Source organism: Ectopseudomonas guguanensis (assembly GCF_900104265.1).
In the GTDB taxonomy this organism is placed as follows: Bacteria; Pseudomonadota; Gammaproteobacteria; order Pseudomonadales; family Pseudomonadaceae; genus Aquipseudomonas; species Aquipseudomonas guguanensis.
Genome location: NZ_FNJJ01000006.1, coordinates 57672 through 115342, shown reverse-complemented (window position 1 = coordinate 115342; position 57671 = coordinate 57672). Strand labels below are relative to the sequence as shown.

The window sequence follows — 57671 nt, the reverse complement described above, 5'->3', positions numbered from 1 at the left end:
TGCAGCAGCTCAATGACGAACTGGAGCGCCGCGTCGCCGCTCGCACCTTCGAGCTGCTCGAGTCCAACCGCAACCTGCAACGGCAGATCGAGGAACGCGAGCGCATCGAACTGGCCTTGCGCGAGGCGCGCGACGCTGCCGAGGCAGCCAACCGCAGCAAGGACAAGTACCTGGCCGCGGCCAGCCACGACCTGCTGCAGCCGCTCAATGCCGCGCGTTTGCTGATTTCTACCTTGCGTGAACGCGAGCTGCCGAGCGCCGAGCACAATCTGGTGGAGCGCAGCCATCTGGCGCTGGAGGGCGCCGAGGATTTGCTGGCGGATCTGCTGGATATCTCCAAGCTGGATCAGGCTGCGATCAAGCCGGATATCGACGTCTATCGCCTGGAAGAGCTGCTGGCGCCGCTGGCATCGGAGTTCGACAGCGTCGCCAGTTCCAGTGGCCTGCGTCTGCGTGTGCATATCGCCGACTGCGCGTTACGCACCGACTTTCGCCTGCTCACACGTATCCTGCGCAATTTCCTCAGTAACGCCTGCCGCTACACCGAGCGCGGTGGTGTGCTGCTTGGCGCGCGGCGCCGAGGGGCCTTCGTCGAGCTGCAGGTATGGGACAGCGGACGCGGCATCCCGGCCGATCAACTGGACAAGATCTTTCTCGAATTCAACCAGCTGGACGTCGGTCGCGCCGCCGAGCGCAAGGGGGTTGGCCTGGGCCTGGCCATCGTCGAGCGTATCGCGCGCATGCTTGGTTACCCGATAGAGGTGCGTTCGCAGCCGGGGCGCGGTTCGCTGTTCAGCATTCGCGTACCCCTGGCCGAGACGCTGCCGCAGCGGCAGGTGCACGCGGCGCAGCCGGCGCTTGGCAATCCTCTGCCTGGGCGGCGCCTGCTGGTGGTCGACAACGAGGTGGACATCCTGCTCAGCATGCAGGCGCTACTCGGTCAGTGGGGCTGCGAGGTGGTTACGGCGGTCGATTTGGAAGAAGCCCGGCAGCGTCTGCAGGGCAAGGCGCCGGAGGTGATCCTGGCGGATTATCACCTCGACCATGGCGTGCTCGGTTGCCAGGTGATTCAGCAGTTGCGTGATGAGTTTGCCAGGCCGATTCCGGCACTGATCATCAGTGCAGATCGCAGCGATGCCTGTCGGCGCGAGCTGCAGGCGCTCGGCGTGCCCCTGCTGAACAAGCCGGTCAAACCGGGCAAGTTGCGTGCGGTGCTCAGCCAGCTTTTGGCTGAGACGTGAGCGGCGGCAGAGCGACGGAGTGAACCTGCGAGATTTTGGTGCTGTCTATTGGCTACCTCGTCCCTCAGGAGATAACCATAATGACAATTACCATGAACCCCGTTATGCGCCGCCTGGCGGCCATCACCGCGCTGTTCCATCTGCTTCTGGTGGTACAGATTCCCGCCGCCAATGCCGCGATGATCGGCACTCACGAAGTGATCGCCGAGCAGCAGCACAAGGTGGATCAGCAGCAACTGATGGCCATGCTCGATGACGAGCAGGTGAAGGAGAAGCTGGTCGCCATGGGCGTCGAGCGTGATCAGGTGGAGTCGCGTATCGCCAGCCTGACCCCGGCCGAACTGGCGCAGTTCAATCAGCAGCTGGATCAGGCGCCTGCAGGCGCCGGCGTGGTCGGCATCATCGTGTTGTTTCTGGTGATCTTCATCATCACTGATATGCTGTGCGCCACCAACATCTTCAATTTCGTCAAATGCATAAATCGCTGATTCGCTTCTGCTGTATCGCTTCCATCGTTCTACTCACAGCCTGCGCTCGGTCTCCGGTGTTGTCACCGGAGGCCGAGCGTTTGCCTGAACGGGTCGAACTCACCGACGTTCCCTTCTTTCCCCAGGCCGCCTACCAGTGCGGGCCGGCGGCCTTGGCCACCATGCTCAACCAGCGCGGTGTGCTGACCACGCCCGGTGCGCTGAAGGACAAGGTCTACATTCCCAGCCGCGAAGGCAGCCTGCAGGTCGAGATGGTCGCCGCCGCGCGCAATCACGAAATGCTGGTCTACCCGCTGCAACCGCGGCTGGACGCCGTACTGGCAGAAGTGGCCGCCGGCAACCCGGTGCTGGTGCTGCAGAACCTGGCATTCGACTTCTATCCGCAGTGGCATTTCGCAGTGGTGGTCGGCTACGACCGTCGCGAGCGCACGCTGATCCTGCGCTCCGGCACCACGCGTCGACAACTGGACAGCTTCGCCAGCTTCGACAAGACGTGGGCGCGGGGCGGCCGTTGGGCGGTGCTGACCCTGCCGCCGGAGCGCCTGCCGGCGCAGGCGGACATGCATGCATGGATGAAGGCCGCCAACGACCTCGAGCAAACCGGCAATGCCCAGCCGGCGCGGCGCGCCTATCGCCGCGCCAGCGAGGCCTGGCCGGAACAGGCGTTGCCCTGGTTCGCCCTGAGCAACAGTCGCTACGCCGATGGTGATCGCAAGGGCGCCGAGCAGGCGCTGCGCGAGAGCCTCAAGCGCGAGGCGGATTTCGCGGCCGGCTGGTTCAATCTGTCCCAGCTGTTGGGCGAGCAGGGTTGTGCGCGCGAGGCGCAGCAGGCCCAGGCCTGTGCTCAGCGCCTGGCGCCGGAAGATTCGCGGTTCTCCGTGCCGCCGAAAGTCAGCGGCTCCGGTGGTCAGTGTCAGGCCTTGCCGGCCTGCCCGTGATGCAAACGAAAACGGCGCCCTTGGGCGTAATACCGATCAGATACGGTTGTAAACGCGGCCTTTCGTAGGAGCCCCGCCCCGGGGCGAAGCTTTTCAATCGGGCATCGCCCTGGTTCGCGGCGGGGCGCCGCTCCTACACATTCGCAGCGTCGACGCTTAACTAACTGGTATTACGTCTCTGGGCGCCGTTTTCGGTGATGGACGGGGTTACACGCCCAGCTTGTCGCGCAGCGTGTAGTACCAGGCGCCGATGGCGCTGAACGGCACCTGGAACATCCGCCCGCCGGGGAAGGGGTAGTGCGGCAGACCGGCGAAGGCGTCGAAACGTTCGGCCTGACCGCGCAGGGCTTCGGCCAGCACCTTGCCGGCCAGGTGCGTGTAGGTCACACCATGGCCACTGCAACCCTGCGAGTAGTAGATGTTGTCGCCGATACGGCCGACCTGCGGCAGGCGCGACAACGTGAGCAGGAAGTTGCCGGTCCAGGCGAAGTCAATCTTCACGTCCTTTAGCTGCGGGAAGGTCTTGAGCATCTTTGGGCGGATGATCGCTTCGATATTGGCCGGGTCCCGCGCACCGTAGACCACGCCACCGCCGTAGATAAGACGCTTGTCACCCGTGAGGCGGTAGTAGTCGAGCAGGTAATTGCAGTCCTCGACGCAGTAGTCCTGCGGCAGCAGGCTGGCAGCGACTTCATCAGACAGCGGCTCGGTGGTGATCACCTGGGTGCCGCACGGCATCGACTTTGACGCCAGCTCCGGTACCAGATTGCCCAGATAGGCGTTGCCTGCGACCACCACGAACTTGGCCTTGATGCGGCCTTGCGGGGTATGGACTACCGGATTTGCGCCACGCTCGATGCGAGTGGCCGGGGATTGCTCATAGATCACGCCGCCCAGCGACTCCACTGCAGCAGCCTCGCCCAGAGCCAGATTCAGCGGATGGATATGACCACCGCTCATGTCCAGCATGCCGCCGACGTAATTCTCTGTGGCCACCACCTCACGGATGCGCTTGGCGTCCAGCAACTCCAGCTGGGTGTGGCCGTAGCGTTCCCACAGCTTCTTCTGCGATTCGAGGTGGCCCATCTGCTTGCTGGTCAGCGCGGCGAACACGCCGCCGTCCTTCAGGTCGCACTGAATGTCGTACTTGGCGATACGCTCGCGGATGATGCGCCCGCCCTCGAAGGCCATCTGCCCGAGCAGTTGCGCCTGCTTGGGGCCGACGCTGCGCTCGATGACGTCGATGTCGCGGCTGTAGCTGTTGACGATCTGCCCGCCATTGCGACCGGAAGCACCGAAGCCGACCTTGGCGGCTTCGACGATGCTCACCTTGAAACCGTTCTCCAACAGGAACAGTGCAGTGGACAGGCCGGTGTAACCCGCACCGATGATGCATACATCGGTTTCCACCTCACCTTGCAGGGCAGGGCGTTGCGGGACGGGGTTGGCTGAAGCGGCGTAATAGGATTGTGGATATGCCGTGTGCGCCATATTGAACCTCTGTTCTTTATTTTTTACGAATGAATCGATGCTACCTGAGTTGAAAATGCCCGGCTAGTGCCCGTGCAAAATATTCAACGTTCCTGCTTCGAATAAAAAATTGGCCTATTTCAGTGAGTTAGCGAAAAAACCTGTTGACGGCCAAAAAGATCTGCGTAAAATGCGCACCCATCGAAGGCACATAGCTCAGTTGGTTAGAGCACCACCTTGACATGGTGGGGGTCGTTGGTTCGAGTCCAATTGTGCCTACCAAATCGATAAAAAGGGGTCGCTGAGCGACCCCTTTTTTATTGCTCGAATTCTTCGAGCAGGCTTTGCGTGTTTGTTTCAAGCGGCAGCTTGTCAGGGCTCAGGCTTTCTGAAAGCATCCGCACTCTTTACTTCCAGTGACTCTGGTTCGGTCTGGTTGGCCTTCGGGCTCCTGCCATCGTTAGGTGGGTATACCGCTGAATCGCTTCCTGGCTCATCCCAACCCACGTGACCTTTGGTAGGGGTCACCACTAGGAGAGGAGGCGCCATGCCCATCATTACTCTTCCCGACGGCAGTCAGCGTTCGTTCGATCATCCGGTATCCGTGCTGGAGGTCGCTCAATCCATTGGTGCAGGTCTGGCCAAGGCCACCCTGGCTGGCAAGGTGAACGGCAAGCAGGTCGATGCCTGCGACGTTATCGATACCGACGCCACCCTGCAGATCATCACGCCGAAGGACGAAGAGGGGCTGGAAATCATCCGCCACTCCTGTGCTCACCTGGTTGGGCATGCGGTCAAGCAGCTGTACCCGAATGCCAAGATGGTGATCGGCCCGGTCATCGATGAAGGCTTCTATTACGACATCGCCATCGACCGTCCCTTTACTCCGGATGATATGGCGGCCATCGAGAAGCGCATGGCCGAGCTGATCGACAAGGACTACGACGTCATCAAGAAGATGACGCCGCGTGCCGAGGTCATCGAGCTGTTCAAGTCGCGTGGCGAGGAATACAAGCTGCGTCTGATCGACGACATGCCGGACGAAAAGGCCATGGGCCTGTACTTCCATGAAGAGTACGTCGACATGTGTCGCGGTCCGCACGTACCCAATACCCGTTTCCTCAAGGCCTTCAAGCTGACCCGCATTTCCGGTGCCTACTGGCGCGGCGACTCGAAGAACGAGCAGCTGCAGCGTGTCTATGGCACTGCCTGGGCGGACAAGAAGCAGTTGGCTGCCTATATCCAGCGCATCGAAGAGGCCGAGAAACGCGATCACCGTCGCATCGGCAAGCAGCTCGACCTGTTCCATCTGCAGGAAGAAGCGCCGGGCATGGTGTTCTGGCATCCCAATGGCTGGACCGTCTACCAGGTGCTGGAGCAGTACATGCGCCAGGTGCAGCGTGAGAATGGCTACGTGGAAGTGCGCACCCCGCAGGTGGTCGATCGCATTCTCTGGGAGCGCTCCGGCCACTGGTCCAACTACGCCGAGAACATGTTCACCACGGCTTCGGAAAATCGCGATTACGCGGTCAAGCCGATGAACTGCCCGTGCCACGTGCAGATCTTCAATCAGGGCCTTAAGTCCTACCGCGACCTGCCGCTGCGTCTGGCGGAGTTCGGTGCCTGCCACCGCAACGAGCCGTCCGGTGCGCTGCACGGCATCATGCGCGTGCGCGGCTTCGTGCAGGACGATGCGCACATCTTCTGCACCGAGGATCAGGTGAAGAAGGAAGCGGCCGATTTCATCAAGCTGACCCTGCAGGTCTATGCCGACTTCGGTTTCACCGATATCGCCATGAAGCTTTCGACTCGTCCGGCCAAGCGCGTGGGTTCCGAAGAACTGTGGGATCGCGCCGAAGGTGCGCTGGCCGATGCGCTGAACGAGTCCGGCCTGGCCTGGGAATATCAGCCGGGCGAGGGCGCCTTCTACGGTCCGAAGATCGAATTCACCCTGCGTGACTGCCTGGGGCGCAACTGGCAGTGCGGTACGCTGCAGTACGATCCGAACCTGCCGGAGCGTCTGGACGCCAGCTATATCGCCGAAGACAACAACCGCAAGCGCCCGGTCATGTTGCACCGCGCGATTCTCGGTTCGTTCGAGCGTTTCATCGGCATGCTGATCGAGCACTACGCCGGTTCCTTCCCGGCCTGGCTCGCGCCGACCCAGGCGGTGATCATGAATATCACCGACAAGCAGGCCGATTTTGCCCGCGAAGCGGAGAAAACTCTCAATCAAAGCGGTTTTCGTGCCAAGGTTGACTTGAGAAACGAAAAGATCGGCTTTAAAATCCGCGAGCATACCTTGCTCAAGGTTCCCTATCTCTTGGTTATTGGAGATCGGGAAGTCGAGACACGATCCGTTGCTGTGCGCACCCGCGAAGGCGTCGACCTGGGGTCAATGCCTCTCGAGCAGTTCGCCGCGCAATTGCAGCAAGCGGTTTCCCGGCGTGGTCGCCAAGATTTGGAGTAAGAACTATTAAGCGTGATATGAGACAGGACAAGCGGGCCGCCCCCAAGGCGCCGATCAACGAGAACATCACTGCACGTGAGGTTCGTCTGATTGGCGCGGACGGCCAGCAGATTGGTGTGGTTTCCATCGATGAAGCGTTGAACGCTGCCGAGGAAGCCAAGCTGGATCTGGTGGAGATTTCCGCAGACGCGGTGCCACCGGTTTGCCGCATCATGGACTACGGCAAGCACCTGTTCGAGAAGAAAAAGCAGGCTGCTCTGGCGAAGAAGAACCAGCACCAGCAGCAGATCAAAGAGATCAAGTTTCGTCCAGGGACGGAAGAAGGGGATTACCAGGTAAAACTACGCAACCTGGTACGTTTCCTTGAAGATGGGGACAAGGCCAAGGTATCGCTTCGATTCCGCGGCCGTGAGATGGCCCACCAGGAGCTGGGTATGGAGCTGCTTAAGCGGGTCGAAGCCGACCTCGCCGAACTCGGCACCGTAGAACAGCATCCTAAGCTGGAAGGACGCCAGCTGATGATGGTCATCGCTCCCAAGAAGCGTAAATAACCTCCCGGGCACTGGCAGGCCTGATGGTTATCAGTTGTTAATGAATGCGGAGTACTAAACATGCCAAAAATGAAAACCAAGAGCGGTGCTGCAAAGCGCTTCCTGAAGACTGCTTCGGGTTACAAGCACAAGCACGCTTTCAAGAGCCACATCCTGACCAAGATGTCCACCAAGCGTAAGCGCCAGCTGCGTGGCAGCTCGCTGATCGGTCCGTCGGACGTCGCAAAAGTCGAGCGCATGCTGCGCGTTCGTTAATCGGTCAAGATATCTAGAGGTAATTACTCATGGCTCGTGTTAAGCGTGGCGTTATCGCTCGTGCTCGTCACAAAAAAATCCTGAAGCTCGCCAAGGGCTACTACGGTGCACGTTCGCGCGTGTTCCGCGTTGCCAAGCAAGCGGTAATCAAGGCTGGCCAATACGCCTACCGTGACCGCCGTCAGCGCAAGCGTCAGTTCCGCGCACTGTGGATCGCTCGTATCAACGCTGGTGCTCGCGTCAACGGTCTGTCCTACAGCCGTCTGATCGCTGGCCTGAAGAAAGCGTCGATCGAAATCGACCGCAAGGTTCTGGCCGATCTGGCAGTGAACGAAAAAGCGGCGTTTGCTGCGATTGTCGAGAAAGCTAAGGCCGTTCTGGCTTAAGTCCCCCGACAATCACCGGGTTCGCCCGGTGGCAACGTCAAAGATAGGGGAAGAGCCTTAACAGCTCTTCCCCTATTTCGTATCTGGAGTCTGTAAATGGAAAATCTGGATGCATTGGTCTCCCAAGCGCTCGAGGCCGTGCAACAAAGCGAAGATGTCAACGCCCTGGAGCAGCTCCGGGTTCAGTACCTTGGCAAGAAAGGCGAGCTCACCGCCCTGATGCAGACTCTGGGCAAGCTGTCGGCTGAAGAGCGTCCGCAGGCCGGTGCCTTGATCAACACTGCCAAGAACCAGGTGCAAGATGCCCTGAATGTCCGCAAATCCGTGCTTGAGCAGGCTCTGCTCGCCGAGAAGCTGGCATCCGAGCGTATCGATGTGACCCTGCCAGGCCGCGGCCAGACCTCCGGTGGTCTGCATCCGGTGACCCGCACGCTCGAGCGTGTCGAGCAGTTCTTCACCCATATCGGTTACAGTGTCGCCGAGGGCCCGGAAGTCGAAGACGACTACCACAACTTCGAAGCGCTCAACATCCCCGGCCACCACCCGGCGCGGGCGATGCACGATACCTTCTATTTCAATGCGAACATGCTGCTGCGCACCCACACCTCGCCGGTACAGGTGCGCACCATGGAATCGCAGCAGCCGCCGATCCGCATCGTCTGCCCCGGCCGTGTCTATCGCTGCGATTCCGATATCACCCACTCGCCGATGTTCCACCAGGTCGAAGGCCTGTTGGTCGACGAGGGCATCAGCTTCGCCGACCTCAAGGGCACCATCGAAGAATTCCTTCGCGTGTTCTTCGAGAAGCCGCTGGGCGTGCGTTTCCGTCCTTCCTTCTTCCCGTTCACCGAGCCGTCGGCCGAGGTCGACATGCAGTGCGTGATGTGCTCGGGCAAGGGCTGCCGCGTCTGCAAGCAGACCGGCTGGCTGGAAGTGATGGGCTGCGGCATGGTGCATCCGAACGTGCTGCGCATGAGCGGCATCGATCCCGAGAAATACTCCGGTTTCGCCTTCGGCATGGGCGTCGAGCGCCTGGCCATGCTGCGTTATGGCGTCAATGACTTGCGCCTGTTCTTCGATAACGACCTGCGGTTCCTGGCGCAATTTCGCTAGCAGCCGCCCCTCGTAATCGAATTCGTTTAAGGAGAACAGACAACATGAAATTCAGTGAACAGTGGCTGCGCAGCTGGGTGAACCCGGACGTCTCGCGCGACGAGCTGGTGGCCCGCCTGTCGATGGTCGGCCTGGAAGTGGACGCCGTGATTCCGGTGGCTGGCGCTTTCAGCGGCGTGGTGGTCGGCGAGATCCTCAGCGCCGAGCAGCACCCGGACGCCGACAAGTTGCGCGTGTGTCAGGTGAGCAATGGTAGCGAGAGCTTCCAGGTCGTCTGCGGCGCGCCGAATGCACGTGCCGGCATCAAGATCCCCTTCGCCATGATCGGCGCCGAGCTGCCGGGCGACTTCAAGATCAAGAAGGCCAAGCTGCGCGGTGTGGAGTCCCAGGGCATGCTGTGCTCGGCCTCCGAACTGCAGATCAGCGACGAAAACAGCGGCCTGATGGAGCTGGCGGCGGACGCCCCGGTCGGTCAGGACATCCGCGCCTACCTGGGCCTGGACGATGCCAGCATCGAGATCGGTCTGACTCCCAATCGCGGCGACTGCCTGTCGCTGGCGGGTCTGGCTCGTGAAGTCGGTGCCATCTACGGTGCTCCAGTATCGGCGGTATCGGTTGCTCCGGTCACAGCGATCCATGACGAAGTGCGCCCGGTGGAAGTGCTGGCGCCCAAGGCCTGCCCGCGCTACCTGGGCCGCGTCATTCGCAACGTCGACCTGTCCAGGCCGACTCCGTTGTGGATGGTCGAGCGCCTGCGCCGTTCCGACATTCGCAGCATCGACGCGGCCGTCGACGTTACCAACTACGTGATGCTCGAGTTGGGCCAGCCCATGCACGCCTTCGACCTAGCCGAGATCAACGGCGGCGTCCGCGTGCGCATGGCCGAAGAGGGCGAGAAGCTGGTGCTGCTCGATGGCCAGGAAGTTAGCCTGCGCGCCGACACCCTGGTGATCGCCGATCACAGCCGCGCCCTGGCGATTGCCGGCGTGATGGGCGGCGAGCACAGTGGTGTGAGTGACAAGACTCGCGATCTGTTCCTGGAAAGCGCCTTCTTCGACAACGTTGCCGTGGCTGGTAAGGCGCGCTCCTACGGCCTGCACACCGACTCGTCGCACCGTTTCGAGCGTGGCGTCGATTCGCAGCTGGCGCGCAGCGCCATGGAGCGTGCCACCGCGCTGCTGCTGGAGATCGTTGGCGGCGAAGCCGGTCCGATCATCGAAGTGGCCAGCGCTGCCGATCTGCCGAATGTTGCGCCGATCACCCTGCGTGCCGAGCGCGTCAGCCAGATGCTGAGCATGGATATGGACGGTGCCGAGGTCGAGCGCCTGCTCCGCGCGCTGGGCCTGGGCGTGACCGCCCAAGGCGCCGGCCAGTGGCTGGTCAGCGTGCCGAGCCATCGCTTCGACATTAGCCTGGAAGTGGACCTGATCGAAGAGCTGGGTCGCTTGTACGGTTACAACCGCCTGCCGGTACGCTATCCGCAGGCGCGTCTTGCGCCGCAGGCCAAGGCCGAGGCGCGTGCCGAGCTGCCTGCGCTGCGTCGCCTGCTGGTTGCTCGTGGCTATCAGGAAGCGATCACCTACAGCTTCATCGATCCCAAGCTGTTCGAACTCTTCAATCCCGGTGTCGAGCCTCTGCAGCTGGCCAACCCGATCTCCGCCGACATGGCTGCCATGCGCTCGTCGCTGTGGCCGGGGCTGGTCAAGGCGCTGCAGCACAACCTCAACCGTCAGCAGTCGCGCGTACGCCTGTTCGAGAGTGGCCTGCGTTTCGTAGGCCAGCTGGAAGGTCTGCAGCAGGAGGCCATGTTGGCCGGCGTGATCAGTGGCAGTCGTCTGCCGGAAGGCTGGGCCAACAGCCGCGAGAGCGTCGACTTCTACGATCTGAAGGCCGATGTAGAGGCGCTGTTGGGTTATGCCGGTGCGGCCAATGCCTTCAGCTTCGTGCCGGGCGAGCATCCAGCTCTGCACCCTGGTCAGACCGCCAGTATCGAGCGGGAAGGGCGCCTGGTCGGTTTCATCGGTGCGCTGCACCCGGAGCTGGCCAAGACCCTGGGGCTGGATCAGCCAGTATTCCTCTTCGAACTGGTGCTGGCCGAAGTCGCCGCTGGTCGTATGCCGGCGTTCAGCGAGCTGTCGCGCTTCCCTGAGGTGCGTCGTGACCTGGCGTTGCTGGTCGATCGCGAGCAACCGGCCGAGGCGGTACTGGCAGCAATCCGTGAAACAGCGGGCGAATGGCTGACGGACCTCAAGCTATTTGACGTCTATCACGGTAAAGGTATTGATCCGCTTAGAAAAAGCCTTGCCGTCGGCTTGACCTGGCAACATCCATCGCGCACTCTTAATGACGATGAGGTGAGTACTACTACGCAAAATATCCTCACCTGCCTCGAACAAAGGTTCAACGCCACGTTAAGGAAGTAGCGTATGGGGGCTCTGACGAAAGCTGAAATGGCGGAACGTCTGTATGAAGAGCTCGGCCTGAACAAAAGGGAAGCCAAGGAACTGGTGGAGCTGTTTTTTGAAGAGATCCGCCAGGCTCTTGAGCTGAACGAACAGGTCAAGCTTTCCGGGTTCGGTAACTTCGACTTGCGCGACAAGCGCCAGCGACCCGGCCGTAACCCGAAAACAGGGGAAGAGATTCCAATCACGGCTCGCCGTGTGGTCACTTTTCGTCCAGGGCAAAAATTGAAAGCCAGGGTCGAGGCATATGCTGGAACCAAGTCATAACGACGAACTACCGGCAATTCCCGGCAAACGCTACTTCACAATCGGTGAGGTCAGCGAACTCTGCGCGGTCAAACCTCACGTTCTGCGTTACTGGGAACAGGAATTCCCACAGCTCAACCCGGTCAAGCGGCGGGGCAACCGCCGCTACTATCAGCGGCAGGACGTGTTGATGATCCGACAGATTCGAGCGCTGCTGTACGATCAGGGCTTTACCATCGGCGGAGCGCGCCAGCGCCTTTCGGGTGATGAAGCCAAGGACGACACCACCCAGTATCGTCAGCTGATCAAACAGATGATTGCCGAGCTCGAGGATGTGTTGCACGTACTGAAGAAGTAAGACGAAGAAAAAGTTGCCTTATTTCAAAAGCTTAATGTATAGTTCCTCCCGCTTTCGGTCACCCGGAAGCATCGTCGGGGCGTAGCGCAGCCCGGTAGCGCACTTGCATGGGGTGCAAGGGGTCGAGTGTTCGAATCACTCCGTCCCGACCAAAAAACCCTAGAAAATCCAGTCACTTAGCGGTGACTGGATTTTTTTATGCCTGCTTGTTTTTGTGGTCTTTAGAAAATAGGCGTTTTGGTTGCCAATTGGTTGCCAATTGAGATTGGCTATGACGACCGTCTTTGATTCCTCTACCCATTCAGCCCGCGATGTCACCGAGCTGACCGCGCGGGCAATCTCCGGGGAGCCTGCGAGGCAGCGGCGATCCTAGCTTCGCGGCGCTGAGTACCCCGTCTTCAAGCCCCTCCTGGGCGCGCTTCAAAACTTCAGTGCGGCGACCAGGTTATTCGACAAGCGGGTCCGCTTCGCCGTGGGAAAGCTGATCATTACGGTGGCGTAGTTGAGTATTCGCATTGGTTCCGACATCAATTCGCATGCCTAACCGACACCTATTCGCCACGCCGACAGTTAGTTTTGCCGACGCCCGGTGATAGCCAGTCACGGACTTGCTGTTCAAGTGGCCTCTCGCCGGTGGCCGTTACACGCCATAAGTGGACAGTCATCCTCTGAACGCTAGACAAGCTGGATTTGCGTCACCAGTGCGTCTTGTTGGCTCTCCTAGTCTCACTACACAAAAAATCTGCACACTCTCGGCTTTCATGGCATATAGCTACCACGTCTAGGGATGTGATGGCGCCAGTCGATTTTGCCTCGCTCCCTGCCATGAAACCAGGATGGGGGCAGCTCTGTGTACCTTTCGGCTTTGAAGATCGAGAATTTTCGCCAGTTCGGCCATGCCAATCGTGCGCTGGATATCCAGTTCAACGAAGGGGTAACTGCTCTCGTTGGTGAAAATGATGCTGGTAAGACCGCAGTCATCGATGCTATCCGTTACGTATTGCAAACCCGGGATTCTGAGTATCTTCGCCTGCAGATCGAGGATTTTCACATTGCCAACGATGGCACGCAGGCGGAGGCCATCACCCTCAGGTGCACCCTGGAAGGGCTGACCCCTGCAGAACTCGGGGCTTTCGCTGAGTACGTGACCTACAAAAATGGCGTAGGACGACTTTACGTTCACTGGTCGGCCCGCCGCGTCGTCGCGTCTGCCTCAACCCGCAAATGGGTCGATATCTCGGTTCGCTCGGGTGAAAACGGAGAAGGTCCGCCTCTAGACGTGGGTGTACGACAACTGCTGGCCACCGCATACCTGAAACCGCTGCGCGACGCAGAGAGGGAGATGTCGCCAGGCAGGCATTCCAGATTATCCCAGGTGCTGAGTAGTTTCCCCAATATTGAAGCCGGCAGCGCATTTGACCCCGCTGCGCTCCCGGCTGATCTCGCTGCTGCTGAAGCCCTCAGCATTGCCGGCATGGGCGACTTTCTTCGCCACCTGGTAAACAGTCATGGCGCCATTGTCTCCGCTCAGAAAGAAATCAACGACACTTACCTGCGCCCGCTATCGCTCGCTGGTCAGCCGCTCACAAGCCGCATCGGCTTTGGGGAAGGTGGAACTGATCCCGCCAAGCTCAAGCAGATTTTGGAGCGTCTGGAGCTCGGGTTGCTGGATCACGCCACTGGTGAGGCTCGCGGCGTTTACGGGCTAGGCTCCAACAACGTGTTGTTTATGGCCTGTGAGCTATTGCTGCTCGGTAAAGAGCCTGACGGCCTTCCATTGCTACTCATCGAAGAGCCGGAAGCGCACCTGCACCCGCAGCGCCAACTTCAATTGATGGAGTTTCTTGAGGTCGCGGCTCAACCATCTACAGGCTTGAGGCGGGTTCAGGTCATCCTGACCACGCACAGCCCCAACCTGAGCTCGAAAATTCCATTGCAGAGCCTGGTCCTGATGCAGCGACAGCAGGCGTTCTCCCTCGCGGAAGAACAGACCTGTCTGGCGCCTGATGACTATCGCTTCCTCAGTCGTTTCCTGGACGTCACCAAGGCAGGCTTGTTCTTCGCCAAGGGATTGCTTGTTGTTGAAGGTGATGCAGAGGCCATTCTCCTGCCGTCGCTTGCTCGGCGACTGGGCAAGGACCTCACCAAGCACGGCGTATCGATCATCAACGTGGGTGGTGTTGGTTTGCGGCGCTATTCAAAAATTCTGCAGCGAAAAGATACATCCAAGGGTGAGATCACGGTGCCTACCGCGTGCATCACCGACATGGACGTGATGCCGGATTGCGCGCCCGAGATTCTGGGCTTGAAGGGGGTGAAGGGGGCGGTATGGCCAGACAAAGCCGACCGGCGCTGGCGCGCTATGAAAGACTTCGGCACCACCGTGGCTGAAATTGAGAAAGGCCTCAAGGAACACCGCGAGAAGCGAGCAGAAAGCGATGGGCAATGTGTGCGTACGTTCGTTGCCGATCACTGGACGCTCGAGTACGACTTGGCATTCAAAGGCCTCTCGAAGGAAGTCCACACTGCCGCATACCTGGCTATCAACGAGGAGAAGATCGATGAAGGCAAGGAGACCAAGACCAGCTTGCTGAAGAAGGCACAGACAGCCTTCGATAAGATCCAGGCTACCTACACTAATGAGGACGCTCGGTGCTCCGCGATCTACAAACTGTTCAAAAGAGCATCCAAAGCGATTGCGGCCCAACACCTGATCGACTTGATCGAGCAGCGTTTCGAAGACCGCTCCCTGGATGCGGAGACGCTGAGGGTGATGTTGCCCACCTACGTTGTCCATGCGATCAGCTACGCAACCGGGGGGGCAACACTGACCACCACCAGTCCGACTCACCCCACTCCGGTACCCGTCGCACCAAATCCAGGATCTGCTGAGTCGTTGGAAGAGGTCGCCAAATGACGCTTGGCCAACTGGTTGCCCCAATCACTGACGCGGATGTGGACTGGGTCATTGAGTTGATGGGATTAGAAGCACTGGACGAGCCTCGTCGCAACTTCTTGAGGTCCATGGATACCGTAGATCTAGCAGCCTGTCCTGGTAGCGGGAAGACAACACTAGTCGTCGCAAAGCTTGCAATCCTGGCTCGCCATTGGAAGAGCCGCATGCAGGGGATCTGCGTTCTCTCGCATACCAACGCGGCTCGGGAGGAGATCGAGAAACGCCTCGGCGGCACAGAGGTGGGGCAACGGCTGCTGCGTTTTCCTCACTACATCGACACCATCCATGGCTTCACCAGCCGATTCTTGGCATCGCCATGGTTACGCTCGAAAGGTATCTCGTTGCAGGCCATTGACGATGAAGCCACGCAGAAAGCGCGCAGAAGAGAACTGACTTACCGCGAGCATTTAGGTGCGCAATCGGCCTTCGAGAAAAAATTCAAAAGTCTTCACAGCTTGCGGATTCGGTCTGCTGATTTTGACCAACCGCTCGGCGCTGAAGATATTGGTTTCGCGCCACACACAGCCACCTACAAGAGTGTGGTGAAATCGCTCAGTGGCGCAGCGAAGGCTGGCTACTTCTGCTTCGATGAGGTGTTTGTGCTTGGCCACGCTTTACTCGATCAGGGTGAGAGCGTGGGCGCAGCATTACGCCTGCGCTTCCCATGCGTCTTGATCGATGAGATGCAGGATACCCAGCCTGACCAAGCGGGCGTGCTTCAGCGTGTCTTTCCCCGCGATGATCCAGGCATCCGGGTCATTCGCGTCGGCGATCCAAACCAAGAAATATTTGAAAAAAACACACCGCTGCTGGATCCGTTCCCTGGCCCGGGGCGTCAGTTGGAGATCGCCAGCAGCTTCCGTTTTGATCAGGCCATTGCATCAATCGCTAACCCTTTTGCTTATGTCCCTATTACGAATGGCTTAATAGGACTTCGAGCTCCGCGTGCTCCAGGTCGTACCCCTAACACGATCATCGTCTTCCCTGACGAAGATGCGACTGGGGTGCTGGACGAATACGGAAAGCTGGTGCTGAAACATCTGCCGGCGGAAACCCGTAAGGCGGGTGTGTACGCTATCGGTGCAGTGCACCGTCTTGAGAACTACAAAGCGAACCAGTATCCGAAGGCTTTGGAGCATTACTGGCCATCCTACCGATATGATACGACCAAGACATCGTTCAAACCTCGTACGTTCGCAGAAGGCGCTCACATTGCTCGCCGCTACGCGATGCGAGATCCCACAGCTTCTTCATCCGTCGAGTTGCTGGCTTCGTGCCTGGCCAATTTAGGCCTACTAGCGTTTCCTGGAAGTCAGGTGCAACTGAGAAGCCGCTATCAAGCTTCGGTGGTACAGAAACTCACGACTAAGCCAAAAGCCTTCGCTTGGTATCGCGAGTGCCTCCAGCAGATTCTGTTCGTACCGTCGGCGGTCACAGAGCAACATTGGGTAAAGGTAATCACTCCGAAACTCTTGCTGCTGGCAGCCGCTCTTTATGATGCTGAGGGCGTGACAGCTGACCTCCAAGGCCACCAGTATCTCGCTTGGGAGCCTGCTGCAACAGCCACTGAAGCCGGAGAAGGCGGAGGCTCTCTGATTAACACCTATCGATTCCAGGATGGTGCTGACGGAGTCGACATTCAGATGTCATCTATTCACTCAGAAAAAGGCAAAACCCACGCAGCGACGCTGATCCTAGAGACCTTCAGGAAAACCCACTTCATTCAGAAGTTTATGCCGTTGCTTGAAGGCGGAAAGGCTGCTACCAAGAGACCACCCGATAGCGCCAAGAAAGACATGATGCTGATGTATGTGGGAATGACCCGACCGACTCACATGCTGTGCTTGGCCGCACGTCAGAGCTCTTTGGGGGAAGGGGCCGCCAGAGAAAAGCGGAGAGTTGCGCTCGAAACCGCCGGGTGGTCGATTTTGGATCTGACTGAATAGGTCCCGGTTTTCTAGAGACCGTCGTGCATGAGTGCGCGAATTTTGTGTGGCAGGGGCAAAGCGCTGAAGACAAAACTGAATTTTCATGCGGCTATGAGTGACTGCATTTGGCCGTCTTGAGCCAGTCACAGCAGGCTGGAGTCGGCCAACGCCAGCCTCTCGCTGCTGGCTCCTAAAGCAGCCAATATGCGAAGCAAAATCGAGACCGAACCAACGAGTTACTCCGCAAGCTTTGCGGCAACAGTTGAAACGCATCAGAGGGAATTGATATGCCGCAAGTCGCTGTGCAGACCTTCGACCCGCGTCCTTACATCGAAAGATATTACGCGGCCTTAGAGATCGATAAGCATGAGAATCCGTTTCCACGGCTGAAGGCGTGGGAGTTTCTCTATGAATACATCTGGGGCACGAGCCGCTCTTGGCGTTCGCTGACCGATTCGGTCAACCTCGACACAACAGCCTTGCACGTGGGGTTCTATCTGGCTAACTGGGGAATGTTTCGTGGACGCTCGGAGCTGTTGCGCAACAGCAATCTGGACCTGATGAAGGAGCTGGTGCTGCGTCTGTTCCAAGGCAAGGGTGCTGAGCTATTCGACCTTAGCGGTAAGGACTTTCTGCCAGGAGCGCCCAACCTTACGCGCAATCAGGCTGTGCTCGATGAGGTGGTTCAGATCTTTCACAACATGCCGGGAAACGTGTCTTGGACCGACACCTTGATCAGTAAAATCCTGTTAGGCGTCTGGGGTGAGTATCCTGCGCTCGATCGATACTACAAAATTGGTATCCGTTCATTCTATCCCTATCGGGGGTTGACTGAAGTCAGTGGCCGCTCGCTCACGTTGCTGATGGAGTTGATCGAGATGGAGGGTTTCGAACTTCCAGCCATCGAAACCAAACGCCTGCGGCTTTCGTACCCCCAAGGGCGGCTTTTAGACATGGCCTTTTTTCAGGCCGGTCTTGAGCTCACAACTCGCACTACACGGTAGCATTCGTATGGGGCGCTGGCGGCAATCATAGTCGGGAGCAGAAACTTACTTGCCATCAATGGATCGTCTGCTTCTGGCCGATTGCTCGGGATTCCCTTGATGCCGGGTGACGCAAAGCCTCTAGCCAGTGGCAGCGCTCGTCACGTAAAAGGGCTTCAGCATCCTGGACGGCTACCTGCAAAAACCAAAGGAGAAGATGATGCCAAGATTTGAAGAGACGCTTTTGCAGGTTGCCAACATGGACGTTCTAGAGGGGTTACCTGACACCGTTAGAGCGATTCCTGAGCAAATCGCATCCGCCACGGGAAGTGAGGTACAGGTGTTACCGCTCAGCGCGTTAGTAGATTCTTGCACTTTTCTCGAAAAGTCTAATATCTCGTGCGAGGTAAATGGCAGCGCTATCACCATCTGGTGCAAGCCTTATGAATTCACCAGCTCAATGCTAGGGCATGAGCTCATTCATCTTCGCCGCAAGCTCGTCGAGCAAGTGCCAATGCTCATTCCCCTTCGAACAGCCAACGAGCAGCAGAGCACCACTATCCACTTCTTTGAAAATGAGATGGAGCACCTATTTATCATCCCGGAGGAGATTGATCTCTTTCCAGACGCAGAGGAGCGGTGGGCGAAGCAGTACAGGGATCGTGTTGGGCGCATAACCCAAGCGTCGACCCCCGACCTTTTTGAGTTGGTCTTTACGTGGACTCAGTTACGGCTGTCCCTGCCAAACCAGTTGGAGCTGGCAAAAGCTCTAGGTCAGTATCTTCGTTCCTTACCTGAAACATGGGTCAAAACCGTTGACTACTTTCGCCAAGACATGGCTCAGGCGTTACCGAGCAAGTCCTGCGTGATCAATGTCATGAAGGATTTTTTAGGTCGCGGTGGTAAGTTCACCTCAAGAAATATGATAACTGCCCAACACGTTGTTGATCACGATGGCGAACTCATAATCCTACCTATCCTCAACGCTCAGTAGCTCCTGCTTCGCTAGGTGCGAAGGACAGCTTTGGTCGCCAGCAGATGAGATGCAATTTTCTACTTTCCGCTAGTAGCTGTCGCTCACGCGGCGGCCTCTATCGGTCATAAGCATACATTTGTTCAGTCATTTGACGGAGAGTGCTCTCAATACAACACCGGCCACTTAACGCGCTCTAGTCTCGCCTTAATGTCCTTGCCGTACGCAGGCTCAATCTGGATTGCATAGGCGGCAAGTCCCATCAGATGGTTGCGCATGCCTGTAACCGCCGAAAAGCCCCGGCGCTCGGCATGTTTCAAAGGCCCCACATCATCGCGTTCCAGGTAGTACAGGTGCATCCGCATTTTCAACTTGAACGCACGGGGCAGCCTGGGTGCGTCTTGGTCGACCTGGAGTCCCAGAACGATTTTCCGGCTGCGCGGCGAGGCCACTGTCGTTTTAGCTAGGTTTGGAGTGAGTCCAAACCTCCTCAATACTCCATAAACCTCGTAGATAGCTTTTCTGGCATCCTCTCGTTCAAATCCAGGATCGGCCGTAGAGAAAGTGAGGTCATCCGCGTATCGTGTGTAGGTCAATCCGTATCGATCTGCCAGGCCGGTCATCAGGACATCGACGTCCCGCATTGCGAGGTTTGCGAGCATCGGGCTGGTCGCGGCGCCTTGAGGGAGGTGCCCAAGTCTCCACACAGCGTAGGATTTGATCTTAGATCTCGAAAGGGGGGGCTTGCGGAACCATTTCCTAGAGCGGCGCATCCCGTTGAAAGGGCCAACTCGTGTACAGAGGCGTGACAATTCCAAGGACATGAGAGGCTGGTATCCAAGGCTGCGGAACACTCGGTAGCAATCGACTTCAGAGATCGATTCAAAGAAGCGTTGCACGTCAACCTTTATCAGCCAACGACTGGCGCAGTGAGGTGCGGCCGCATCGACTAGGCGGCAGTTAGGTGCAAATGCTGTGCTGGCAGGATGGGTTTTTCCTTTGGCCAACACGTGCTGGGCAATCCATCGCTGAGCCACTGCAAGGCTTTGGGGTGGCACGCAGATCACCCGGAATGAGGTGGGTTGGTCTGGCCGCGCACGTTTTCGAACCCTAAAAATCTTGTAGGCCTCTACCTCTCGCGAGACGTAATCACGTAGGTGCAAGTACGGGACTTGGGTCAGGTGCGCCAAGTGCTTCAAGGTCAATATTGGTGGCAGAGAAGAGTGAACTGCGACGGTCTTTTGAGCCGTTGCGATCGCTGCCGCCATCACCGAGGAGGATACTGCGCTTGCTCCCGGGGAGCGACGATAGTGCTGAGGCTTCCAATCCTTCATCTACTTTGACACCCGCAGGGTGAGTGCTCACGCCGCAGGCAGAAGGCCACGCCACTAGGCTGTGGCGTGAGCGCTTAGCCGTAAGCAGGGGCTAGTACATAGAGCAGCAGTAATCTGCGCCCGGTAGATGAATCGTGAAGCGTGACTCATCTTGGCGGCAACATCTCAAGGATGTACGCCGAAGCTAGAATCTAGATTGGTTGCCTCAGCGAGGTGGGATAGTAAGGCTCTGGCTCTTGCTTGCCAACATGCATTGCGAGTGTAGTGACGTGCAGCTGCTTTCTTGCATGCGCAAGCTGGCCGGCACCTTGGTCGGTTAGTCGCCGCTGTGAGTCGATCCACCCGTACGAGGTCATCGTACGCAGTAGCTTGGCAAGCTCGTGTGTAGGTAGGCCTGTCCTGCTAGCGAGCACTCTGTCGTTTAGTCGTGGAGGCCGTGACAGGGTACCGAGGACGAGAAAAATCTGCGCTGTCGGTATGTCGGATTTCAGTACCGCAACGGATCTGGCCAGGCTGTGCTGGCCGAGGTTATTCAGGCGAGCATTGATTTTCTCAGCAGTCAGGTTTATCCCGAACGCGTCTTTGCTGATCCCGGCCGATACTCTGGCTGGAAACAGCGGAGTCCAGTTTTTCTTCTTATCCCTAGACGCCTTGTAGAACATCAGTGGAATGTTATTTGGCGCGCCATGGGCGAAAACGATCAAGGCGCCTCCATTGCCATAACCCAGGCTGGGCCCGCTCCATACCCATGGCGCGTGACCTGGTTCACCTTCAGTAGGGTCGTAGGCGGTGCAAAGTCTTTTCATTTCTTCTGCCACCTTCGTTGAGAACATTGTGTCAATGGTCGGACAGGGCAGAACTATGTGAATCTTTGGATGACAGCGATGACTTGCCACACTGCGCTCGCCTGCCTCCGTCGCCGAATAGGCCATGACCGCGAACCTCATCAGTCTGCCTGACCACCAACTGCGTACGGATCTCACAAGCCAGGCAGCTTCGAGGTAGCGCCTTGCTCGATCACCGCTGCCGATTAGGTCTGTAACGACCCAGAATGCTCGCGCACGCTTACGGCGAATTTGGTCAGGGCCCGGATGGTTGAGGAACTTTTCTGGGAACTCACGGCAGAGATCCGAGATCATCTGCGCAACGATTCCTTCGCTGCCGACTGAAGGGTCATATGACTTTGTCGGCTTGACTGCCGCGGGCCCGGCTGCTCCGTACGCTCGTCGTATGGCTCGTTTGGTCTCCTTGAACAGGCGATGGGGTACCCCAAAGCGGTGTCCAAGCTCACGCTCGGCGTACAGAGCGACCTTACCATCGATGCTTTCGGCTTCGCGGATTAGCATCGTGCGCATATGGCCGATAAAGTCGTCACGTGAGACGAAGGTGAACGCTTCGAGGAGCTTTCGGGCGAGCGGTCGATCCCCTAGGCTGAACTGCTCCAACCAGGCTTGGGCCCGGGTATCACTGGCTAAGACAGTCAAATCGAGCATGGGTCATCATGATTCTAGAGGCCTTCTAAACTGCTCTTGAGAGATGGATCTATGTACCATCTCATCACCAGCCTGGGGGCGATGAAGCTTTTCAAAGCTATTGGCACATCTATCACAGCACGTTCGGCATGCTCTGCCTTGACGCTCTGCCGTCATAGCGCTTGGCTCAATATGTCTGAAAATCCTAATTGACCATTGGGTATGACTTCAATTCCCCTCAGAATGCTTACCACCTAGGGTAGAAGCAGGCTTTGAGCCAAGTGCCCTACGATCTTGCATTGGAGACGGTGTAGCGAATGGAATACGTATGGGCCCCATCGGCCTTGGGCAGGATGCTGACGCGCTCTCCGAAGTGGCAGTTGCGTTTGGTAGATGGGCATTTCGAACTACGAGTTGGTAGCCGTAGCGCAGGTAGCTCCAAAGATGAGCGCTTCTCGGTTCAGGTCGAAAATGGCTTCGTCTGGGCGAGCCTGAGATATCCCGGCGGAAAGCTGGGCGGGCTACCTAAAGCCGCTGTCGAAGGTCTCAGTCAATCTATCGCCGTGGTGGAGGTTGAACAGCAGGAGCAGCGACGTCTTGAAAGGGAGAGGCGTGAGCGTGAGCGCGTTGCCACCTTCAAGACGGTCTTTGAGTTGATCCATGGTTGGGTACTACGGATTGCTAAGGAGCTTGCACAAAGCAAGGCTCAGAGGCGGTGGTTTACTCACGAGCAGCAAGCTGCACTGCTAAGTGCCAAGCCTCTTCTTCCTATCCTCGACGAGGAGGTCGACACGCTTCTTCGCGACGTCCATCTGCAGAAAGCTTTGGGCGTTTCTGGTGTGTCGGTCGAACAGGTTCTGAAAGGCTGGGGAATGGACTGGTCGGCCGCCTGGAAATCCTTCAACGAAAGGCACACACGCGACGAACTGATCGCTTGCGAACCGCTGCTATCGAAAGTCGAGAAAAGGCCGCTTAACGAAGAGCAGGCGCGAGCTGTGATCTGTTTCGATAACCGTGTTCAGGTGGTTGCCTCGGCAGGGTCGGGAAAAACCTCCACCATGGTCGCTAAAGCTGCCTATGCGATTGATCGGGGCTTTGTGGAGCCGAACGAGGTGGTAATGCTGGCCTTCAACAAAGACGCAGCAGAAGAGCTTGCTGAGCGTGCGAGGCAGTCTTTCGAACGGTTGGAAATGAACGTTACCGTTCGCGCCAAAACCTTTCACCGATTGGGTCTGGCCATTATTGGCTATGCCACCAAGAAAAAGCCCCGAGTCCCATCATGGGCGGTCAAGCAGAAGGACAGCTTGCAGAGGCTTGCGAACATCGTCGACGGCCTCAAGGACAGCTCAGTAGCGTTTCGAACTCGATGGGACTTGTTCCGCCTGGTATTCGGTCGTGACATTCCTGCCTTTCGCACCATGAGTAAGCCGGCGAAACCCAAGGCCGACGCAGACACGATTCGTACGCTGCGTGGTGAGCCCGTGAAAAGCCTGGAAGAGTGCATGATTGCCAATTGGCTTTTTTACAACGGTGTCAATTACGAGTATGAGCGCAACTATGAGCATGACACGGCCACAGCAGAACACAGTCAGTACCAACCTGATTTCTACTATCCGGATATCGGTCTTTACCACGAGCACTTCGCGTTGGATGAGCATGGTCAGCCTCCAGCGCATTTTGAAGGCTATCTGAAGGGCACGGTTTGGAAGCGCAAGCTGCATCAAGAGCATCGCACTCAGCTCATAGAAACGACTTCCCACCAGCTTCGCCAGAACACTTGGATTGAGCATTTGACCTATGAGTTGACCCGGCGCGGCATTGTGCTTGATCCGAATCCGGACCGGCCAATTCCAAGCAATGGCCAGACGCCCATGAATGATCAACAATTGCTGAGCCTGCTGCGGGTGTTCATAGGTCACGCCAAAAGTAATTGCTTGACGCCAGAAGCGCTCGTGGAGCGGGTCGAACAGATGGCCCAGGACGCCTTCAAGCACCGCTATCGAATGTTCCTGGATATCCTTTGGCCGGTCATGCGCGGCTGGAACGATGCACTCGCAGGTGAGGGCGGCATCGACTTTGAAGACATGCTGAACATGGCGGCCGACTATGTGGAGCAAGGGAGGTGTTCCCCTCGCTACCGGCTGGTAATGGCAGATGAGTTCCAAGATGCCTCTCAGGCCAGAGCCAGGCTCTGCAAGGCGTTGGTGCAGCAGCCTGGCCGGTTCTTTTTCGCTGTGGGAGACGACTGGCAGTCTATCAACCGCTTCGCAGGTGCCGACGTGTCAGTCATGACCGAGTTCGTTGAGCGGTTCGGTTCAGGTCAGGTATTGAAGCTAGAGGAGACGTTCCGTTGTCCTCAGGCGATCTGCGATATCTCCAGCCGATTCGTAGTGAAAAATCCGGCTCAAATTCCTAAGCGTGTTCACTCCAAGACACCTGCCATTGGGCCTGCTTTGCGGGCTATTGCAGTCAAAAAGAGAGACGACCTACAAGGCGCGGTCTCCAGGTACTTGGAGGAGCTAGTGGAAGGTGTCGTCAATGGCAGTATTCCGGGCGAGAAAGGTCGTAAGCTCAAGGTGTATGTGCTCGGACGGTATAACAAGGATGCGCGCTTTATTCCGGATGATTGGCGGCATCGCTATGGGGAACACATTGAACTGTCATTTTTGAGCATTCATCGTTCCAAGGGCGCGGAGGCCGACTACGTCATTTTGCCGGCGATGATCAGTGCGGCTCGCAGCTACAGTTTTCCGAGCATAATGGCGGATGATCCAATCATGAATCTGGCTATGGCGGATGGCGACTCGTACCCCTTTGGAGAAGAACGCCGGCTGTTCTACGTCGCGCTGACGCGTGCTCGACGATCAATTGCCATGTTCACGATTCAGGGGCAGATTTCCGTGTTCTTGATGGAGTTAGTCAAGGACGGCGCTGTGACGGTCGAAGTCCCCGATGACACGCGACTTATCAGAAAAAAGTGTCCCCGATGCCATGTCGGTGAGGTGGTCAGCAAGAAGGGGCCCTGGGGCAGCTTTCAAAGCTGTAATAACTACCCCAGCTGTGACTATAAACCCAGTAAGCGATCCGCGGAGGTAAGTCGTAAAGGCCGTTGATCTATTTAGCGGCCTATTCTGGCTTTCGGCGCCTCCGGGTGGAGCCGGCTATTTGCAATAGAAACACGTGATAGTTGCTGCAAGGTAAGGGCGAGACAAAGTCTGTGGAACGTCACTTGCTTATGGCACTATAGCATCAGAAAAATAAAGCGGCGCAAGCCGGACCGTTCCTGAGTCCGCTCTTAGCCGATGATTATGGGGGCGTCAGCCTCCGTCCCAAATGCGGCGCCGATGGTATGGAAACCAATCCACCTCAGAAGCAAAAGCGAAAAAATGGCTTCGCGGTCAAACGTGGCGTCATTCCGCCGTCATCGCAGGTATTACTTTTTCACGCCGATCAGTGGGAAAAGTTCATTGAGAACGCTTGTCGCAACCGTCCTATAGGTGACGGTGCGCAGTACGTTTTTGTCAAACAGTTGGGCGGTGCAGGCGATGGCGGGCGTGATGTCGAAGCGCGCCTGGTTCCAGCTTTGTCTCAGCGTCAGTGGGATCTTTTTCAAGGCAAACATTACGACCATGCTTTGATGCCTACCGATGTATTCAAAGAGTTGATCAAGTTTTTCAAGCATTTAGAGGCGGGGACATATCCAGCGCCACGGCATTACTACCTCTGCGCGCCACGCGGCGTGGGTAACGATCTTCACAACCTTCTGAGCAAACCTGACGAGTTCAAACAGCGATTGCTGGATGACTGGAGAGCGGAAAAGACCGGCCTCAAGGGGCGGGCTAAAGAGCTAACCCCGACAGTCGAACAGCTAGTGAAGGCCTTCGAATTCAAGAACATTTTGGAGTGCCAGACGCGAGACCTTCTTGAGTGGCATGCGTTGGATCAAAAGGCTCACTTCGAGCTTTTTGGTTTTGAGGGTGAGCGCGGTGATGATCCATTTGCACCCGACACGCCCACAGCAGAAGAGCAGATCTACGTCGAAGAATTGTTGAGGGTCTATTCTGAGCTATCCGGAGATGATCTGACTCTGGACCAGTTAATGGTCTCAGATTCCTACAGCGAGCATTTCCAGAGCCAGCGTGCTTTTTTCTACTGCGCTGAAGGCCTGAAAATATTCAGTCGGGACACTTACGGTGAAGCAGAGTTCGACGCGTTGTTGGACATGGTGCTGATCGGCATAAAGTCGAAGGTCAATAGCCCTCGGCATAAGACCGCTCTGGACCGGCTCGAGGCTGGTACCGAGGGTGCGCAACAGTTAGTTGTCAATGACAGTGATCTGACTCCTAAGCTGCGGCCTGGGGATCTGCCGGGTACATGCCACCACTTGGTAAACCGGAGGAGGCTCAAGTGGGTCAAGTAAAACGGCGCGCCTTGCCTGTGTTCAACTCCCCGTTTGAGCTCGGCATCCGCATGGTCTATCTCCTGCAGGCTCTCATGCCGCATGGCGCGGACCTTCAGAAGCTGGTGCTTTTGGACTATGCCATCGTGTATTCGGCAGATCTGAACGGACCGAGCAGCCTACATACACCCATTCCGTTCCGTGGCGCAGAGCTCATGAGCAGGCGCGAGCTGATTGAGCAAGGTCTTTACCTCATGAGCACACGGGGCTTAGTAACGGCAATGTGGGGCGCAGATGGCATCACGTACTATGCGGGAGAGATCGCGAGGACTATGACTGGAGCTCTAACGTCAAAGTATTTACGTGAGTTGGAGCAGCGCTGCGCGTGGGCAGCTGAGCGCTATGGACAAGTTGACTCCACCGAGCTGACTTCCCAATTCGCTGCGAGTGGTCACCTGTGGGGAGCGGAACTCGAGTTGATGGCGCGAAATGGAGGTAGCGCATGGGCATAGTTCTAACGTCCCTGTCCGTCCACGGACCAGACCGGGAAGTCGCCGAGGTCCTATTCCATCCCAGACGACAGCTGATTCGAGGCCCTAGTGAGACCGGCAAGTCCTATATCTACGACTGCCTTTGGTACATGCTGGGAGGTAACGACCTTCCCGAAACATTTCCGCTTACGCAGGGATACCAGGAATTTCGCTTGCGGTTTAAGGCCTCCGAGGGCGAGTACGAAGTACGCCGGGGGTTGGCCGGTGGAGGTGCCGCTGTCTACGCGCGCGTGCTCGGCAAGACCGACGATCAAGTGTTCGAGCCGCTGGAACAGGAGCTCGGGGAGTTGCTCGTAGAATTGTGCGGAGCGAGTGGTAAACAAATTCTTCGCAACCACAGCGAGCGTGGCGCTGTAACGGGTGACGATCTTCGCCACTGGTCGCTGTGGTCGCAGTCTGATATCCCTGCCAAGCAGCCCAGTGCGGGCAAAGGTTTTTCAATACCGAAACATGAAGCTGCGTTCCACTTGTTTTTGACAGGCAGCGATGATTCGGCCATCCAACTCCGGAAGTCTGCAACAGAAGCTGAACGTGCCCGCGGCGAGCTACAGGCTGCCGAAACTGCTCTGAAGCGCATCGAAGGCCTCATGCCGAAAGACCTGGGGCGCAACGAAGTGGAAGAAGCACTGGAACGGGTGGATGCGACTCTGTCGGCGATGACGAGTCAATACGACGCGCGTGCTTCCGCGTTGAAAGACTTGCGCAGGCAGCTTGCGGAAACGACCGATGAATTGCGCCGGGTTGAGAACGACCGGAATCACTCGCGGTCTATGATTGGCCGCTTCGAACTCCTTGACGAGAAATATGCGAACGACCAGGCTCGCCTTGGAGGTACTAGCGAGGGGGTCGCATTCTTCCAGGAACTACCGACAGTAGACTGTCCATTGTGCGGAACCCCGGCAGAAACCCAAGTAGATCCTAACGATCTGCGCCCAGCGGCGCCCAGTCGCTACCGAGCAGCCATCGCTGCTGAAGCTGAAAAAATTCGTGCGCTCCGCGTGGGCTTGCTCGCAGCCCTGCAGCATGAGCGAGACCGCTATGACGATCTCAAAGCGCGCACTTCGAAACTTGCTGCTGACCTCAACGTGCTGCAAAACCGCGAAGCTATGGTGCTAAATAATGCCCGTGTTGAGTTCACCGCTAATCCAAAGACATTGGCATTGAGACGTTCAGAACTGTCTGAGCAGCTGAGCTATTTCGATGAAATACAACATCTTGCTGCCGAAATTGACCGCCTAAAGAAGGCGAGCGTGCGCAAACGTATTACCGTAGCTCGCGAGGGTGGTGCGTTTGGTCGTGAGGTGGCCAATCGCGCTAAGGAATTGCTGGATGCTTGGGGGTTCACTGCCATCCAGAACATCGCTCTAGATGACGGTTCCTGCGACCTGCGAATTGACGATCGTTCTCGCCTGAGCTATGGCGCTGGTGTGAGGGGCTTGTATCTGTCCTCTCTGATGGTTGCGCTCATGGAGCACGCGCTCGAAAAAGGACACCCCCATCTCGGCGTCGTCGTCCTCGACTCGCCACTGAAGACGTATGCTGATCCTGACTCTACCGAAGAGCATGAGGTGCCGCCTGCGACGGTCATTGACCGGTTCTATGGCTGGATGTCGACTTGGCATGGGCGCGGTCAGGTCATCGTTCTCGAGAACGAACCGATCAAGCCAGAAACGGCGGAAGCGCTCGAACCTATCACGTTCACGCGTATCCGTGGCAAGGGCCGATACGGCCTTTATCCACTACGCGATGGCCTGAACAATCTTCCGAAGGCGGGTGATCCTGAGATACACGAGGATCAAACGGTTGGCGATGAACCACGCGATAATGTAACCGGCGACGGCGAGGCGGATCAGAAGACATCGAGCTGAGGCGCTGGTGCGTACCAGCTTTAATCTTCAAGCACTATCAGACACTTGGGCAGCCTATCGTACTACCCAAGTCGTTATGTGATCCATTTGTCTAGTTCAGCACGCCTGCAATCACATCATCCACACTACTCGCTCGGCCAAAGCGCAGGCTGACCTCATCTGTTGCAAGTAATTTGAAGTGAGCGGTGCCGCAGTCGATTTTCGCTTGCTCAATCGGGCGAAGGTCATCATTGAACAGGCTGCTTTTGGTTTCCACCACAAAGTAGAGGCGTTCGGCACCGTCTTGCTCAACCAGTATTGCCCAGTCGGGGTTGTAGCTGCCGAGCGGGGTAGGGATGCGGAACCAGCCGGGTAGCTTTGCGTAAACCTTCACGGCGTCGTTGTGTTCGAGCGCTTGGGCGAAGTCATGCTCAATTGCTGAGTCATAGACCACGTGCTCGTAGACCGATTTCTCGGTGTTAAGCAGCATGTTCTTCAGGTAGCCGGTCAGCTCTTGCTGCTCGAACAGTTCCTGGGCATAAAAACTGTCGTCGCCCAGCTTCACGTACCTGATGCCGTCCACCAACGCCAGGCGCTTGCAGCGGTTGATGATTTCGCCCGCCAGCTCAATGAACTGCTGAGGGTTGCGCTTGAAGTCGTCCAGGCGCTTGCTTTCAGTGAGGATGCGCACCAGGGTGCGGCGGGTGAGCTGGGTGCGGTCCTGCAGGTCGGTCAGAATGTCCGGCAGCTCGATATCGCTCTCGTCCAGGGTGACGGTGTAGGCACCTTTTTTCTCATTGGCTTCTACGCCCGACTTGCCGATGGCTAGATCCGCTTTGCGCCATTGCAGGCGAGGGCGGAACACTGCCGGCGCTTTCTGCAGATTATTGATGCAGTCGGCGATCAGTTGTTCGTTGTTGAAGTCAACGCGATAGGTGGTCTGGTGCTTGATACGGTCCCAAAGGGCTTTGAACTCTTCGCTTTGCAGCACTGCTTGGCGAGTCGGGACGGCGCGGCGCTCATCAGCGTTTTTGATCTCTAGGCGTCCGGAGACTTTCTTCAACAACTCAACTATTTGTGAGCGCTGCGCCTCGAACTCGGGGGGGAGTTGCAGCAGGCCATCTTTGAGTGCCTGCTTCAGTGAGTCCTGCACCTTGCCCTTGGCGTCCACGTACTGCTGAGCTTTCAAGAAATCCCAGAGTACTTTTGATTGCTCAAAGCCAAGCGGTTTTGACTCGCCATCTGCGCTGGTGATGGCAACAGCAGCGAACTGGTGCTCCTCGACGATGCCGAAGCGAATGCCCGTGTCTTCTTCAATCTCTTTCTGCAGATTTTCAGCGAAGGCTTCATAGCTCTCAGTGGCAATCACGGTCAGCGTGTTCACCTCGAAGCCGCGCACCCTATCGCCGTTTTGGTTGACGCACAGGCGCAGGCCGCGACCGATGGTCTGTCGGCGCTCACGCTCGGATTGAATGTCACGCAGCGTGCAGATCTGGAACACGTTGGGGTTGTCCCAGCCTTCCTTGAGTGCCGAGTGGGAAAAGATGAACTTCAGCGGTGTGCTGAAGCTGAGCAGCTTTTCCTTGTCCTTCATGATCAGGTTATAGGCGCGCTCAGCGTTCTCTCGGTTGCCGGCGTTATTCTCAGCGGTGTCAGACCAGCCGCCCTTTTTGTCGATGGAGAAGTAGCCGTTATGCACCTCTTCAGCGCTGTGGTTGAAGTCGACCTCGCTGAACAGGCTTTGGTAGTCCGGGTGCTTGGCGAAACGTTTGTATTCTTCTTCGAAGATGGTCGCGTACACGCCTTTCACTGGATTGCCGTCAGCGTCGTACTGGCGATAACGCTCGACCGTATCGATGAAAAATAGCGACAGTACCTTGATGCCCATGGGGCGAAAGCGCTTTTCCTTGTCCAGGTGTTCCTTGATCGTGCGGCGGATCATTTCGCGCTGAATCGCCAACGGTTCCACGCCGCCATGAACCTCACCAATGCGCAGGTACTTCTCGCCACCTGGGTAGCGCAGCTCGACGAACTCCTCGCCTTTGGCGGTGTTGATTTCGCCGATGCGAAGGTCTTTGTAGACGGCGCGCTTGGTTGCCTGCTCCAGATCGTCGCCGTCGTATACCGTGACCTCTTGGGTGGATACGCCACTTGTGGTTGTACCCACATCCAGCTCGACTTTGGCTGAAATTGTGCCGCGCTTGTTGCTGACCGCTACCAGCCGCACAAACGGCTTGTTGTGGGCATCCTCGATCGTTGCCGAGGCCACCTCGATTTGCTTGACCAGGCGGCGCTCATAGGCATCCACCGCGTCCAGCCGGTAGACCATGTGGTGCTTGTCTACGTGGGTTGCGGAATAGCGCAGAGTGCACAGCGGGTTCATCGCATCCAATGCGCTCTTGCCGGCCCCTTTAAGGCCGCCATCAACGCTCTGCGGCTCGTCGACAATCAGGATCGGGCGGGTTGCCTTGATCAGGTCGATGGGCTTTTCGCCGCCGGTCTTTTCGCTGTCCTTGTAGAGGTTGTTGACGTCCTTCTTGTTAATCGCGCCAACGGTAACCACCATGATCTGGATGGTTGAGCTGGTCGCAAAGTTGCGTACCTCGCCGAGCTTGTTCGAGTCGTACAGGAAGTAGTCGTAGGGCACGCCCGAGTAGAGGCCCTTGAAATGCTCCTCGGTGATCTGCAGGGACTTGTAGACACCTTCCTTGATCGCAACCGACGGCACCACGATGACGAACTTGGTAAAGCCGTAGCGTTTATTCAGTTCAAAGATGGTGCGCAGGTACACGTAGGTTTTGCCAGTTCCGGTCTCCATCTCGACGGTAAAGTCGCCTGACGTGAGCAAGCCGGAAGGCGGGAGCCCGCCGCGCAGTTGGATGTCGCTGAGGTTCTTGTGCAGTTCATCATCGAGCAGTGTTAGGCGGTTACCAACACCCAGGTCGGATTCGGCAATGCCCAGGGCAAACTGCTGTGGCGCGTCGCTCGGGTCGCTTTCTGCCGGGGCGGGGGCCTTCATGGTGACCGTGAACTCGGTACGGCACGCCTCCTGGCCACGGAACAGATCGCATACCGCTTCGATAGCCTGTAGTTGATAGTCGAGATCCGGCTCGAAGTGCAGTTTCATGTTCAATCCATTTTCAAGCTCGCCTTCAGGCAAGGGCGAGAAATTCTGTCATTTAGCTCTCGACTCCCCATGCCGCGAGGCGGCATGGGGAGTAAGATTCAGGATGTCTTTCAGGCGCTCAGGGCTATGGGCTCGATCCAGCCTTTGCTTGCCAGTACATCTACGGCGATACCGATCTGGCGTGGCGTGAATTGCTTCTTGCGAGCGTTCCAGGCGTAGGTGCGGGCGACTACCTCTTCGACGCTGGAAACTGGATCACCCTCTTTGACGATCCAGTGCACGGTCGCAAGCAGCTCCAAGCCGAAGGGCGTTTCAAAGCCTTCTACCAGCTCTCCGACGCGGTCGAATCGGGTGCGGGTTTCAGCATTCGCTTCCAGGAAGGCGTTAGCGTCATCGACTGCGCCAGGCACCAGGGTTAGGGGCTTGTCGGGTGCATCACCCCCATCGGCATAGCCCGCTACCAGGTGACCTTCAATCGCGCGCAATACGTGCCGAAGATTCTCGGCGTACGGGCCGTAGGGAGCTTGGACGTACTTGAGGCGAAGCGGCTCGCCCGCTGCCTGCATGAAGTACATCAGCTTGTGTACTTCCAGCAGGCTAATCGTTGGGTCAAGCAGGCCACGCACATAGCGATTCATCAGTTCCACCAGTGCGGCGCGCCCAGCGGTCATGCTCGGCACTTCGCGACTGTGGTGCATTGTGTCTGCAGCGGGGGCACCCTTGGGTTCGTAGACGCGCACATGCACGTCCGGCAGATCGGCCATGGCTGCTTCGATACGAGGGCGCACCTCTGCCCAATCAAGCCCACCCAAACCGCTGCCCAATGGTGGGATGGCGATGGAGCGGATACCACGGCGGTGAATTTCGGCCACCAGGGCGCTGAGCCCTGCGTCTATGTCCTGCAAGCGACTCTTGCCGCGCCAGTGGCGTTTGGTCGGGAAGTTAATAATGTAACGTGGCGACGTGAGCTGGTTTGTGTCGAACACGAACATTCGGCCAGGCTGCACCTCTTCACGCTTGCAGGCCGCCTCGTAAGCCTTGAAGTTCTCCGGCCACATATTCTTGAACTGCAAGGCAATGCCACGGCCCATTACACCGACACAGTTCACGGTGTTGATGATGGCTTCGGAGTCATCCCGCAGGATGTCGCCGCTGGTAAATTCGATCATGACTGGCTCTTCACTCAGTAATACCACTCAGGGCGCAGCTCGACCATTGGTCTGTGCCCCTGTGCAGGCAGTGCATTCGCTACCTGCGTATAAATTTGCCGCGACTGTACGCCGATGCGCTCGACCAAGTGCCATGGAAAGCTCTGTTCAAGCAGGAACTCTGCTTGCTTAGGCTCTTTGCACTGGTGCCAGATCCGCGCTGCTACGGCATCCCAATTGATCTCGTTCAGTTGCGCCAGATCTGCACGATCCTCGAAGTAGTAGGAACCTGCATTGGACAGTGTGAATGCCCAGCGCCTGGCTTGGGCATTAGCCCACTGTACAGTCGCGTGCAGGTCAGCCTCCAAATGTACGATAGGCCCTTGGCCGCCGTTATAGGCAAGATCTTGATGTCCCCGGCTGATTAGGAACAGCATCACCGAGCGTGGACAAAAATAGAACGGCACGCACTCTCCAACATGTAGGCCCGGATGGCTATCCAGCTCCAGTTGCAGGCGACGCTGCTTGATATGGTTCATGCCGATGGTCGTGCCCGGCAACGCCTGATTCAACAGTACCGCATCGGACAGCAAGCAAGCGCTGGCGATGATGGACGGTAAACGGTCCACATGGCAGATGTGGTAAATCTTGGGCTGCGCTGGCACCGCCATTTTACAGGCTCCGCACGTTTTTGATGCCGGCCTGGTTGAGAATGGCGGCCAGGTTGGTTTTGGCAATGTCGTCGGCAAATGCGCTGTCACGGAACACGCAGGTGCTATCGCTGGCTGGGGCTTGTGCCTTGTGCCAGGCAACAATCCCCTGCGCCAGGTCTTCTACTTGATCGCGGGTTATCTGCTCGGTCAGGCAGGCTATCAGGACGCCACCGCCGATGCTGTGCACGGTTTTGCCGGCGATCTGCTGCTGCTCGATGGGGACGCACAGGTCCAGACCGAGCTTAAGCAGCAGCTCGTAGAGAATGTCGTACTCGCTCCGACCTTCAATAAGGTGTTCTTGGTGAGCCAGAAGATCGGCTGTCAGGTCTTCTGGGGTTGGATTCCATGCCCGGATATTTGATGTATCCAGCTTAAAAGTGCGGAAACCCGTATCACCAGAGAACATGGGGTTGTCGGCTTTGATCTTAGTCCCAGCGCGGCGTAGTCGTTCTTTTGTAATTTCTGCAATGTTCTCAAAAGCACCTGATGCTATTGGCTCTGGAAGTTGAACGAGAATAAAGCGTCGATTCCCGTCGTCAGCAGAGTTTAGAGATAGAGTTGCATGCCCTGTAGTCCCTGATCCTGCGAAAAAGTCTAGAACAATGTCGCCGGATTTTGGTGATGTTGCCAGCTGCAGAACTCGCTCTATGAGTCGAGTAGGCTTTGGTGTGTCAAACGACTCGCTCTCGGGGAAAAGAGATCTCAGTTCGTTTTTCGATGTTCTATTGCTGCCAACATCTTCTTTCTTCCATAGCGTGCGAGGCGTTAGATCTGCTACTTCTGTTAAGTAGCGCTTAATGCTAGGGCGAGCATCACCCTTTGGCCCCCACCAAATTCTTCCATCAGCATCTAACTCTCTTAGCTTTTCCTCAGAAATACGCCAGAACCTTCCAGGTGGAGGTGAGAAAGTTCTGCCAGTAGGGCCGGCAATTGTATATTTTCCTTTCGAGTAAGGCTTGTTGGCATAAGGGTCTCCGGGTAGCCATTCACCCCTTGGATCATTATCTGGGTTGGAGTAAATAGAGTTGGCGGCTTCAGTGCGTGGCAGCCTGTCAGGTGTCCACTCAGGGTCTTTGGAGAAGATTAGAATATAGTCATGGTCTTCAGAGAACTGTCGTGCTGAATTTCGTGGTGAGTCAGCTTTCTCCCAGATTGCAGTTGCTGAGAAATTTTCTTCGCCAAAGACTTCGCTCACCATTGAACGCAAATGATGAATCTCATGGTCGTCTATTGAAATGAAAATCGCCCCGTCAGGACTCAGTAGGCTTCGTGCTAGTACGAGTCTGGGGTAGATCATATTTAGCCAATCTGTGTGATATCGGCCAGAGTTTTCGTTGTTTGTGCTTGTCTTGATGCCTGCTACTGATTGGCCTGTTATTTCAAGATAATTTTTTATGTTGTCTTGGAAATTATCAGGGTATACGAAATCTTGGCCGGTATTATAGGGTGGGTCGATATAGATCAGCTTGACCTTTCCCGCATAGCTCTTTTGCAGCAACTTAAGTACTTCGAGGTTGTCGCCCTCGATCATCAGGTTCTGGGTAGTGTCCCAGTCCACACTTTCATCGGGGCAGGGCAGTAGCGTGCCGGTGCTGGGTGTTAGCGCCAGTTGGCGTGCTGCGCGCTTGCCGTGCCAGTTCAGGCCGTACTTTTCGTCGGCGTCCGTTACGGTGGCGTCGCCGACTAGCTGTTTGAGCACGTCCTGGTTGACGGCCACGCCATTGGGACCTTCGGTGATCAGCTCAGGGAACAAGGCTTTGAGTTTGTCGATGTTCTCGGCCTTGAGGTCGGCGCTGTGCGCTTCCGGCGACTGTGCGTCGATTTTTTGCATGGTCATTCGCTATTTCCTTCACGATCTACCTGCACGTATGTGTTTGCAGGCGCGGTGTAATGCTGGCTGGCATGGTATTCCATTTCGACAGCCTTTTAATGCTTGGCGGCTAGGTTTTGCTGCTTGCTAGAACCATCGGCCTAAAGTCTTGCTTGGGCTTCGCTGAGCGCTTGCTGTAGCTGCTTCAGTTGCAGGTTTAGCTCCACCTGACGGGCAATCTGCTGAGCCTTTTGCGCCTGGGCGCGCAATGTGGCGATCTGCCCTTGTAGCTCGATGCAGGCTTGCAGGGCTTGGCGTCGGGCAGTGGCATCGAGCAGGTTGTTGACGGCGCGAAAACTTCCCGTGTGCTGCGCTGCCTGCAGGGCAAGCAAGGTATCTACCCAGCCCTGATAAAAGACGCTCAGGTCACTACGCGGTTGACGCTCCAGACTGATCGCATCGAGAAAGGCTGTGGTGATCTGAGGGGCGGCTGGCAGCACCGTAGCGGTAGTGATTTCACCATCGAGCACGGTCTTGCTGGCTTCGTTCTGCGCCCAACGTTTATGGCTGAGGGAGAGCTGTACCGACTCCGGTGTGCTGACCATTAGCAAGGTTGGGTGAGGGACGGCGCGGTGCAGCAGTTCAATGAGCCTTGCTGGTCGAGCTGACGGGCGCAGGGTGAGGTGCAGCACGGCGACTTCCACGTATTCACGTTGGGCGTCGCGGTAAGCGGGTATGCCGCAATTGCCGGGCTTTAGCGCGGCAACCCACTGGACCTCCTCAATGCCTTCATTGATCTGCTGGCGATCCGCTGCTGTCGGAGCCAGATTATCGATCAACAGCTTTTTGGATACGCGCTGATTGACCCGTGCCTGCTCAGGCAGTTGCAGGGCTGCAATGATGTCCTCGGCAACCACGGCTCACTCCTGGGGCAGTATGACCATGAAGGCGATCACTTCGAAGTCGTTGCTGCCGGCGAACTCGCCTTTCATCGCATGGCTACCGGCCGGGTTGAATAGGCTGGCAATGGCGCGCTCTTCGCTTTTGCCGGCGACAGATGACACTGCAGCTGCCAGCAGGCTTTGTGCATAGCGCATGTCTTCGCCTAGCTTGGTGAGCTCGTCGAATCGGTTGCCAGCGGTGGCATCAGGCAGTTCGCGGCCAAGGGCCAGGCGCTTGAGGCGATCCAGAATGCGCTTGGCTTGGGTGAAGGGCAGTAGCACGGTTTGATCTTCTGCCACATGGACGAGGTAGTGGGGCGCAAGTGGGTAGCCATCGCTGATCTTGTCGGCAGCTTCTCCCTCAGCGCGCAGGCAAAAAATAATGCCGGGCGGTATGTCCTCGTCACGCGTTGTAGTGATGGCACAGGCACCCAGCGGCATGTTCTCCAACACGCCGGGATGGGCCTTGAGGTATTGGGCGAGGTCGATACGGAAGTCGGTGAGGGTGAGGTCGGTGATCGAAACGCCGCTGGACAGATCTTCCAGATCGATGACGGCATCCTGCAACTTGAGCAACTGCTTGCGGCGGTATTCCAGATCGTTCATCGCGTCGCCGGACTGCGCCTCGATCAGGTTCTCTTCCCCGGTGGCGGATACGTCTAGCAGAACCATACGACCACTGACGCGTTGCTCCAGGTTGATATATTCCTCCAGCTCCATATTGGGCCAGAAGTTGACCAACTGGATGTGCTGGTTGGGTGAACCGATACGGTCGATTCGACCAAAGCGCTGGATGATCCGCACCGGGTTCCAGTGGATGTCATAGTTGATCAGCCAGTCGCAGTCCTGCAGGTTTTGGCCTTCAGAAATGCAGTCGGTGGCAATCAGCAGATCCAGCTCGCCTTCCTCGGCCAGGTCGGCTGGGCGCTCTTTCGAGCATGGAGAGAAGGTCGTCAGTATGGATGCCAGATCGGTACGCAGGCCGGGGATCGTAGTTTGGTTGCGGCCGGAGCCGGTGACCAAGGCCGTTTGCACGCCCAAGGTTTCATTGGCCCAGGAGGCGAGCTGCTCGTACAGGTAGCGCGCCGTGTCGGCAAAGGCAGTGAAGATGATGACCTTGCGATTGCCAGGATTGATCGGGCTTTGGCACTTCTCAGCGAGCATCTTGCGCAGCTCTGCCAGTTTGGCATCACGCTGGGGTTGTACTTGTTGTGCTGCAGATAGCAGCGTGGCCAGGCGATTGCGATCCTCCAGCAGATCTTGCTTCCAACGCACCAGGTCGACGTCACTCAGCAGCACCTTGACCTTGCGTCCGACCAACAGTGCTTCGAACGCTGGATCGTCGATGTCGACATCGGCGATGTCGATTTCTTCAATTTCGTGGGCGTGTTGCTCGATACGTTCGAGCGTGCGTTCGACATCCTTGAGTTGTCGTTCGAGGGTCAGCGCAAACGACGACACCGCGCTTTCCATGCGCTTGAGTACGTTGATGCGCAGCAGGTGGATCAGGCTCTCCTCGCGGTCAGCCTGGCGGAAGAAGCTTTCGCCACCGCGGATCTCGGTGCTGTATTTGGCGTCGTAAGCCGCTTGCTTGTGCTGCAAGACGTAGCGCAGCGGCGCGTAGCTGGCGAGGTTGAGCCGGCGAATCTCTTGGTTGATTTCGCGAATTGCGCGAAATTGCCCAGCAGCATCCACGTCAGCTTTGATGTTGATCGGGGGCAGGCGTGTGGGGAAACGGCCGGTTTCGGTGGTGCCGTAGTACTTCTCGATATGCCTACGCGAGCGGGCGATGGTCAGCAGGTCGAGAAGGGTGAAGTAGTCGAAGCCGAGCATTTCGACTAGACGCTCCGGAGTCTTCTCGCGCTCATCCAGATCCAGCCAGCGATTGAACTGCAGCTGGGCTTTGCGGGTGGTGGCCTCGATGCTGCTGATGCCGTGTTCAAACAGGGCGTTGTCATCGCCCTCGGTCACGAAAGCGATCTGGTTACGCAGGTCAGCCAGGCGATTGTTGACCGGGGTGGCGGACAGCATCAGGACTCGGGTTTTTACACCCTCGCGGATGATTCTGCGCATAAGGCGGTCGTAGCGTGTTTCTTGGCCTTGGCGCGGGGCTTTCTTGTTGCGGAAGTTATGCGATTCGTCGATCACGACCAGGTCATAGTTGCCCCAATTGATGTGGGCCAGATCGAGGTCGCCGGAAAGTCCGGCCTCGCGAGAAAGGTCGGTGTGATTGAGGACGTCGTAGTTGAAACGGTCTGACGCCAGCACGTTGCGCCGGTCATTGGCTTTATAGAGCGTCCAGTTGTCGCGCAAGCGTTTCGGGCACAGCACCAGTACGCGGTCGTTGCGCAGTTCGTGATACTTGATGACGGCGAGTGCTTCGAAGGTTTTTCCCAAGCCAACGCTGTCAGCAATGATGCAGCCTCCAAAGCGGTTGAGCTTGTCGATGGCCCCGACTACGCCATCTCGTTGGAATTTGAAGAGCTTGTTCCAGACTACCGTGTTGCGGATGCCTGTGGCGGACTTCACAACGCGCTCTTCATCCAGCCCATCGTCCTTTTCTTTGAAGAGCTGATGGAGAACCAGGTTGTATAGCGTGGCCGGCGAGCGCTGCTCGGCAATTTCGCGCAGCGCATTCAGCAGCTCGGTTTTATCGCTGGGGCGGGTGTTCAGGGTTTGCCATTGGTTATCAAACCAAGGCGCAAACATGGCTGCTTCCTGGGGCGACTCGCTGGCCTGAATCAGGCTCATGGGGTTGCCGGGGGTTATGCCGAGGCCGTCGGTGGTCAGTGCAAATGAGCCCATGACGACCTGATCGGACATGCCGGTGGCATCCCTCAGTAACCCGATCCCCTGAGGGATAACTGAATTGGCGCGTTTCAGCTCGACCTTGGCATTCAGCCAATCGTGGCAGCGTCTGGCGAGGCTACGGGTAGTGAGGCGATTACGTGCGGCTCGGTCTGCTTCTCCGCCGAGCAGTTCCAGGCTCTCGCTATCGGACGGCAGAATCAACTGAACTTTCCGCAACTGAGCAAGGGCTTTGGCCAGTTCAGAGAATGCAAACAAGGAGAGCGCGGGGGAGACGCAGGCTAGCTGGTGACCAGCTTTGATTCGCTCGTTGAGCAAATCGATCACTCGGTCTTGGCCGGCGTTCTGGATCAACCTCATTGCGTGCTCCCTTGCGCAGTGATTCACAGTTTGCGAGGCATCATAAACGGGTTTCTATGCGTGGCGCAGCGTCTGCATAGCAGCGCGCCAGCATGTGGTCAGCGGCTATTGCGTGGCATCTTTCTGTAGGGCGGGTGTGATTAGGACGCCTGCGCTGGCCTTCAAGTCGGGCCTTAGGAGTAGGCGAGGCACTGATTTCATCGACATGGTGGGCTTCGCTGAGCAACGCATGCGCTTGTGTATGGTCAAGGGTATGTCCGGCGATAACGTCACGGGGTTTACCGTGCTGGCAGACGCGTCGCAGTAAAGACAGAACTGGGACTCCGGCGGGCTGAGTAAGTGGCAGGCCGTGCATTCAACGGCTCTCCCTCCCCAGGCCTGTAAGGCCTTCAGCATGGTTTCAGCGATCAGCTCGGCTCTGCCCTGCACGGTATTGTCCTGCTCTGTGGCCGGTTGAGCGGTCGCGATTTGACGCTGTCTGGCTCTATGGGCTTCGAGGCTAAGCTGCAATTCGGCTTTCTCTTTGTCGAGCTCAATTTGTCGGGCTTTCTCAGCAGCCACGCGCTCGGCCTGTTCGAGTTGCGACCGAGCATTCAGTTCGACCGCAAGTGACTGAAGCTTTTGCTGCGCGATTGCCGCGAGCCTTTCTCCCCGTATAGATCGGATCCAGTTTCGGTTTGCTGGGTCGTGTAGAACAGCGTGCTCGAAGCTGGCCGGATCATTGATTTGCTCCAGTGTGAGGTGATTGAGATCGATCTCCATGCTGGAGTGCTCAAGGCCTTTGAGCAGGCGATAACGCTCATGCTCCATCCGTGAGGAGAGCTTGATCCGGATGATCAGTTGCCTATCGGATTGATGCAGGACGGCATGACCTCTCATGCCGTCCAGGTCGACGAACCGCTCAACTCTATCTGCAGTGGTGGCCACGGGCTGCAGCTCGACCTTTTCCTCCAGCAGCCGGCTATCTTGTGTAGCCACTCTGACTGTTTCTATCAGCGCTGGGAGCATGAGATGTTTGTGCTGAGCGATTAGCGCGACCGCAGCACGTCTGACGCCTTCGCGAAAGCCATCAAAGCAGTCATTCGATTTCGCATGGCGGAAGTGTGGTACGACCTTCTCGCCATTGTTAGCTGCATTCAACGGTTGCTGACATCCGGGGCAGACGCATCCGCAACGCAGTCCGTTTTCGACCTCGTAGGCGCGAAAGAGGGTGCCGTCACGTTCTCCGAAGGGGATCTTGGTTTCGTGCATGTCCTTTGCTGAAGCTTTTCTGATTGTTAATTGATTTGTGTCTGGTTGCGGCGAGGCCCGTCCAATCCAGCGCTGAATTTAATCAATTGGAGTGTGACTTGTCATGAAAGTGTTGCGGTTGGATGCGGTCGTCCAGGTTACAGGGCTTGCTAGATCAACGATCTATAAGCTAATCGGTGAAGGTGAGTTTCCGCGACCCGTGCCGCTTACAGGGCGGAGTGTTGGTTGGATTGAAAGTGAGGTGAACGCTTGGATTAAATCGAAGATTGACGAACGTAACATGGCCTAAGTTGTTTTGTGGGTAGCGCTCACCTGTAGGGTTACAGTGGGTGGGTGAATACAGAAGTTACCCACCTGCTCAACATCGACTGCAACCAAATCCATGCTGCCCATTACCGTACTGCTTGGTCGCTGCTTTGCAAATATAACTGGCTCTCCTGAAGAAGCTCTTCTGGCTTTCTCTGTCATCAATGTCTATCCGATAGGTTGCGCTTTCAGGAATGTGCACCAAGCCAGCAGCTTTTTCAACGGGTATCTTGAGTGCGCTGGCCCAAGATTCCACAAGGCGGTTGTAGTTGTTTCTTCTACCTAGCTCGAAGGTTCCAAGGCTATTGTAAGCATCATGGTTGAGGAAAACTATTCCGTGATAGTGTTGCTGATCTCGGCTTGCAATTTCTCTTGCCCATGCATATAGAACGGTGCTGCCATGAGCTCGATTGTTAACGGATTTAGCTCGTTTGCGATCAATCTGTATCTTCTTTTTGTAAGAGGCGTAGAATCGTTGAATTACGTTATTCGTCAACGCATCAATGGGGTGTGTTGACTTGTCTTCGGGTAAGCGCAAATCAAAGCGTATAGCGTAAATCCTGTGGTGACGGGCTAGAGCGCTTACCATGAGGTGTTGTAGTTCAAAGAGATGATTAGCTACGAAGGGGCCTTTGCTTACCATAACTGGTAAGCCTTGGTAAGTGTCGTTGTAGTGGAGTGATAAGTTGGTGTTTGTCTTATGTCTTTTCATCTGCTGATCATTCTGTATTTGTGGTTATTGTGTATGGGTATTTGAAACATAAAACTATTTACCGAGCACTTGGTGTGATTGTTTTCTAGTTGGGGGTCTTGCTATTGGTGGCTTTTATGTTTTCTTTTGTTTGTTATTTAGTCTTGATAAATATCACCAATAGATAGTGATGGGCTTGTTGTTTTTACAAAAAAATAAATGCAGGAGGCTGTTGCCTCCCGTTTTTATATGTGGTTGAGGTGCGGACTTATATTTGATTGAGTTCGGCGAGCGATACGCAGCCTTCAGCTCCCACGATGATGTGGTCGAGCGTGCGTACGCCCACCATCTCGAGTGCCTGCTTGAGCCTGCTGGTCAGGACACGGTCTGCATGGCTTGGCTCCGGATCACCGGAAGGGTGGTTATGCACCAGCACTATTGCTGCTGCATTGTGTTCCAGCGCTACTTTGACGACTTCGCGGGGATAGACGCTGGCACTGTCCAGGGTGCCGCGAAACAGCTCCTCAAATCGAATGACACGGTGTTTGCTGTCCAGCAGTAGCAGTGCAAATACCTCATGTTCATAGTCCTGCAGCAGGAGCTGCAGGTAGCTAAAGACCTCCTTGGGTTGATGCAAGGCCTGGCCTTTACGCAGCCGCTTGTTGGCCAGGTGTTGAGCCATTTCCACGATATCGGCTTCGGTCACCGGTGCATCGGCGATATAGGTGCCAGCGGACTCGCCGGCCTTGAATTTGGCAGTCATAGGACCTCCATACGGCTGTGTTTGTAGGTGCATAAAAAAACCGCCGGACCATCGAGTGATCTGGCGGTTTGAGGGGGGGATCAGCTGAGCCCGTATTTCAGGTCAGCTGTGTCAGTGGGGCATCAGGGCAGGCGGCCTTCGCTACACCATTGCTGCCATTCGGTGATCTGGTCGTGAGTGATCGCGACCTCATCTCCTTCATCTTGGCGGTAGGCAGCGATCCAGGCATCCAGGCACGCTTCGGCATCCATTGCGGAGGGGGGCGGATCTGCTTTCATTCGACCCAGCTGAAGCAGCCGGCCCTGGAACTGATATTCAACGCAAGCGTAGTTCTGGCAGTTGGTCTGGACGCTCTGCTCCCAAACGCGTTGCTCCTCCTGAACACGCTGCTTGGTTGCTTCGCTGTAGTTAGGACTGTTCATGATTTTATTGAAGCCCTTGTCGACAGCTCGTTTGAGCGCCGTCAGGGATTGTCGATAGCAGGTCTCAACCTCTTGGGCAGATCGCCTGGAATCACAATAGGCATTGGCCTGGACGTTGATCGAGGTCGCCAGCAGTAATATCGGAACAAGTGCTACTAGTCGCTTCATGTGGCACCTACAGCAGCGGCGCTTTTTGGCGTAGGTCGAAATAGGTCTTCACGTTATTGCTGTAGACGTCCTGCAGGCTACCGAGCCGATTGATGTGACCAAACCTCTTGATCTGTCCGTCGCTGTAAGTGCCTTCCAGCCCCGACCAGACGAGTTCGATTTCGTCATCCTTGACGACCCACTCAAAGATTTCGGCAACTGATTCTATGGTGGCGGCATTGTCAAATTGCTCCAGCTTGGCGGCGTGCTGGGCATCCAGCTCCTCAAGCTTGGCAGCAACGGAGTTCTGCAAGTTTTCATAAAGCTCCGTTGCCCGATTCAGGCGCTGCTGAGAGTGAGCCACCGATTCTTGCCCGCGAGCATTCTGGACTTCGCTCAGGCGAGCCCGCTCCTCAGCAATCTGGGCTTGAACCTTTTCGCGTTCAGCCGCCATGGCCCGAAGCAGCTCCTGTTCGTTCTGCTTGTGCGCAGCGAACTGAGGAGAGGTTGTGTCTCGCGTGTAGCTCAAGAAGTAACGTTGTGCAGCTGACGCAACCTCTGGGCTGCCGGAATAGTTCTGAAGCGAGCGAGAGGGTACGTTTTCGGAGAGCAGATCCTCTCGGGCCAGCAGGTCGGTGAGCCGGTCGCTGTCCAAGGTTGCAGTGTTGGCGGGCCGCGGTTTATTCAGCGCGTTCTCGGCGGCTTCCACCTCCATGCGTGCCGGTTCTAGATGGACTTGGGCAGCCCGCTTTTCCAAGTCGAAGCCGCTGAGCAAGTTCTCCCGTATGCGATGCTTTTCCTGTGCGTAGTACGGCTCGATGCCGGTGATATGGCACTTGTACTGAACAAGCTCTCTGTTTCTGTCATCGGTGATGACGTCCCACTCGACGCTGTCGCAAATGCTTCGATTGCTGAACGCCTGGTCGACGGTGTATTGCTCGTTGATTTTCATTCGACCGTTCTTGACGGTATCGATGGCTTCGTTGCAGCCGGCCAGCGCCAGGGGCAGAAGCGGCGCGAGAATGATCGTTCGCAGGTTCATTTGATCCTCGAATGGTTTGAAAATGAAAGGGAGGGGTTTGAAGCGGGCTGCATCCTGCAGGGGGATTCCTGAGTTTTTAGGTTGTCTATGGACTTTAAAAGTTGAGATTCAACTTTTTGAGTCCTTCATGTCAATAAGTGGTTAGCCAACCATCCAGGTCGAGATGGGAGGCAACATGTCCGAGAATGATCAGAAGCACCTGGCCGAAGCTGTAGGTCGAGCGATTGCCAAGCAGCGTGTCCGCGCCGGTATGACGCAAGAGCATGTGGCGGAGCGGCTCGGCATCGGCAGCGAGGCGATTTCCCGCATTGAGCGGGGTATCGTCATCCCCAACATTTCTCGGTTGCTGGAATTCGCCGCCATCTTCGAGTGCGAGGCCGCGGACCTGCTGACAGAAGCAAGCCCGCGAGCCGACGATCAGGCGCAACGGATCAGTCGTATGCTGGCTACGGTCTCACCGGAGGATCGCCAGTTGATCCTGGGGCTGGTCGAGCAGTTGGCGGATCGCCTGGCTGAGGCGTAAGGGTGCCGCTAGGCTGCTGGTCGAAACGTGCACCACAGCGCAGGCAAAGGCACTCGAATTCCCCGAAGTGATAACGCTGAACGTCCTGGGCAAATTCCCAGCCCTGGGCGCATCCAGAGGTTGCGCTTTCTACGGTGCGTGTAAGGCGTTCGAGTCCCATCTGAAACGTGTCGCCGATACAGCGGTTTTGGTGCGCATTGCTCTGCACGCGTATCTCCGAACAGCCGTCCAAGAAGCCGCCTAGCGTTCCCAGCAGTAGAGAGACGGCTTGCGCCTGCGCCTTGGTGATCACGAGCGTCGACTCGCAAATCAGGCATCGTGTTTCCATGATGATTCTCCTGAGACTTAGGGCCTCGCTTCGCTGCTGAGCGATTCCAGCTTGGCGGCCAGGGCTGTGCGTTGTGGGGGTGAAGGCTCGCTGGCGGTGGGCGCTGGCTCGGTGAGCGGGAAGAACTCATCGACAATCGCGCCGCTGTCCTCCTCGTTATCTTCGAAGGCGCCATTGCCCAGCCCTTGCTGCGCGGCGCTATCGAGCGCGCGCTGGTCAAAGCCGGCCGCTTGGCGAGCCTCATCCAATTGCTTGGCGGCCAGCAGGTTCTCCTCCACGCTCATGCCGCCGCGCAGCGTGATGTCTACGTAGAAAATGGGCGTGCCATGACTTTGCCGGGTGGATTTGCCGCGCAGGCGCAGCTCCAATGCCAGGCAGGCCAGGCGATTGCCTGAGATCGCCTGAAAGTATTTCAGGCGTGCTGCGAGGGTACGGATGCTGTTGAAACCAGTGGTGCGGAACACAAAGCTGCCAAGCGGATCCTCATCGCCGATAACCACGTTCAGTCGGCCATACGGCTTGCAGGCGCCCCCTTTGGCCAGTGGGCAGGCATCGGGTGAGGGGCATGGCAGTGTCTGGATTCCATCCTGACCAATGCGCTTGCAGGTTTCCCCATTGCCCACACAAACCGGGCGCCCGGTTTGCCGATCGAACAGGGTGTAGTCGGCCCGGAAGTTGAGCTCGGGTTCGTTGAACATCAGTCGGATAGGGATGCTGCGCAGCTTGTCCTCTTTGACCTGGCGTAGCTGGTCGTTGAGTGGATGCAGTAACCAGCCATCCTTGCCTTGCACCTGGGAGGTGATGGTGAACTGATCGTCTTTCTCTGGCAGACGTTTGCCGTTTCTCTCGACGACTTTGCCGATTGAGATGCGCCCAATCACTGGGGGCGTTAGAGCCAGACCTTTCAACATGGGTGTTCTCCTGGAAACGAAAAAAGGCCAGTCCATGCAGCGCGAACTGCATGGACTGGCCAAGGGGGAGGGAACGGGTGGGAATACTCGGATTCAGCCGACCAAGAAGCGCCGAGCGCCGGGCTTCAGTAGCGGGTACTTGGCCTGCAAGTAAGGTTTGTCCTTGAGTAGCTGAGTGACGTCCAAGCCAATGCTGTCTTTGGCCTTGCGCCAACTGACGTAACCGCTGGCGAACTCAGCCCGGCTGGCGTCACCCATGGCTTGCTGCAACATCTGCTTGAGCTCGGCTTCTCGCTTCTCCTTGTCTGCAATCGACTGGCGAACGGCTTTCAGCTCGATGAAGGCTGCGGTCAGTCCGGCATGGCTGCTGAAGTCGATGACCTGGCCGTTGTCTTCCGGATAGAGGCAGCGCAGGGCCATTTCAGCGGATGCCGAGCCATCGGCCGGTGGCGGTGTGTCCGTTTCCACGTACTGCCAGAACCTGCGCTCCAGCTCGATGAGCCGCGCGATCATCTGCTCGTCCCGCTCGATTCGGTGAATCTCCAGCGCCTGACCGCCGAGCAGTACAGCCACATCAGCCGCCTGCTTGCCGGTGACGGCGAGCTGGTGCATGACCTGCAGTTGCACATACTCGGGCGCGCCCTCTTTCCAGAGGCGTGCCCCGTTTATGCCGGCAGTCTTGCATTCGAGAATCTGCACATCGTCAGCGCCGATCACCTCACGGTCGATGTTGGCCAACATCCAGGACATTTCCGGATCCGGATGCTGGAGCACGGCGTTGATGCGCCGCACGCGGTTCTTTGTGCGCTTGCTGTAGTGCCAGGCCACGATAGGCTCGAGTACGTTGCCCCAGTAGGCTGGGCTTTCCTCATCATGCGGATCGGTCTTCGGCAGTTTGGTGTCGCGGCCGGTTTTCTCCAGCCACAGTTCCAGCTGCGATTTGTAGGGATTGAGGCCGACTGCTGCCGCTGCATCCGAACTACCGATACCTTGCTTGCGGATTTGCAGCCAGTCCTCGCGCGGCAGCTCCTTTGTGCTGACCAGGCGCAGGGCAGGGCGTTTCTTGCGGGTGCTGCTGTTCAGTGACGTTGCTTTCATGTTGCTCACCTGCAGACATAAAAACGCCCGGCCAGCACAGGGCTGACCGGGCGCGAGGGTTGATGTAATGGAAGCTTAAGCGGCGAGTTGCAGCGCAGCGTCCAGGGCGCGCTGCTTGATCTGCGCGCCTTGGCCGAACCAGGCCGAGTCCATGCGGTACTCGTTGCTGCGTGCACGGCGTTCGTGGTCGACGTACTCGGTCACCGCATTGAGCAGGCCCCAGGCGGTGCCGCGTGCCGAGTCCAGCTGACTGCCTCGGCCACGGCCTTCATACAGCTCCTGAACCTTGCGCAGGGCGCGCTCATTGGGCAGCTGTTCGGGTAGCTGAGCAGTCGGGCTGGTCTCGCACATCACGTTCATGAAAAAGCCCAATGCTTCATGCCATTGCACCTTGCGCTCAGCCAGCGCTCGCATGCGGTACATAAAGTCATCCCATTGCGAGACGGCGATACCGAGCTGCTTTTTCACCGTGTTTGGATCAAAGCGGGTGTTGTGCGGCACCTTGATCGCGCGACTGGTGCCGTCCAGGGCAATGGTCAGAGTGTTATTGCACACCACGCGAACGGTAGTGGGGGTTGCTGTAGTGGCCAGGGTGCCGTCACAAGAAGTGGCCAGCAGCAGGTAACCATTCACCTGGTCATTACCCTTGAGGGCTGCGCCCTGTCCGGTACGCGCCAGTGCCCAGAACTTGCGCCCGCCCTTGAGCACGCCAGCAGTTTCCAGCTCGTAGCCGGAAACCTCGGTGAGATCCCGGTAGAACTCCAGAACATCACGGGGCTGAACCGTGTGGTAGCGGTTGGAGACCACAGACAGCGGGGCCTTGGTATCCGAACGAAAGAGCACCTTCTGTTCGGGAAACGAGTGGATCGTACCGAGGTGGCCAATGGCGTCTGATTTGAAGTGCACCGGGCTCTCCATAATCTGCCAGTCCATACCGGCTTCGCGTTGCCAGACTTCAAGGGGCTGCTTTTGCGTGAGCTGATTACCCAGGCCATGCCAAGGCGTGGTGCCGACATAGGCCATTTGCTCGATTTGATGAGCCATAACGATCTCCTTGCCAGAGGAACTGGCTATCGCCCGGCAGCTGAGTGCCGAGTCATTGAGTAGAGGGAATGAAAGAAGGCGCATGACGCGCCTGGAAACCGGGAGGGAATTACTGGTCGTTGAGGGAAAAAACATGACCGCAGGCATGGCACTCAAAGTTATCGAGTACGCGGGCATCGATTTCTTCACCCATGCGCGCGCCAGCCAGGCTGCCAACGGCACCACCCGCCAAGCCGCCGAGGATGGCGCCTGCCAGGCCACCCAAGGCAGCACCGATAGGGCCTGCGACCGCACCAAGGGCCGCGCCGCTTTGTGCGCCGGCCAAAGCGCTCGCCGCTCCGGTTGCAGCGCCACCGACAGCGCCAGCAGCACCGCCGACCTTGCGTCCATGGTTACGTGCTCTGACGCGTTCAGAATTACAGAAAGGGCAGTTGATCGACATCGTTCAGGCTCCTGATAAGGGAAGGGGTTAAGAGGGCAATACGCACCCGTCTTCAATTAGATTATTTAGGTCTGAACTTTGGTTATTTAATATCTTTATCGAATATATTGCCGAGATGCGCGGAGAAAGGGGCGATATTTTTGATATTCGTAGCTGAAATATCTGAAATAGCAGTGAAAGGATAAAAATCTCGGCTTTTTAAAAGGCTTCTAGATCATCTATTTTGAGTCGTGTCAATGCTTCTGCTTGAGTTTGTGAGTATGGCTAAGCAAGGCTGTATTGGGTGAGTAGCTAACTCGTTAGGGTGCGCGGGTCATAGGCACAGAGCCTATGACCCATCGAGCACTTAAGGAGCGCTTATGTACACGTCACGTAAAAAACTACCACCACCTGGCTCTATTAATGTTAAAGCGCTTGAGCACACGCTGCTTTGGTCCGCTTCAGAGGAGTTGGCGTATAACAGCAAGGTTCATCCTGAAGTGGTTGCACTCACCCTGCTGGGAGGCATTTCGGCGGTCGCGCAGGGGCGATTCGATGTAAAGCTACCGTACGATGTGATAAGGCCGGTTTCAATCAATGCGCTAATCGTGGTTGAGTCTGGATATGGCAAGTCGGTCATTTATGAAAAAGTGATGATGCCAATTCAAAGACTGCAGCGTGAGGAGAGAAAGAAGTCTGTGTTACTTGCTGATGATGAGGAGGATGCTGTCACTGCTTTGCGTAGTTTTCAACTGCTTTACAAAGATGTTACCCCAGAAGGTTTATTTGCAAGTTTGCAGAGATCAATTCCAAGTGCTGCTTTGGCCACAGATGAAGCTGAGGTTTTTTTCAAAAGTGCAATGAGTGGGGCGAGAGGGCACCTGAATACTCTTTGGGATGGCCGGGACACTATTGTGATGCGAGCAAACAAGGATGATATCGTACTTGAAGATGTTCGGCTTATGTTAATGCTGATGGCTCAGCCCGCTGTAGTTAATGACTTTCTTGAGAAGAAAGGAGCCCTAGCCAGAGATTCGGGTATGCTGGCTCGTTTCATAGTTTGTGCTCCAGATAAGCGGGCAGAAGTTCGCATACGAACTCTTGGCGAGAAGCAAGACAGCAAGTTGTGGGCGGCGGTAGAGCAGCGTATAGATAAGCTGGCGAGGCTTAATTTGTCTTTAAGGAAAGGACAAGTTTTTAGGCAACCTATCGAGTTTGAGCATGACGCAGCATCTTACTGGATTGATATAGTCAATGACATTGAAGTGGAGATGATGCCGGGTGGTAGGTTTGAGCATGTGAAGGATCACGCTTCTAAATTAGGTGAAAATATTGCACGGATAGCTGCATTAATTCAGATATTTGAGATGAAGGCTAAGATAACAGTATCAACTTTGATCGCTGCGGTCGAGCTGTGCTGTTACTACTCAATGAGCTTTAATAAAATTTTCATGCCGGCGCCAAGGTTTTATCAGGATGCCCAGATTCTATATCCGTGGCTTCTTGAGCGCTTAAGGAGCGGTTGTCAAGACTTGTCTTATAACGTTGTTCGTCAGTGTGGGCCTGCGTCTTTGCGAGATAAAGCACGCTTGAAAGAGGCTGTTGATCATCTTGTTTGTAATGGATTGGCAAGAGTTTATATGGATGGGAAAACTAAAAAGATCAGCTTGAATATTGTTGGCACTATACCGCCTGTAGTGATTAATAATGGAGATATGCGATTTTCACCATATTCCACGTGGCAGAAGTAGTGGGTGCCAGTGCGTATAAAAGAATCACCCGTGAAAGCGGGCGATTCTTTTTATGTATCCATGGCAGCAGATATTTCACTTAAGCTCGCGCCTCTTGAGAGAAGTGCTAGGCCTCTCTCAATCTGCTCCTTTGTTTTGATTGATTTTATCTTTTTGATTGTCACTGTTGGCATATCACTAAACTTTTCGACTAGCATATAAAGAAGTGCGGTTTTCATGCCTTCGTTAAAGTTAAGTGTGAGCGTTGTCTCGTTGAGCATGCTGTTTTCATTGTCAGCGCTTGTATTGGGTTGTTGGCTTCTAATCCAAGCTAGTCTATCGGTGATTCGTGCTCTAGGCCCTTTGAATTTGTCGGTAATCTCAAGGGAGGCTTCAAGTATATCAGTCTTCAGTTCTCCAATATCACTGATGTCTAGTATCTTATATTCTTTATTTATGTTTATTATGATTTTTGATATGTAATCAATTCTTTCTTTGGTTTTTGCTTTGCTTAAGTCAAGGTTTTTGTAGTGGATATATTTGACGAGAGCCTTGATTATTGGGGTGTCTTCTTTTTTGGATGGCTTCAGGTGTTTGGCGTGTGCTGCTTTAGAGGCGCGTCCGTCGTAGTGTTTGTTTTTGATATTTATTAATATTTCTAAAGCGGTTAAATGAGCCCTGGCATTTATCAGGGCTGCTATCATTCTTGCTAAGATCGGGTCGGTGAAGTGGTTCTGCCCAATGGCAATCATTGGGGCGAGTTCACGGCTATTTATTCTTTCTGTGTGGAGTGCGTATAAAAGGCATTGCCTATAATTTTCGAGTATTTGCGAATCTATTGTTTTCTTGTCTTGGCTTATTACAAAGCTTGGTTCAATAGATAGGTCGATGTTGGAGCTTGTGAATTCAATCTCATTTCTAATAGAGGTGAGTTCTTCATCTCTTTTTTCGTAGCCAATTCCCTTCAGCTCGAAAGCTTGCTGAATATAGCCGTGTGCCTTCGTTAGGATGTTCTGTAAAGCCGACTTGGGTTGGGTGCTTGACATGTTTGGCTCTAGAAAAAATTTAAGGTCTGTCGCCTTTTAAGATAAGGCATTTTATGCTGTGCTGCAATATCTCTGCTTGTGATATTTGCAAGGCTCAAGCATAAGCATTGGTCAAGAAAAACTAAAACTTCATTCTATGGCCATTGCCCCCGAGCGAGTTGGGGCTTGGCGTGGATGGAGTGATGATGAGGATTTTACGTCTGAGGCAAGTGCAGGAGCGAACAGGGCTTTCGCGATCTACGATATATGATCGAATTAATCTAAAGTCTCCCCGTTATGATCCAAATTTCCCGAAGCCTGTGAAGATAGGGCTTTCAGCAGTAGGGTGGCTTGAAGAAAGTGTTAACGATTGGATAAAGGAGAGATTCAATATTGCTGACGGTGATTGATGGCTATTCAGTTTTTACTAAATGGCTCATTGGTTTGTGTTTTTACTTTTGTGACGCTCACAAAAAACCGCTTCTTTTCGGGGCGTTCTTGACTCGGATACTCTTCTCAATACGAAGCAGGTGTCTTAAATGATCTCCAAGTTTTCGCCATGCATCTGCCATTTCCTTGTTGTAGCTATGGCGCTGGTAGGTGCGTTTAATTTTGTTTTCTTCAGTGTGATTCAGGCAGCGCTCAGCTACCTCGGGTAGAACGCCAAGTGCCGTCATTATAGTAGCGCCGGTTCGCCTAAGGTCATGTGGTGTCCACTTCCCACCCTTTAACAGGAGGGCTTGAGCTTTCGCGCTGCGGTTGCTCATGGTGCCCTGGTCTGGTTTGCGCTGCCTGTCACCTAGCTGCTTGGTTACAGTTTTGGAGCAGACCGGTCCAGTGTCTTTGGTGTTGGGGTAGCACCATTCGCTTTGTCTGCTGATGGTTTTGACGCGTTCGAACTGATCGATGGCAAATGCGGATAAGGTAACGGTGTGCGCCTTACCATTTTTGCTGTCCTCGCTGGGTATGAGCCAGGTGCCTGCTTTCAGGTCGACATTCTCCCAGCGCGCGTTCATCAGTTCCCCTATACGACAACAGGTCGATAGGGCTATCCAGATTGCTGCTTCGGTTGAGGGAAGCAGGCCGGCCTCAGGTGCTAGCTTGGCCAGGGTTCGGATCTCATCCTCACTAAGAACTCTGTCCCGCTCAGTGTCTTTGCCGCCAATCTTTGCTTTTCGGATGCTTGCTGTTGGGTCGTGCTCAATCAAATCACGATCCACGGCGAATCTGAACATTTGGCGCATCAGGCTGAAGATCATTTTGGCCATCCGGTTAACGCCGCGGGCAAGCAGCGCATCGGTCACTTCTGTGATGTGGCCTTTTTTTACTTCGTCGAGAGGTAGGTCACCCAGGAAGGGTAGGACGTCCTTTTTGAACATCCGGCGAACCTCATCGCCGCCATCCTTGAGGTTGATCAGGTCTACCTTTGCCCAGTGGTCGAATAGGTCATTGACGGTTTTCCTGGCAGCAAGTCGAGCATGGGCTGCTTCGATGGCTGCTTTCTCAGCGGCGATTCTTGCAAGCTCGGCATCGCGAGCTGCGATTCGGGCAGCCTCCTCAGCTTCCAGGTGCTCCTTTACATCTTTGATACCTGACTTGTGCAGCCCGGCAAGCTCTTTGGCTCGTTGGCCGGCTTCGGCTAGCGTCATCGTGCCTTCGTTGCCATCACGGCTGTATGTACCGATAGGGAAGGTCACGCGCTCGCTGCGGCTATTGGTATAGCGAAAGTAGAACAGCCGCTCTCCGCTAGGCGTGATCCGAGCAACTAGGCTGCCATGTCCCCAGATGGCAACTTCGCTAAGCCATTTGTCACTTGCCCCTGGTTTGCCAGTCATCTGGCGGTCTGTAATCTTGGCCATATGGTCAGCTTCCCCGTTGCCAATTGGTTGCCAATTGAGATTGTCTGGTTGCCAATTCGTTGCCAATTGAGATCGGCTTTCTTCGAATCGAATAGGGCCATTTTGGACGATAACTTAGCTGTAAGCTAGTAAAATCAAGGGTTTGGCGGGGGTGCTTTGAATTTGCTTGAATCTGCTTGGACGGATTATCACCTGTATGGGGTGCAAGGGGTAGAGTGTTCGAATCACTCCGTCCCGACCAAAAAACCCTAGAAAATCCAGTCACTTAGCAGTGACTGGATTTTTTTATGTCTGGTGGTTTTGTGGTGCCTTAGATTTTCGTGCCACTTTTTCCGCCACCGGGATTTTTGCTGCTATCGAGCCTGATGCTGGCTAGCTATCTTCCGTACTTGTTCAATGGAAGGGGCTTGGTTTCTGCTGACATTGCAAGCCTCCGGCCAGCGGCTGAACGCTTTAACAGACGTTCCTGTTGTCACGGCCCTAGTCCTGAAGGCAGAGCTCAAGGCGCAGTTACAGATGGAAATCACCCGCGGCCTCCGGCTGGTAGAGCACTTTTCTGATCTCGATCCGGCGGGTTCGATCTGAAATCCGCCAGTCGATGGTGTCTCCCTCTTGGTAGCCCAGGATGGCGGCGCTGTTCCGGCGATCTCTGATGAGTTCGATTTTCCAGGCAGTGGCTGGCCGTTGGAATGCCGCACGCGCTGCCGGGAAAACTGCCTGAACCCTATTCCGTTGACCTTAGTCCACTGCAGACATCGTCTCGCGCCAGCGCTCTTGGCTGCGCGAATGTATCAGCCAGTTTTTAATTGGAGAACGATCATGCATAACGCTCGTTTCGAATCCTGCATCAAGGCCTGCCTGGACTGTGCAGTAGCCTGCGACTACTGCTTCAGCGCCTGTCTGGAGGAGTCACAGGTGCAGATGATGGCGCGCTGCATACGTCTGGACCGCGAATGCTCAGAGATCTGTCGGCTCGCCGCATCGCTGATGGCTAGCGGCAGCGACTCGGCGCATGCGCTTTGCAAGGTCTGTGCAGACATTTGCAGGCAATGCGGGGAAGAATGTGCCAAGCACGAGGCTGAGCATTGCCAGCAATGCTCCAAGGCCTGTATGCACTGTGCCGAGCAGTGCAGCCAGATGGCTGCCTGATACCGCGAGTGGGATAGCCGACGTTATCTCCTACGTCTGAACCTCGCGGATGAGCGAGAGGCAGGGACTTTTGCCTGCCTGGGTTCACCGCAGTACATCGAGGAGCAGCTTGGTCAGTCAGGCGAACGGTTGCGCGGATGCCGGGCGAACCGAGCGGGGATGCAACACCATACTCAAGATAGAGGCAGATCGCTTTTCTGTCCGGGTTCTGCTGCGAGTCTGCGGCGCACCCGCGCCCTCGCGCCGAAAGGGAGGCAGCGATGCAACAGCTCTACCTGGGACTCATGGCTGCGACGGCCATCATCCTGCTGCTAGGGCTGCTGTCGCGCCCGCTGAAGCGTTACGGCCTGGCGGCGCCCTTTCTCGCTCTGCTGGGTGGCGTAGTGCTTGGTCCGCAGTTGCTCGGCCTGTTACAGCCGGATGGCTGGGGGCGCCCTCAGTTGTTGCTGGAAAAGGCGGCCCAGTTGAGTTTGGCGATAGGTCTGATGAGCGTGGCGCTGCGCCTGCCGGCCGGTTATGTAGCGAAGCACTGGCGCTCGCTGTTGGTACTGGTGGGATTGGTTCTGCCACTTATGTGCCTGTGTGCAGCGCTGCCGGCGTATTGGCTGTTCGATCTCTCGCCTTTGCTGGCGCTGCTGATCGGCGCTGTGGTCTGTCCCACCGACCCCATAGTGGCCACCTCTATCGTCACTGGCGAGATAGCCGAGCGTGATCTGGATGAACCTCTTCGCCACCTGATCTCTGCCGAGTCGGGTCTGAACGACGGGTTGGCTCTGCCACTGGTAATGTTGCCGTTGCTGTTGCTTGGCCTGCCTCCGCTCGAGTCTGGCCGGCAGTGGCTGGTGATGGTGGTGTTTTGGGAGATCGGCGGTGCCGTGCTGTTCGGCCTGGTGCTCGGTTGGCTGGCCGGCCGGCTGCTGCGACTGGCCGAGGGAAGGCACTTCATAGAACGGCCTTCGTTCATGAGCTACACGGTGGCGCTGTCTCTGCTAGCACTGGCCGGAGCGGAGCTGCTGCATACCGACGGCGTAGTAGCGGTGTTCGTCGCCGGGCTGGCATTCGACAGGATGGTTGGCGGCAAGGAGCGGGCGGAAGAGGAGCGGGTACAAGCCGCGATGGACCAATTTTTCACCCTGCCGATCTTCATGCTGCTCGGTGTTTTGCTGCCTTGGGGCCAATGGCTGGCCCTGGGCTGGCCGGCTGTCGCGCTGGTGGTGGCGGTGCTACTGCTGCGCCGGCTACCGGCCCTGTTGTTGCTGCGACCGCTGCTACCGGCGTTGCGGTTGCGTCGCGACCTGCTATTCGCAGGTTGGTTCGGCCCGATCGGCATCGCTGCGCTGCTTTACGCATTGCTGGCCAGCGAACGCAGCGGCGAGCCATTGGTCTGGCATCTCGGTAGTCTGTTGATATGCGCCTCGGTGATCGTTCACGGTCTAAGCGCGACACCCTTAACGCGCCTTTATGGACGCTGCAGACGGCGCGATTGAGCCGTATAAATAAGCCGCCATATCCAGCGCCACCTGGGTACCCACTCCCAGGTCGGGCATCGCCGAGCCGGGTGCGATCGTTTGCGGGTCGCGCAGCCATCGCACCAGGTTGGCAGGGGTATTAGGCACCGTGAAGGTGCCGATCATCCACCAGCTCAGGCTGGCGATCATTGTCCCGTGACAGGGTATCGAGGCTCATGCGCCACTCGCCCGTATACAGGCGGCGCGGGTCGAGTGATCGTTGGCGCGGTCTTCCATCATCGTGCTTTCCGTTCGCTGCGAAGTGGCGGTTGAATTTGTCGCCGCTGAAAACGCGACGACGTGATCTCTAAGATTCCGTATGTGTCGGTTGCTGCAACCAATGCAGCGGCGAAGGGGGAGGCTGATAGTGAAGGTTCCGTCAGCAGGTTGCCCCGTGAACGTCCGGCACGATCCATCCGGAGCTCACAAGTTGTGACAGAGGAGCGCCCGAGGGGTTTCCACATTCTCGCGATGGGCTCCGTACGTCCTGATCGAGCGCTCTGAATCTCACCCAGTTCAGGTGAACGCCTACGCATGTTGATCGGACGGGTGCCGGCTCGCCCTTTCGTCAACCTTGCGCCCCCCTAATTCACTGGAACGTCGGCTCGCCCCGTCGCTCCAACTAAGCGTTACCGGAGAATTAACCCACCAATGCCTTGCGCTAATCTCACCACCGACTTTGCCAGGCTCTTGCTCCGGCCCGTCTCATGGCTAACCAGGGTTGTGTTCGGATGAAAGCTAGCCGCTGGATCATCTTGGCTCTGCTGGTCACCGCGGTAGCGTGTTTTTTCATCTTCGATCTCGGCGAATACCTCACTCTCGAATCGATCAAGTCGCACAGCGGCGCGTTGAAGGCGAAAGTCCAGGATCATCCCTGGTGGGCCGCCGGGGTTTTTTTCGCCATCTACGCCGCGCTGACCGCGTTATCGTTTCCAGGTACTGTGGTGCTGACACTGCTCGCCGGCGCGCTGTTCGGCTTGATAGAAGGGACGCTGCTGGTTTCATTTGCCTCGAATGTCGGTGCACTGGTGGCGATGCTCATCAGCCGCTTCATGCTGCGTGACTGGGTCCAGAAGCGATTCGGTAAACAGATCGCCGGAATCAACAAGGGCCTGACACGCGACGGCACGTTCTACCTCGTCTCCTTGAGGTTGATTCCGATAGTGCCGTTCGTGCTGCTGAACCCGGCCCTGGGTCTTACCCGAATCAACATGTGGACCTTCTGGTGGACCACGCAGCTGGGAATGCTTCCCGGCCATGCCATCTACGTGAATGCCGGCGAAAAGCTCGTCACTCTGCGCTCGGTGTCCGACATCCTCTCGCCGAGCATCATCAGCACCCTGGTGTTGCTGGCGGTGTTCCCGATCATCGCGACGCGCCTGTTGGCCTACTACAAGGCGCGCAAGGTCTATAGCGGGTGGAGCAAACCAAAGCGCTTCGACTACAACCTTGTAGTGATCGGTGGCGGTAGCGGTGGGCTGGCCACGGCGCGTATTGCCGCCTCGTACAAGGCGCGGGTCTGCCTGGTCGAACGGGAGCGCCTCGGTGGTGTGGCCATGCATGAGGGCGGTGTGCCGACCAAGGCGCTGCGGCGCTTGGTGAACGAACTTCATGTGAGGCGCGACAGGCAGCCCCCGGCCGAGGAGTTCGCCGAGCTGATGACGCAGGTTCGCCAACTGACAGAATCCGCCCGCCACGACACCTTGTCCGAAGATTGTTCGCGGCTCGGCGTCGAGGTGGTCGAAGGCGAGGGCCGACTCAGCTCGCCCTGGACGGTCGAGGTGGAAGGCCGCACGCTGACCACCCGCGCGGTGATCATTGCTACGGGCAGCCGACCTTGGCTCCCACCGATCTCTGGCCTCGATGACATTGAGCCGCTGACCTGCGACACGCTGTTGCAGTTGCGTGAGCGCCCTGACCGGCTGCTGGTGCTCGGCAGCGGGGCAGGGGCCTGCGAATTCGCTCAGCTCTTTCAACGCCTCGGATCCAGGGTCTCCTTGGTCAGCGAAGATGCGCGCCTGCTCGAGCAGGAGGATGCCGATGCCGGAAAGCTACTGGCCGCCGCACTTGCCGCTGACGGCGTGGACATCCAGCTTGGCTTGAAGGCACAGCGGGTCGAGTCGCA

Annotated in this window: 46 protein-coding genes, 2 tRNA genes and 1 pseudogene (2 of these 49 cut by a window edge); 29 read left to right on the top strand and 20 right to left on the bottom strand. The window is 56.6% G+C overall.

The window, feature by feature from the left end:
* From BLS61_RS10560 to BLS61_RS10550, 3 genes are all read left to right on the top strand, one after another.
* Positions 1-1241: the 3' portion of a hybrid sensor histidine kinase/response regulator gene (locus BLS61_RS10560; RefSeq protein WP_090430581.1), read on the top strand. Its footprint begins 481 nt before the window's first position; the window shows 1241 of its 1722 coding nt (coding positions 482-1722); the start codon falls outside the window, past its left edge; the stop codon is at positions 1239-1241.
* An 80-nt stretch (positions 1242-1321) separates the two neighbouring features.
* Complete coding sequence (locus BLS61_RS10555; protein WP_090430579.1) at positions 1322-1729, top strand: PA2779 family protein; 408 nt, start codon at positions 1322-1324, stop codon at positions 1727-1729.
* On the top strand, positions 1714-2667 hold the full coding sequence (locus tag BLS61_RS10550) for a PA2778 family cysteine peptidase (RefSeq protein ID WP_244157935.1): 954 nt from the start codon (positions 1714-1716) through the stop codon (positions 2665-2667). The genes BLS61_RS10555 and BLS61_RS10550 overlap by 16 nt, the downstream gene beginning before the upstream one ends.
* 207 nt (positions 2668-2874) lie before the next feature.
* Here the strand turns inward: BLS61_RS10550 and BLS61_RS10545 are convergent, their stop codons facing one another.
* Positions 2875-4158, bottom strand: coding sequence for an NAD(P)/FAD-dependent oxidoreductase (locus BLS61_RS10545; protein WP_090430575.1), 1284 nt, complete (start codon positions 4156-4158; stop codon positions 2875-2877).
* A 184-nt stretch (positions 4159-4342) separates the two neighbouring features.
* On the opposite strand from BLS61_RS10545, the gene BLS61_RS10540 reads away from it, so the two are divergent.
* From BLS61_RS10540 to BLS61_RS10475, 14 genes are all read left to right on the top strand, one after another.
* Positions 4343-4419, top strand: a tRNA-Val gene (locus BLS61_RS10540).
* A gap of 265 nt (positions 4420-4684) precedes the next feature.
* Complete coding sequence (gene thrS, locus BLS61_RS10535) at positions 4685-6607, top strand: threonine--tRNA ligase (protein WP_090430573.1); 1923 nt, start codon at positions 4685-4687, stop codon at positions 6605-6607.
* Between the two features lie 17 nt (positions 6608-6624).
* Positions 6625-7158 carry a translation initiation factor IF-3 gene (gene infC, locus BLS61_RS10530; protein ID WP_090430571.1) on the top strand — a complete coding sequence of 178 codons (534 nt, stop codon included), beginning with the start codon at positions 6625-6627 and terminating at the stop codon, positions 7156-7158.
* Between the two features lie 60 nt (positions 7159-7218).
* Positions 7219-7413 (top strand): 50S ribosomal protein L35, encoded by a 195-nt coding sequence (gene rpmI / locus BLS61_RS10525; RefSeq protein WP_003243407.1) that lies wholly within the window; start codon positions 7219-7221, stop codon positions 7411-7413.
* A gap of 29 nt (positions 7414-7442) precedes the next feature.
* Positions 7443-7799: a 50S ribosomal protein L20 gene (gene rplT / locus BLS61_RS10520; RefSeq protein ID WP_003243409.1), complete on the top strand. Its 357-nt coding sequence runs from the start codon at positions 7443-7445 to the stop codon at positions 7797-7799.
* A 96-nt stretch (positions 7800-7895) separates the two neighbouring features.
* Entirely contained in the window at positions 7896-8912 is a 1017-nt protein-coding gene (gene pheS / locus BLS61_RS10515) for a phenylalanine--tRNA ligase subunit alpha (protein ID WP_090430569.1), read from the top strand.
* 44 nt (positions 8913-8956) lie between these two features.
* On the top strand, positions 8957-11335 hold the full coding sequence (gene pheT / locus BLS61_RS10510; protein WP_090430566.1) for a phenylalanine--tRNA ligase subunit beta: 2379 nt from the start codon (positions 8957-8959) through the stop codon (positions 11333-11335).
* A 3-nt stretch (positions 11336-11338) separates the two neighbouring features.
* On the top strand, positions 11339-11641 hold the full coding sequence (ihfA, locus tag BLS61_RS10505) for an integration host factor subunit alpha (RefSeq protein ID WP_003243414.1): 303 nt from the start codon (positions 11339-11341) through the stop codon (positions 11639-11641).
* On the top strand, positions 11622-11978 hold the full coding sequence (locus BLS61_RS10500) for a MerR family transcriptional regulator (RefSeq protein WP_013716019.1): 357 nt from the start codon (positions 11622-11624) through the stop codon (positions 11976-11978). The genes ihfA and BLS61_RS10500 overlap by 20 nt, the downstream gene beginning before the upstream one ends.
* 75 nt (positions 11979-12053) lie before the next feature.
* Positions 12054-12130 (top strand) — tRNA-Pro (locus tag BLS61_RS10495).
* 713 nt (positions 12131-12843) lie between these two features.
* Positions 12844-14895: an ATP-dependent nuclease gene (locus tag BLS61_RS10490; protein ID WP_244157934.1), complete on the top strand. Its 2052-nt coding sequence runs from the start codon at positions 12844-12846 to the stop codon at positions 14893-14895.
* Complete coding sequence (locus tag BLS61_RS10485; RefSeq protein WP_090430562.1) at positions 14892-16880, top strand: UvrD-helicase domain-containing protein; 1989 nt, start codon at positions 14892-14894, stop codon at positions 16878-16880. The genes BLS61_RS10490 and BLS61_RS10485 overlap by 4 nt, the downstream gene beginning before the upstream one ends.
* Positions 16881-17149: 269 nt before the next feature.
* Positions 17150-17866, top strand: coding sequence for a hypothetical protein (locus BLS61_RS10480; protein ID WP_090430560.1), 717 nt, complete (start codon positions 17150-17152; stop codon positions 17864-17866).
* Between the two features lie 199 nt (positions 17867-18065).
* Positions 18066-18839: a hypothetical protein gene (locus BLS61_RS10475; protein WP_090430558.1), complete on the top strand. Its 774-nt coding sequence runs from the start codon at positions 18066-18068 to the stop codon at positions 18837-18839.
* A 146-nt stretch (positions 18840-18985) separates the two neighbouring features.
* Here BLS61_RS10475 and BLS61_RS10470 read toward each other — a convergent pair whose 3' ends face one another.
* Together BLS61_RS10470 and BLS61_RS10465 are read right to left on the bottom strand one after the other, a co-directional pair.
* Positions 18986-20086: a reverse transcriptase family protein gene (locus BLS61_RS10470; RefSeq protein WP_244157938.1), complete on the bottom strand. Its 1101-nt coding sequence runs from the start codon at positions 20084-20086 to the stop codon at positions 18986-18988.
* 257 nt (positions 20087-20343) lie between these two features.
* Positions 20344-21645, bottom strand: a complete 1302-nt coding sequence (locus BLS61_RS10465) for a phosphoribosyltransferase-like protein (protein ID WP_090430554.1) — start codon at positions 21643-21645, stop codon at positions 20344-20346.
* Between the two features lie 296 nt (positions 21646-21941).
* Between BLS61_RS10465 and BLS61_RS10460 the strand changes: the two genes are divergently transcribed.
* The 4 genes from BLS61_RS10460 to BLS61_RS10445 all read left to right on the top strand — a co-directional run bounded on the left by BLS61_RS10460 (position 21942) and on the right by BLS61_RS10445 (position 28442).
* Positions 21942-24737 carry a UvrD-helicase domain-containing protein gene (locus BLS61_RS10460; protein ID WP_090430552.1) on the top strand — a complete coding sequence of 932 codons (2796 nt, stop codon included), beginning with the start codon at positions 21942-21944 and terminating at the stop codon, positions 24735-24737.
* Between the two features lie 236 nt (positions 24738-24973).
* Complete coding sequence (locus BLS61_RS10455; protein ID WP_090430550.1) at positions 24974-26044, top strand: ABC-three component system protein; 1071 nt, start codon at positions 24974-24976, stop codon at positions 26042-26044.
* On the top strand, positions 26032-26535 hold the full coding sequence (locus BLS61_RS10450) for an ABC-three component system middle component 2 (protein WP_208598792.1): 504 nt from the start codon (positions 26032-26034) through the stop codon (positions 26533-26535). The genes BLS61_RS10455 and BLS61_RS10450 overlap by 13 nt, the downstream gene beginning before the upstream one ends.
* A gap of 191 nt (positions 26536-26726) precedes the next feature.
* Positions 26727-28442 carry a hypothetical protein gene (locus BLS61_RS10445; RefSeq protein ID WP_208598791.1) on the top strand — a complete coding sequence of 572 codons (1716 nt, stop codon included), beginning with the start codon at positions 26727-26729 and terminating at the stop codon, positions 28440-28442.
* Between the two features lie 91 nt (positions 28443-28533).
* Here BLS61_RS10445 and BLS61_RS10440 read toward each other — a convergent pair whose 3' ends face one another.
* From BLS61_RS10440 to BLS61_RS23645, 7 genes are all read right to left on the bottom strand, one after another.
* Positions 28534-31548, bottom strand: coding sequence for a type III restriction-modification system endonuclease (locus BLS61_RS10440; protein WP_090430548.1), 3015 nt, complete (start codon positions 31546-31548; stop codon positions 28534-28536).
* 110 nt (positions 31549-31658) lie between these two features.
* Positions 31659-32717, bottom strand: a complete 1059-nt coding sequence (gene darG, locus BLS61_RS10435) for a type II toxin-antitoxin system antitoxin DNA ADP-ribosyl glycohydrolase DarG (RefSeq protein ID WP_090430546.1) — start codon at positions 32715-32717, stop codon at positions 31659-31661.
* Between the two features lie 14 nt (positions 32718-32731).
* On the bottom strand, positions 32732-33367 hold the full coding sequence (gene darT / locus BLS61_RS10430; protein WP_090430544.1) for a type II toxin-antitoxin system toxin DNA ADP-ribosyl transferase DarT: 636 nt from the start codon (positions 33365-33367) through the stop codon (positions 32732-32734).
* Between the two features lies 1 nt (position 33368).
* Positions 33369-35246 (bottom strand): site-specific DNA-methyltransferase, encoded by a 1878-nt coding sequence (locus tag BLS61_RS10425; protein WP_394328141.1) that lies wholly within the window; start codon positions 35244-35246, stop codon positions 33369-33371.
* 134 nt (positions 35247-35380) lie between these two features.
* A complete protein-coding gene (locus BLS61_RS10420; RefSeq protein ID WP_090430542.1) occupies positions 35381-36136 on the bottom strand; it encodes a DUF4391 domain-containing protein in 756 nt (251 codons plus the stop codon).
* Between the two features lie 3 nt (positions 36137-36139).
* Complete coding sequence (locus tag BLS61_RS10415) at positions 36140-39328, bottom strand: helicase-related protein (protein WP_090430540.1); 3189 nt, start codon at positions 39326-39328, stop codon at positions 36140-36142.
* Between the two features lie 105 nt (positions 39329-39433).
* Positions 39434-40579, bottom strand: a complete 1146-nt coding sequence (locus BLS61_RS23645) for a competence protein CoiA family protein (RefSeq protein ID WP_167358713.1) — start codon at positions 40577-40579, stop codon at positions 39434-39436.
* Between the two features lie 103 nt (positions 40580-40682).
* Here BLS61_RS23645 and BLS61_RS10405 point away from each other — a divergent pair, with 103 nt between their 5' ends.
* Positions 40683-40868, top strand: coding sequence for an AlpA family transcriptional regulator (locus tag BLS61_RS10405; RefSeq protein WP_090430537.1), 186 nt, complete (start codon positions 40683-40685; stop codon positions 40866-40868).
* Between the two features lie 69 nt (positions 40869-40937).
* Here the strand turns inward: BLS61_RS10405 and BLS61_RS10400 are convergent, their stop codons facing one another.
* The 4 genes from BLS61_RS10400 to BLS61_RS10385 form a co-directional block, all read right to left on the bottom strand.
* A complete protein-coding gene (locus BLS61_RS10400) occupies positions 40938-41597 on the bottom strand; it encodes an inovirus Gp2 family protein (RefSeq protein ID WP_090430535.1) in 660 nt (219 codons plus the stop codon).
* A gap of 247 nt (positions 41598-41844) precedes the next feature.
* Positions 41845-42339 carry a RadC family protein gene (radC, locus tag BLS61_RS10395; RefSeq protein WP_090430533.1) on the bottom strand — a complete coding sequence of 165 codons (495 nt, stop codon included), beginning with the start codon at positions 42337-42339 and terminating at the stop codon, positions 41845-41847.
* 122 nt (positions 42340-42461) lie between these two features.
* Positions 42462-42929, bottom strand: coding sequence for a hypothetical protein (locus BLS61_RS10390; RefSeq protein WP_090430531.1), 468 nt, complete (start codon positions 42927-42929; stop codon positions 42462-42464).
* Between the two features lie 7 nt (positions 42930-42936).
* Positions 42937-43950 carry a GumC domain-containing protein gene (locus BLS61_RS10385; RefSeq protein WP_090430529.1) on the bottom strand — a complete coding sequence of 338 codons (1014 nt, stop codon included), beginning with the start codon at positions 43948-43950 and terminating at the stop codon, positions 42937-42939.
* Positions 43951-44125: 175 nt separating this feature from the next.
* Between BLS61_RS10385 and BLS61_RS10380 the strand changes: the two genes are divergently transcribed.
* Positions 44126-44473 (top strand): helix-turn-helix domain-containing protein, encoded by a 348-nt coding sequence (locus BLS61_RS10380; RefSeq protein ID WP_090430527.1) that lies wholly within the window; start codon positions 44126-44128, stop codon positions 44471-44473.
* Positions 44474-44818: 345 nt separating this feature from the next.
* On the opposite strand, the gene BLS61_RS10375 is transcribed toward BLS61_RS10380, so the two are convergent.
* The 3 genes from BLS61_RS10375 to BLS61_RS10365 all read right to left on the bottom strand — a co-directional run bounded on the left by BLS61_RS10375 (position 44819) and on the right by BLS61_RS10365 (position 47854).
* Positions 44819-45712 carry a recombination directionality factor gene (locus BLS61_RS10375; RefSeq protein ID WP_090430525.1) on the bottom strand — a complete coding sequence of 298 codons (894 nt, stop codon included), beginning with the start codon at positions 45710-45712 and terminating at the stop codon, positions 44819-44821.
* Between the two features lie 93 nt (positions 45713-45805).
* Entirely contained in the window at positions 45806-46810 is a 1005-nt protein-coding gene (locus tag BLS61_RS10370; protein WP_090430523.1) for a YqaJ viral recombinase family nuclease, read from the bottom strand.
* 75 nt (positions 46811-46885) lie between these two features.
* A complete protein-coding gene (locus tag BLS61_RS10365) occupies positions 46886-47854 on the bottom strand; it encodes a DUF932 domain-containing protein (protein ID WP_090430521.1) in 969 nt (322 codons plus the stop codon).
* 82 nt (positions 47855-47936) lie between these two features.
* Between BLS61_RS10365 and BLS61_RS24050 the strand changes: the two genes are divergently transcribed.
* Together BLS61_RS24050 and BLS61_RS10355 are read left to right on the top strand one after the other, a co-directional pair.
* Positions 47937-48311 carry a hypothetical protein gene (locus BLS61_RS24050; protein WP_167358712.1) on the top strand — a complete coding sequence of 125 codons (375 nt, stop codon included), beginning with the start codon at positions 47937-47939 and terminating at the stop codon, positions 48309-48311.
* Positions 48312-48655: 344 nt separating this feature from the next.
* Positions 48656-50026: a YfjI family protein gene (locus BLS61_RS10355; RefSeq protein ID WP_090430517.1), complete on the top strand. Its 1371-nt coding sequence runs from the start codon at positions 48656-48658 to the stop codon at positions 50024-50026.
* A gap of 50 nt (positions 50027-50076) precedes the next feature.
* Here BLS61_RS10355 and BLS61_RS10350 read toward each other — a convergent pair whose 3' ends face one another.
* On the bottom strand, positions 50077-51051 hold the full coding sequence (locus BLS61_RS10350; protein WP_090430515.1) for a hypothetical protein: 975 nt from the start codon (positions 51049-51051) through the stop codon (positions 50077-50079).
* Positions 51052-51233: 182 nt separating this feature from the next.
* Here BLS61_RS10350 and BLS61_RS10345 point away from each other — a divergent pair, with 182 nt between their 5' ends.
* Positions 51234-51440 (top strand): AlpA family phage regulatory protein, encoded by a 207-nt coding sequence (locus BLS61_RS10345; protein WP_090430513.1) that lies wholly within the window; start codon positions 51234-51236, stop codon positions 51438-51440.
* Positions 51441-51497: 57 nt separating this feature from the next.
* Here the strand turns inward: BLS61_RS10345 and BLS61_RS10340 are convergent, their stop codons facing one another.
* Both BLS61_RS10340 and BLS61_RS23840 read right to left on the bottom strand, forming a co-directional pair.
* Positions 51498-52889, bottom strand: coding sequence for a site-specific integrase (locus BLS61_RS10340; RefSeq protein WP_090430511.1), 1392 nt, complete (start codon positions 52887-52889; stop codon positions 51498-51500).
* Positions 52890-53399: 510 nt separating this feature from the next.
* Positions 53400-53522 (bottom strand): annotated as a pseudogene (locus tag BLS61_RS23840) (GNAT family N-acetyltransferase); the annotation flags it as partial.
* Positions 53523-53708: 186 nt separating this feature from the next.
* On the opposite strand from BLS61_RS23840, the gene BLS61_RS10330 reads away from it, so the two are divergent.
* The 3 genes from BLS61_RS10330 to BLS61_RS10320 all read left to right on the top strand — a co-directional run.
* Positions 53709-54038 (top strand): four-helix bundle copper-binding protein, encoded by a 330-nt coding sequence (locus BLS61_RS10330; protein ID WP_090430507.1) that lies wholly within the window; start codon positions 53709-53711, stop codon positions 54036-54038.
* Between the two features lie 260 nt (positions 54039-54298).
* Positions 54299-55525, top strand: a complete 1227-nt coding sequence (locus BLS61_RS10325) for a cation:proton antiporter domain-containing protein (RefSeq protein WP_090430506.1) — start codon at positions 54299-54301, stop codon at positions 55523-55525.
* A 752-nt stretch (positions 55526-56277) separates the two neighbouring features.
* A protein-coding gene (locus tag BLS61_RS10320) for an FAD-dependent oxidoreductase (RefSeq protein ID WP_090430503.1) crosses the window boundary here: on the top strand, positions 56278-57671 show its 5' portion. The gene runs 727 nt beyond the window's last position; only the first 1394 of its 2121 coding nucleotides appear in the window; the start codon lies at positions 56278-56280; the stop codon falls past the right edge of the window.

Bases quoted from the DNA above. Each gene is read 5' to 3' on its own strand.
- BLS61_RS10555 (WP_090430579.1), top strand. From the start codon at position 1,322: ATGACAATTACCATGAACCCCGTTATGCGCCGCCTGGCGGCCATCACC.
- BLS61_RS10550 (WP_244157935.1), top strand. From the start codon at position 1,714: ATGCATAAATCGCTGATTCGCTTCTGCTGTATCGCTTCCATCGTTCTA.
- BLS61_RS10545 (WP_090430575.1), bottom strand. From the start codon at position 4,158: ATGGCGCACACGGCATATCCACAATCCTATTACGCCGCTTCAGCCAAC.
- thrS (WP_090430573.1), top strand. From the start codon at position 4,685: ATGCCCATCATTACTCTTCCCGACGGCAGTCAGCGTTCGTTCGATCAT.
- infC (WP_090430571.1), top strand. From the start codon at position 6,625: ATGAGACAGGACAAGCGGGCCGCCCCCAAGGCGCCGATCAACGAGAAC.
- rpmI (WP_003243407.1), top strand. From the start codon at position 7,219: ATGCCAAAAATGAAAACCAAGAGCGGTGCTGCAAAGCGCTTCCTGAAG.
- rplT (WP_003243409.1), top strand. From the start codon at position 7,443: ATGGCTCGTGTTAAGCGTGGCGTTATCGCTCGTGCTCGTCACAAAAAA.
- pheS (WP_090430569.1), top strand. From the start codon at position 7,896: ATGGAAAATCTGGATGCATTGGTCTCCCAAGCGCTCGAGGCCGTGCAA.
- pheT (WP_090430566.1), top strand. From the start codon at position 8,957: ATGAAATTCAGTGAACAGTGGCTGCGCAGCTGGGTGAACCCGGACGTC.
- ihfA (WP_003243414.1), top strand. From the start codon at position 11,339: ATGGGGGCTCTGACGAAAGCTGAAATGGCGGAACGTCTGTATGAAGAG.
- BLS61_RS10500 (WP_013716019.1), top strand. From the start codon at position 11,622: ATGCTGGAACCAAGTCATAACGACGAACTACCGGCAATTCCCGGCAAA.
- BLS61_RS10485 (WP_090430562.1), top strand. From the start codon at position 14,892: ATGACGCTTGGCCAACTGGTTGCCCCAATCACTGACGCGGATGTGGAC.
- BLS61_RS10480 (WP_090430560.1), top strand. From the start codon at position 17,150: ATGCCGCAAGTCGCTGTGCAGACCTTCGACCCGCGTCCTTACATCGAA.
- BLS61_RS10475 (WP_090430558.1), top strand. From the start codon at position 18,066: ATGCCAAGATTTGAAGAGACGCTTTTGCAGGTTGCCAACATGGACGTT.
- BLS61_RS10470 (WP_244157938.1), bottom strand. From the start codon at position 20,086: ATGGCGGCAGCGATCGCAACGGCTCAAAAGACCGTCGCAGTTCACTCT.
- BLS61_RS10465 (WP_090430554.1), bottom strand. From the start codon at position 21,645: ATGCTCGATTTGACTGTCTTAGCCAGTGATACCCGGGCCCAAGCCTGG.
- BLS61_RS10460 (WP_090430552.1), top strand. From the start codon at position 21,942: ATGGAATACGTATGGGCCCCATCGGCCTTGGGCAGGATGCTGACGCGC.
- BLS61_RS10455 (WP_090430550.1), top strand. From the start codon at position 24,974: ATGGAAACCAATCCACCTCAGAAGCAAAAGCGAAAAAATGGCTTCGCG.
- BLS61_RS10440 (WP_090430548.1), bottom strand. From the start codon at position 31,548: ATGAAACTGCACTTCGAGCCGGATCTCGACTATCAACTACAGGCTATC.
- darG (WP_090430546.1), bottom strand. From the start codon at position 32,717: ATGATCGAATTTACCAGCGGCGACATCCTGCGGGATGACTCCGAAGCC.
- darT (WP_090430544.1), bottom strand. From the start codon at position 33,367: ATGGCGGTGCCAGCGCAGCCCAAGATTTACCACATCTGCCATGTGGAC.
- BLS61_RS10425 (WP_394328141.1), bottom strand. From the start codon at position 35,246: ATGACCATGCAAAAAATCGACGCACAGTCGCCGGAAGCGCACAGCGCC.
- BLS61_RS10415 (WP_090430540.1), bottom strand. From the start codon at position 39,328: ATGAGGTTGATCCAGAACGCCGGCCAAGACCGAGTGATCGATTTGCTC.
- BLS61_RS23645 (WP_167358713.1), bottom strand. From the start codon at position 40,579: ATGCACGAAACCAAGATCCCCTTCGGAGAACGTGACGGCACCCTCTTT.
- BLS61_RS10405 (WP_090430537.1), top strand. From the start codon at position 40,683: ATGAAAGTGTTGCGGTTGGATGCGGTCGTCCAGGTTACAGGGCTTGCT.
- BLS61_RS10400 (WP_090430535.1), bottom strand. From the start codon at position 41,597: ATGAAAAGACATAAGACAAACACCAACTTATCACTCCACTACAACGAC.
- radC (WP_090430533.1), bottom strand. From the start codon at position 42,339: ATGACTGCCAAATTCAAGGCCGGCGAGTCCGCTGGCACCTATATCGCC.
- BLS61_RS10390 (WP_090430531.1), bottom strand. From the start codon at position 42,929: ATGAAGCGACTAGTAGCACTTGTTCCGATATTACTGCTGGCGACCTCG.
- BLS61_RS10385 (WP_090430529.1), bottom strand. From the start codon at position 43,950: ATGAACCTGCGAACGATCATTCTCGCGCCGCTTCTGCCCCTGGCGCTG.
- BLS61_RS10380 (WP_090430527.1), top strand. From the start codon at position 44,126: ATGTCCGAGAATGATCAGAAGCACCTGGCCGAAGCTGTAGGTCGAGCG.
- BLS61_RS10375 (WP_090430525.1), bottom strand. From the start codon at position 45,712: ATGTTGAAAGGTCTGGCTCTAACGCCCCCAGTGATTGGGCGCATCTCA.
- BLS61_RS10370 (WP_090430523.1), bottom strand. From the start codon at position 46,810: ATGAAAGCAACGTCACTGAACAGCAGCACCCGCAAGAAACGCCCTGCC.
- BLS61_RS10365 (WP_090430521.1), bottom strand. From the start codon at position 47,854: ATGGCTCATCAAATCGAGCAAATGGCCTATGTCGGCACCACGCCTTGG.
- BLS61_RS24050 (WP_167358712.1), top strand. From the start codon at position 47,937: ATGACGCGCCTGGAAACCGGGAGGGAATTACTGGTCGTTGAGGGAAAA.
- BLS61_RS10355 (WP_090430517.1), top strand. From the start codon at position 48,656: ATGTACACGTCACGTAAAAAACTACCACCACCTGGCTCTATTAATGTT.
- BLS61_RS10350 (WP_090430515.1), bottom strand. From the start codon at position 51,051: ATGTCAAGCACCCAACCCAAGTCGGCTTTACAGAACATCCTAACGAAG.
- BLS61_RS10345 (WP_090430513.1), top strand. From the start codon at position 51,234: ATGATGAGGATTTTACGTCTGAGGCAAGTGCAGGAGCGAACAGGGCTT.
- BLS61_RS10340 (WP_090430511.1), bottom strand. From the start codon at position 52,889: ATGGCCAAGATTACAGACCGCCAGATGACTGGCAAACCAGGGGCAAGT.
- BLS61_RS10330 (WP_090430507.1), top strand. From the start codon at position 53,709: ATGCATAACGCTCGTTTCGAATCCTGCATCAAGGCCTGCCTGGACTGT.
- BLS61_RS10325 (WP_090430506.1), top strand. From the start codon at position 54,299: ATGCAACAGCTCTACCTGGGACTCATGGCTGCGACGGCCATCATCCTG.